This is a genomic window from Allochromatium warmingii, from assembly GCF_900107145.1.
Taxonomy (GTDB): Bacteria; Pseudomonadota; Gammaproteobacteria; order Chromatiales; family Chromatiaceae; genus Thermochromatium; species Thermochromatium warmingii.
The window spans coordinates 1-55192 of the sequence record NZ_FNOW01000008.1 but is presented as its reverse complement, the minus strand read 5'-3'; the positions used below and the strand labels follow the sequence as shown (position 1 = coordinate 55192).

Here is a 55192-nt window from a genome sequence, read left to right as displayed (position 1 = left end):
CCACTGCCCGAGGGCTGTATTCCCATTTGGCGCGACTGGCCTGAATATCATGCGGCCAAATCCCGAATGGTTGGCGGTTCATCTACCGAAGTGTATTAAGTGTCATGGCGCAGTTTTTTCAAATTCATCCCGACAATCCCCAGTCGCGTTTAATTCGGCGTGCGGTCGAAATTTTACTTGAAGGCGGCGTGATTGTTTATCCAACGGATTCATCCTATGCACTCGGCTGTCAACTCGGCGAAAAATCCGCAATGGAGCGGATTCGCCGCATTCGGCGGCTTGATGATAAGCACAATTTTACGCTGGTCTGCCGCGATCTCTCCGAAATTGCCACCTATGCCAAAATCAATGATCAAGCCTACCGGATGCTAAAATCACTCACGCCCGGCGCCTATACCTTTATTCACGAAGCAACTAAACAGGTGCCGCGTCGCTTATTGCATCCGCGTCGCAAAGCAATTGGCTTGCGCGTGCCGAATAATGCCATTTGTCACGCCCTGCTTGCTGAACTCGATCAACCGATTTTAAGCACCACGCTGATTTTACCCGAGCACACCGAACCGCTCACCGATCCCTATGACATGCGCGAACTGCTCGATAAGCAGGTTGATTTAATTATTGACGGCGGTTTTTGCGGCTTAGAGCCAACGACTGTGATTGATATGATCGCCGAACCACCAACATTAGTGCGACGCGGCAAGGGTAATGCAACCCTATTTGAAGAATAATGGACACATTCACCGAATTACAACTATTCGCTTTATTCGCCGTGCCAGTGCTGTTGGCAATTACCGTACATGAAGCCGCACATGGCTGGGTCGCGCATCAACTCGGCGATCACACCGCGCACCAACGCGGGCGCGTGACCTTTAATCCACTGCGACATATTGATTTAATCGGTACGCTCCTGATTCCGGCGCTCACTTTTTTCTTTGCCGGTCTGCTATTCGGCTGGGCGAAACCCGTGCCGGTCAATGCCCGCAATTTACATCATCCGCGCCGTGATATGGCAGTGGTCGCGCTTGCCGGGCCAGGATCGAATCTATTGATGGCCGCGCTTTGGGGATTCGGCATTCAAGCTGGTTTATTGCTCGATCCCGTTAATCATTGGTTCGCAGTGCCGCTGATTTATAGCGGTGCCGCCGGAGTATTGATTAACGTATTTTTAATGGTCTTGAATTTAGTGCCGCTGCTGCCGCTCGATGGTGGGCGCGTGCTTAATTCATTCCTGCCGCCGCGTTTAGCGGCTATTTTTTCACGGCTCGAACCCTTCGGCTTACTGATTCTGCTGTTATTATTCGTCAGCGGTTTACTCAGTTCCGTTTTATTACCGCTGGTGCGCTGGACAATCGAGTTATTACCGGGCAGCCGCATCGTTATCGATTTATTTTTCGTTTAATACGCGAGGTCATCGACCCTTGACTGTTGTTTCACATCATCAGGCGCGTGTACTTTCAGGTATGCGTCCAACCGGGCGGCTGCATCTTGGCCATTATCATGGCGTGCTCAAGAATTGGCTACACTTGCAGCATGAATATGACTGTTTTTTCTTTGTCGCCGATTGGCACGCGCTCACCACGCATTACGAAGATCCGACACAAATTCCCGCCAGCACCCGCGAAATGGTGATTGATTGGCTGGCGGCTGGCGTTGATCCTAAGTCCGCGACAATTTTTGTGCAATCACAGGTTCCCGAACACGCCGAACTGCATTTATTGCTGTCGATGATGACGCCGCTCGGTTGGTTAGAGCGCGTGCCGACCTATAAAGATCAGCAAGACAAGCTTAAAGAACGCGATTTAGCAACCTATGGTTTTCTCGGCTATCCGCTGCTCCAGAGTGCCGATATTCTCGTTTATAAAGCGGCACAGGTGCCGGTTGGTGAAGATCAGGTTGCCCATGTTGAATTAACCCGTGAAGTGGCGCGGCGCTTTAATCATTTATTTGGCCGCGAGCCGGATTTTGCGCTTAAAGCGGAGGACGCCAAAAAGAAACTCGGCAAAAAGAACGCCAAGCTATTTGATGAATGCAAGCGCCGTTATCAAGAGCAAGGCGATCAGGCCGCATTAGAACAGGGTCGCGCATTACTCGATAGTCAAAGCCAAATCAGTCAAACCGAACGCGAGCGGTTATTCGGCGATCTTGAAGGCAGCGGACGGATTATTTTGCCTGAACCGCAGGCGTTATTGACCAAAGCATCAAAAATGCCTGGGATAGATGGGCAAAAGATGTCTAAGTCTTATAATAATACGCTGTCATTGCGTGATTCACCTGCTGAAGTTGAAAAAGTCTTGCGTACTATGCCGACTGATCCAGCGCGGGTGCGGCGCACTGATCCGGGTGATCCTGATAAATGTCCAGTGTGGCCATTCCATCAGGTTTATTCAGATGCGACGGTGCATGATTGGGTACAACAGGGTTGTCGCTCGGCGGGAATTGGTTGTTTAGAATGCAAACGGCCAATTATTGATGCGGTGTTGGCAGAATTAACGCCGATTCAGGAACGCGCCCGTGATTATGAAGCCCAACCGGAATTAGTTCGCCAAATTCTTCGCGACGGCGGCGAGCGAGCACGCGCTATAGCAGGCGAAACACTCGCCGAGGTGCGGCAGGCAATGTCATTGGGAATCAATTGAGCGGCGTGCGAGCTTGAGTGATTTGAGCGATCTAAATGATTTAAGCGGGCAGATCGGATTGAATGCCGAAGCTGTTGCGCTGCCTGCTGAAATAATCAATGCGCCGGATATGCCGGATGCGTCAGCAGCGGTGCCACCTGTGCCAGAATCGCCGTTGGCGATTGTGCAGGGCACACCGCTGTTGACGCTGCCGCTGGATTTATATATTCCGCCGGATGCGCTCGAAATTTGTCTCGAAACCTTTGAAGGGCCGCTTGATTTGTTGTTGTATCTGATTCGGCGGCAGAATTTGGATATTCTCGATATTCCGATTGCGCGGATTACCGATCAATATTTGGAATATGTCGAGTTGATGCGCGAATTGCGTCTCGAATTAGCCGCTGAGTATTTATTGATGGCGGCGATGCTGGCTGAGATTAAATCGCGCTTATTGCTGCCGCAGCCGCCGAGTACAACTGAAGGCGATGACGATCCGCGCAGCGATTTAATTCGCCGTTTGCAAGACTATGAGCGATTTAAGCAAGCAGCCGTGGATCTCGATGCCTTGCCACGTTTAGAGCGCGAGCATTTTACAGTTCATGCCGTGGTGCCGAGTGGCTTTATCAAGCGGCGACCGCCGGATGTTGAATTACCTGAGTTATTGCACGCTTTACGCGATGTGCTGGCACGCGCTGAGTTATTTACCCGCCATCACATTAAGCGTGAGCAGTTGTCATTGCGCGAGCGGATGTCGCAGGTATTAGAACGCTTGCAGAGCGGTGAGAGCGCGTGTTTGACGGAATTATTTGATCCGAGTGAAGGTCGTGCTGGGGTGGTGGTAACGTTTTTGGCGTTGTTGGAATTGATTAAATCGAGCATGCTGGAGTTAATCCAGTCTGATGCGTTTGCGCCGATTTATGTGCGGCGGCGTGAGTCAACACTATAACATTTTTAATATACGGAGATCTGTTATGGCCCGAAAGAAACGCAGCGCATTTGATGATATTGTTGAAATCATAGCGCGTTTGCCGTGGTGGGTGGGCTTACTATTAGCGGTTGTATCCTACTTTGGACTCCATGCTTTAACTATCACACCTCCATCCACTACGCCTGCAATACCTGGTCAAATAGGCGATATCATTGTCGCTCAGATGTTTTACATGATGGCGTTTTATGGTCAGTACCTGCTACCAGCTATTTTTACGGTCGGGGCGCTTGTCTCAATACTCCGTCGGCATAAGCGGACGCAACTTTATCAAAACGTATCACATGCACCCAATCAAAAGGCACTGGAACATTTAACTTGGCATGAATTTGAGCTATTGATCGGTGAGTGGTTTCGACATCAGGGCTATACCGTCGTCGAAACTGGAGGTGTTGGCGAACCGGATGGCGGCGTTGATTTGGTGCTGTCGAAGCAGAATCAGACTTATCTCGTGCAATGTAAGCACTGGAAGGCGGTTCAAGTTGGTGTCAATGTTGTACGTGAATTGATGGGTGTGATAGCCGTTCAGAATGCAACAGGTGGATTCGTTATCACCTCAGGGCGTTTTAGCGATGAGGCACGCCGTTTTGCCGATCAAGCACAGATCACGTTAATTGATGGCCACCAGCTTCGCAGGTTATTGCGCCAACACAGTAAGATTTCAACTATAAGTCCAGCAGCTCAGAATATTCCGGTATCACCCGAAACAGCGCCGATATGTCCCAAATGTGGGGCGACAATGGTACTGCGCACAGCGTCTAAAGGGGCTAATGCGGGGCGTTCATTCTGGGGATGCTCGCAATTTCCTGTATGTCGAGCGACACGTCCAATTTAAGGGTTTGCTATTGATAAACCCAAGCATATCTACAATCTTTTAGTATTCGATGCCAATGACCAATCAACCGCTAAAAACCATTATCGAAGGTGCGTTATTTGCGGCGGCTGGCCCATTGACGCTCGATCAATTACGGGCGCTATTTGATGAAGCGGAAGCGCCTGAGCGTAAAGCCATTCTCAGTGTTATTCAGGAATTGAGCGCCGATTATCACGGACGCGGCATCGAAATTACCGAAGTGGCCAGCGGTTATCGGGTGCAAGTACGCGCTACCGTTGCGCCCTGGGTTGCTCGGCTGTGGGATGATAAAGCGCCGCGTTATTCACGGGCATTATTAGAGACCTTAGCCTTGATTGCCTATCGTCAGCCAATCACACGCGGTGAAATTGAGGACATTCGCGGCGTGACAGTGAGCACGAATATTATTAAAACCCTAACCGAACGCGAATGGGTGCGCGTTGTCGGGCATCGTGATACTCCGGGTCGTCCGGCACTTTATGCGACAACCCGCGATTTTTTGGATTATTTCGGACTGCGCTCATTGAATGATTTGCCACCGTTGGCCGCGATCCGCGATCCCGAATCTTGGCTCAATAGCGCACCGCCACCTGAATTGATTGAGAATACACCATGAAACATGATCGACCGCCACCGCGTCAGCTTGGTTTAAATACGGCTCCGATTCGGCTCCAGAAATTATTAGCTGAAGCTGGTCTTGGCTCGCGCCGTCAAATTGAAGGCTGGATTAGCGAAGGCCGCGTGCGCGTCAATGGTCAATTGGCCAAACTCGGCGATCAGGCTACGCATGCTGACCGCATCCGTATTGATGGGCGCGAGGTGACACTAAAGCCCAAGCGCGACAGTGAAAGTCAGATTATTGTTTATCATAAACCCGAAGGTGAGATTGTCACGCGCCGCGATCCAGAAGAGCGGCAGACGGTTTTTCGGCGCTTGCCGCGCCCAAAACAAGGGCGCTGGATTGCGGTCGGGCGGCTCGATATTAATACCTCTGGATTGATTTTATTTACCACAGATGGCGAGCTGGCTAATCGCTTGATGCACCCATCACGCGAAGTTGAACGCGAATATGCGGTGCGGATTTTGGGCGGTGTGACACCAGAAGCACTGGAACACTTGACGACGGGGATCGAATTAGAAGACGGCCCGGCTAAATTCGACCGCGTGACCGATCAGGGCGGCAGTGGCGCGAATCATTGGTATCATGTTGTGTTACATGAAGGGCGCAATCGTGAGGTGCGGCGGCTATGGGAAGCGGCGGGCTGCACCGTGAGCCGTTTGATCCGCATTCGTTATGGCAGTGTGGAACTGGGGCGGCGGTTGTTTCCGGGCAACTGGCGACCGCTGACTGAAACCGAACGGGCGGAACTGATGGCGCTGGCGGGGTTGCGGGTGTTGGAGCGTCCACGCTTGCGGCGGGCGGCGAGTGCAGCAAAACCGGCGGTGCGCCGCCCCCAGCCCGACGGCGAGACACCGTCGCACGCGGGGCCGAAGTGGGGGCGGCGTCCGCGTTAACGGGCGGCGGTGGTGCGGCGGCTGGTGAGAATCCAGTCGCGCACCCGGTTCGAGTCGCCGACGGTGCTGAGTTTGCCGTCGGAACCTAAAAACACCATGTATAAACTGCGGTTGTCAATTCGCGCCCGCATCACCAGACAGCGCCCAGCTTCGTTGATAAAGCCGGTTTTGCTCACTTCGACCGTCCAGTCTGGACTGCGCACCAGCGGATTGGTGTTGCGATATTGCAGCGCCGTGCCGTCAGCAAAGGGGCGCAACGTCATCTCGCCGCGTGAGGTGGTTTCGCGGATCAGCGGATAATTTGAGGCGGCCCGCACCATCTTGACCAAATCTTCAGCCGTGGAGCGGTTGCGCGGATCAAGACCCGATGAATCAACAAATTGCGTGTTGTGCATTCCGAGCGAGCGGGCTTTGCGGTTCATGGCTTGCACAAACTCAGTTGTACCGCCACGGAAGGTGGTGCGACCGAGCGCATGAGCGGCGCGATTATCCGACGACATCAGCGCGACCATAATCATTTCACGCCGCGATAGCACGGTATCGTTGATACGCAACCGTGAGCGGCTGTTTTTTAAGCGGTCGCGATCCTCTTCGATAATCCGAATATCATTTTTCAGCGAAACGCCGGTATCCAGCACGACCATTGCCGTCATCAGTTTGGTTACAGAGGCAATCGGGCGGACGGCGCGGGCATTTTTGGAATACAGCACCGCGCCGCGTTCGTCGGCGATCAGCGCACTGGCCGAATGCAAATTCAGTGCGGCGCGATTCAGTCCGCTCCATTCGTTGCTTTGGCTGCTGCGCGATTGCCAGCCATCGGCTGTGCCCTCAAACTCGCGCCAATCGTAGCCGGACTGACTGGCCGGAACTGTGGCGTTGACATAGGGTTTGGTGGGGGGCGGCGTGCGGGTTGCTGTTGCGCGTGCGGAAGCGGGGGGGGCTTGATTGCTGGCGCAGGCTCCACTCGTCAGGACGATGGGACTCAAACACAGCAAAACGGCCAACAAGCGCACGGCTCGCCGTGATGGGCCGGTGGGGCGGCGGGGGACGGTGAACCAGGGCATGACGGTGAAGACTCTCAAAGCAGTTTGAATTAAATGGCGATTATTGCATAGGGCGTTGAGATCGGGGGCGGTGGTGGCGCTGGCGCTGGCGAGCGATGCTGACACCCAGATGACGCCGTGCCGCGAACATCATAAAATCCGAATGTTCTGAATTGATAACGGCCCAGCGTGCCGCTATCTAGGCCACTCGCAAACATTCTGAAGCTATTGAGGGAGGATGATCACATGGCCATCGAGGTCAACGGCCGCACCATCGCCACAACTGATACTGGTTATCTGGACAATCACGCCGATTGGGACGAAGCGGTCGCACGCAAGCTCGCCGAGATCGAGGGCATCGAGCTGACTGACAAGCACTGGGATGTCATCAACTATCTGCGTGATGAATACATCAACAACGGTCAGAATCAGCCGATGGAGCGCGTATTGCTCAAGGACATGGGCAAGATGTGGGGCACCAAGCCCACTAGTAAAGATCTGTATCAGCTCTTCCCGCTTGCGCCTACCAAGCAGGGCACCAAGATCGCTGGACTGCCCGCCGTGAAGCGCAAAGGCGGTTATTAAGATCATCAGTCTTGCGCGAAAAACCCCGTCTTTTGGGACGGGGAGGGAGAGCGCACGGCGGAGCCGTGAGGCTCTGCCCTGACGGGCCGCGTAACGGACGACGCCTCACGGCGTGGTCGCTCCGTGCCGCCAAACAGACCGCGATTTAGCGCATGTCTAATGCAAGTTCGAATGCTTGGCCGCTTCCGTTATTTAAACCAAAGGGGCCATCATCGAGTTGATGGAGATAGGGATAGGGCGGCTCCAGCACCCAGCCGCGAAACGGCAGATCGAGACTGCCTGCTAACTGACGCGGCGGCCCATCAGCAGCCACCTCAACCACCCATACCCGCAACCGTCCGAGTCGATTATGCGGGTCTTCAAGCCGCGTCTGCGCCGCCCACACGGGCAGATTGTCCTGCCACGCCGCCCGTCGTGCCGTCGTCGGTTGCACGGTCGCGGCCAAGCCGAGCAACAAGAGCATTTTGTACTCAGCTTCGTACTCAAAATCAGCGGCTGGCGGTGCTGGCGCGTCCAGATCCCAGAGCGCATTCGGGCGGCGCTGCGTCAGATACCCATACAATTCGTGCAGATCGCGCCAGGTTCCCGCCGCCAACGGCGTCTGCCACTGCAACGCATAGCGCAGTTGCCGCCCAGCGAAACGCAACAGATTGCGGATCAACCACAGCCGCTGCTGGTGTTGACGCGCATTGGGCAGCGGATGCGATTTATCGAGCTGATGCAGCGCCTGATCGAGGTTGACGAACATCAGCCGCAACAGCCGTTGCTCCATCGTCACACCGGCGCTCGGATCGGCAACACGCGGCTTCGGCAATCCAGCGCAGGTCTTGAGCAGCGGAGTTTTTAAGAGCGACAGAATTGCGATTCGCCGACTCGCCGTGAGATCGGTTTTGCGCAGATTTTCGAGCGTGACAACCAGCGTTGGGCCAGCGTGCCGCACACCGCGTATTTTGAGGCCATCCAGCCAATCGCGGAGCGCGTCGAGATCTGTATCAAAACGCGGGCGCGTGTATGCGCGGATGGTCAAGGCCGAGGGGCGCGACGGGGCATCAAAACTGAGCATGGGCGTCCTCCTGTCACGCACACGCCTCAGATGAGCGACGCGGGCGGCGGTGCGCGGGATGGTAATATTTGACTGAAATGCTAACTTGATTTGACTGGATAATCTGTCGAGTGCATCGCAGTTTAATCACGTCGTCCGCTCGCGCCGCGCCGAATCAACTACACGCGGTCGAGAATGGCGCGTGTTGCCGCTGCGGTCATGCGCGGCCCGAGTGCCGTGACTAACTGAGCAGCGGCGGCAGCAGCGAGCTTCCCAGCGCGTTGATGACTCCAACCCTGGCTGAGTCCATAGAGAAACGCACCGGCGAACATATCGCCCGCACCAACGGTATCCACCGCTTCGACCTGAACCGGCGCAATCTCAATCAGGGCTTGACCATCCCAGACGAGCGCCCCCTCTGGGCCACGGGTGATAGCGAACTGGCGGGCGAGGGTTTTGAGATAATCGACGGCCTGCTGTAGATCGTCGGAACCGGCCATGCCCATCGCCTCAAATTCATTGGCAAACAGCAGATCGACGCCGGAGCCGATCATCTCCAACAGTCCCGCCTTGAAGAATTTGACCATATTCGGATCTGACAGCGAGATCGCTGTTTTGACCCCGGCGCTCTCGGCGATGCGCTTGGCTGCTATCGACGCCGCCCGCGCCGTGTCCGAGGTGACCAGATAGCCTTCGGTGTAAAACCAATCCGAGTCGCACAACGCTTCGATGACCAGCTCCGTAGTCGAGAGATTGCCGCTGACGCCGAGAAATGTACACATTGTCCGGTCGCTATCGGGCGTCACCAGCACCAAGCAACGTCCGGTGTGGCCTGGGTCTTTTTCGGTGTGATGATTGGTGTCAACGCCGCCCTCGATCAAATCCTGCATATAAAAATGTCCGAGATCGTCATCGGCGACCTTGCAGGAATAAAAGCTTTTGCCGCCAAACTGACTCAAAGCGATGATCGAGTTAGCCGCCGAGCCGCCCGAGGCACGCTGATGCGGATGCTCCTGCAAATGCCGCATCAGGCTCAACTGTTGGTGTTCATCAACCAGCGTCATCACGCCCTTGTCGATGCCGAGCTGGTTGAGATCCTCGAACGTGACTGAATAGTCCATGTCAACTAACGCATTGCCGATGCCGTAGAGGTGATATTTCGCCATTGATGGTTCCATGCGTAAGCAAAAAAGTGGACTATTGTACCGAATCCTGAAGTAATCGCGCCGCTGGGGGTCTGGCGGTGTTTGACTGGTTGACGGTTTGATGTGGAGCGGCGTGTGGCGCAAGACTGATGAAACGCAAGATGAATTTACTGTTGATTATCGGGTTGGTCGGCACCCCGATTGCTGGAACACAGTTTGGTATCGACTATGGTCGCGCCATCTGGGGCGAGACGCAGATTTGGTGGACGCCGCAGCAACTGGCGCTGCCATTGGAGCAAACGAGCAATCAGTTTCAGATTCTGCTCGACAATGAGCCGCTCGCCAATCACTTGACGCGCAACTCGCTTACGGCGCTCGGTGCGGAAGGGCTGGCGTATTTTGTGACGCCGGAGATGGTGCGGGTGCGGCTGAATAATTGGCCGCAGGTGCAGGCGGGAATGTTGCACATGGCGGTATATTCGGCGCTGGCGCTTGGGGTGTCGCTGACGTGCTTGATTGTCGGGGCACTGGAGTTTTTCCGGCACGCACCCGCACCGCGTCAGCGTGCGTCGGAATTGCCGACCCTGCGTTCGAGTCGGCGGCGGAGTGGCGGCTGACGGCTTCTGGCTTTTTTGGTCACGAAGCTCCAGCTTCGTGACCTTTGATCCTGAGCGCGAATCTGCTTAGAGTGCGGTCAGTCCGTTGATAATCTGGTCACGAATCGCTTCCACCTGCCCGATGCCGTGAATTTTGAGGTAACGCGGTGCGCCTTCCCCGCCCTGCGCGGCCCAAGCTGAGTAATAACCAATCAGCGGCTCGGTTTGATCGTGGTAGACCTGAAGCCGTGCTGTAACGGTTTCTTCGCGGTCATCGTCGCGCTGAATCAGTGGCTCGCCGGTCTCGTCATCGACGCCCGCAACTTTGGGCGGATTGAACACGACATGATAGGTACGACCCGAAGTTAGATGCACCCGCCGCCCAGACATGCGCTGGATAATCTCGGCATCGGGCACGTCGATTTCGACCACTGCGTCGATATGAATACCGGCATCTTTGAGCGCATCGGCCTGCGCGAGCGTGCGCGGAAAACCGTCGAACAGGAAGCCGTTGGCGCAATCAGCTTCGGTAATCCGCGCCTTGACCATACCGATGATGATGTCATCGGAGACCAGTCCGCCTTCATCCATGATCTTTTTTGCGGCTAGACCCAGCTCAGTGCCTTGCTTGACGTGGGCGCGTAGCATGTCGCCGGTCGAGATCTGCGGGATGTTGAAGTGCGCCTTGATAAAACCGGCCTGAGTACCTTTACCCGCGCCCGGGCCACCGAGCAGGATGATGCGCATGTCTATGTCTCCTCAATCAAAAACTGGAATCTGCGAACGCTCAATCCGACGCAGTATGCCACGCTCGTGCGCCGTGCGACCACTTCAATCAGTCACAGCGATGCCGCCAAAGCATTGAGCAATCATCAGTTTTGTATATCTCAATGTTTGATAGAAAAAACGGGCATCCGCAGTCAGGTCGCTACGAAACTTGGATTAAAGAGAGTGGGTGTTATATTAACGGTTTAGTGGACGGATAAGCCAAGCATGAACCGAGGCCAAATCCGTCACGGTGAAATTCCAATTTATCACGCTCACCAATCCGGCACGCTCTCGGCAGGCGGGGGCGGTGGAGGGGGTGGTAGCAATCCGCCCTGCGCGATCCAGACCGCTCCGGCAGCGATGACCAACGCCAGCAACAGCGCCAGCGGCCCGCCGCCACGCGCTGAATAGGCCAGTGGCTCGCGGGTGAGCTTGTAGCCGACGAGCATCGGGCGGAGCAGATTGTCACGGCGCACCCAGGTATAAAACAGGGTCGCCAACACATGCAGGACGATCATGCCGCCAAGCAGCCAGATTGCCTGGCGATGCAGCCCACTGAGCCACAGGCTGGTCTCACTGGAGACCCATGATTTGAGCGGCCCGGCAAACGCAATATCATCGGTCGCAAACAGTCCGCTCAGGCTTTGCAACAGCAGCAACCCCAAGAGCGCCAGCACCGACAGTGCGCCGAGCGGATTATGCCCCATGCCGTGCCAGCGTCCGCGCAGATAGCTCAGAATCGTCTGTGGGCCGCGCACAAATTGACTAAAGCGTGCATAGGTCGAACCGACGACGCCCCAGACGAGACGAAATACGAGCAGCCCCAAAATGGCCAATCCGATCCAGCCATGCCAGTCGATCCACGCGCCGCCGGTCAAGCCGGTAAGAAATGCCAGCGCCACCAGCACCACCAGCAACCAATGAACCAAACGAGTCGGCAGATCCCAGAGTGTGATTCGATGTTCCTGCATCAGTCTTGTACCAGTACGAAAAAGAGAGCAGTCGCCACAGTGTCGCCGAATCCATCACGGAACGCTACGTTGCTATCTGTGTCGGGGGTAGAACAATGAAGCCAGCAGTGGTGCTGTTAAGCGGCGGGCTGGATTCGACTACCGTGCTCGCCCTCGCTCGTGCTCAGGGATTTACACCCTATGCGCTATCGTTTCGCTATGGTCAGCGGCACGCGGTCGAACTAGAGGCCGCCGCTCGCGTCGCTGCCGCGCTGGGCGTGGCCGAGCATGTGATTGCCGAGATCGATCTGCGGCGGTTCGGTGGTTCGGCGCTGACCGCCGAGCTTGCGGTACCAAAAGGGCGCGAGTTATCCGAGCTTTCCACCGCGTCAGCAGCGATTCCGATTACCTATGTTCCGGCGCGGAATACCGTTTTTTTGTCTTTTGCGCTGGCGTGGGCGGAAGTGCTGGATGCCGCCGATCTGTTCATTGGGGTCAATGCGCTCGATTATTCCGGGTATCCTGACTGTCGCCCGGACTATATCGCCGCGTTTGAGACGCTGGCCAATCTCGCCACTGCTGCCGGTGTTGAAGGACGGCAGCGTTATCGGATTCATGCCCCATTGATCGAGATGAGCAAGGCCGAAATCATCCGCAACGGGCTGGCACTCGGCGTCGATTATGCGCTCACCAGCAGTTGCTATGACCCTGGCCCCATCGGTCAGCCGTGCGGCGCGTGCGATTCGTGTCAACTGCGGGCTAAAGGTTTCGCTGAAGCGGGGGTCGTCGATCCGCTGCTGGCGCGATATGAAACCGATCTGTGATAGCTAACATCATGAATACGCACTTATTTTATCTCGCCGCTGTTCCCTTTGAAGCAGCGCGTCAGGTCGCCAGTCTGCCCGACGGCCATCGCGGTCGGCGGCGACATGGACACGGCTTTGTGGCGCGAGTCCGGGCCGCACTGCCCGCTGACTGGGCCAGCTTTGCCGGCGCTGAAACCGACGCGCTCCGCGAGGCGCTCGCCGCGTGCATCGCGCCGCTGGATTATCAAGACCTCAACACGCTGTTGCCGATCCCGACGGATGAAAACCTCGCCCGCTGGGTACGCGAGCGGCTTGCCGTGCCCGGCATTGCCTCCATCGGCATTCAGAGCACCCGCGATCAGGGCGCAGATCTGGATGGTCAAGAGCAGATTCATCTCTGGCGGCGCTTTCGCTTTGAATCCGCGCATCGCCTGCCGAATGTCCCTGCTGGACATCCCTGCGGGCGGATGCACGGTCACGGGTTTGAGGTTATTGTCCATGCCAATCAGGATGTCGCTGGGCAGGATATGGGCCTTGATTGCGACCGCCTCGCCGCGCTCTGGGCACCGCTGCATGAGGCATTGCATCAGATCTGCTTGAATGACATCGCCGGATTGGAGAATCCGACCAGCGAACTGCTGGCGCGATGGATTTGGACGCGATTAAAACCTGAACTGGCGGCGCTGTCTTGGGTGACCGTGTACGAGACGGCGACAGCCGGTTGTCATTTCGACGGCCAGCACTATCGCATCTGGAAAGAGCAACACTTCGAGGCCGCACTGCGATTGGCGCACGCGCCCGAGGGTGATACGCGGCGGCGGCTGCATGGTCACAGCTATTTATTGCGCCTGCATCTGACTGCGCCGCTCGATCAGGTGCTCGGCTGGACAGTCGATTACGGCGATGTCAAACGGCTGTTCCAACCGCTCTACAAACGGCTCGATCATCATCCGCTCGACGCGCTCGACGGACTCACCAGCGCCGATCCCGCGAGTCTAACCCGTTGGATCCGCGAGCGCATCGGCGCCGAACTGCCCGAGCTGGATCGCATCGACCTACACCCAACCCCCGGCTGTGGGGCCGCACTGTGTTGGGGGGAACTCGGCCCGGCGCTGCCGACCTGAGCGCCAGCGCCTACACCTACATGCAAGCAGATAGACGCGCTATGGCCTATTGGATCAAAGAATGCTTTTACAGCCTGCAAGGTGAAGGTGCACAGAGCGGTCGGGCAGCGGTGTTTTGTCGCTTCAGCGGCTGCAACCTTTGGTCAGGTCGTGAACAGGATCGTGCCCGCGCACGGTGTCCATTCTGCGATACCGATTTTCGCGGCACTGATGGCAGCGATGGTGGACGCTATGCCAGCGCCGCCGCCCTAGCAGACCGACTCTGGGCACTGTGGACGGCTGGAGCCGATACCAGCGGTCAACCTTATGTTGTCTGTACCGGCGGCGAGCCGCTGCTACAACTCGATGCGCCGCTGATTGACGCGCTGCATCGGCACGGCTTCACGGTCGCGGTCGAGACCAACGGCACCCGCCCGATTCGGTCTGATTTGCAGCTTGATTGGATCTGCGTCAGCCCCAAAGCGGGTGCGCCGCTGCGCGTGACAGCGGGCGATGAACTCAAGCTGGTTTATCCGCAAGCTGGACTCGATCCGACATCATTCGCCGCGCTAGATTTTCGGCAGTTTTGGCTGCAACCCTGCGACGGACCACAACACGCGGCGCACACCCAACTTGCGCTTGACTATTGTCTCGCGCATCCGCGCTGGCGCTTGAGCCTGCAAACACACAAGCTGTTGGGGATTCGCTGAATTTTTGTAAATTTCTATTGACATTAGATGGTGTCAAGCTAAGATGACACCTGTCGTACAGCGGAATCCTTGAGCCATGTGCACACGCTGATGCGTGTGAACAGCGTGCTGATAAACAAGCATTAGCAGACATAAAAGTATTTCTTTCGGAGTTATCAACGCAGTGGCTGAACAAAAAAAACCGGCTGCCCCAGTCGCTAACCCGGCCAAAGTTGTCGGCACCAGCAACAGCAGCTCTAACAGCAGCGCCAAACCCACAATGGAGACTCAGTCCATGTCCAGTCTTTCCGGTCTGACCGAACAGCAAGCCAAAGAATTCCACGAGCAGTTCAAAGTGACCTACACCGCATTCGTCGGTCTGGCCGCTCTGGCTCACCTGTTCGTGATTGCCGCCAATCCTTGGTGGTAAACCAGTCTTATAACCTTCTGTACAGAGGTCAATGCAATGAGCAACGTCGCAAAGCCGCGTAATCCTGAAGACGATTGGAAGATCTGGCTGGTTGTCAATCCGTCAACTTGGCTGATGCCCATTTTCTATGCACTGCTGGTGCTGGCTATCGCCGTCCACGCGGTTGTCTTCGCAGTCGGTCTCGGCTGGCAATAAGACGCCCGCGTCTCGACGGTTCCCATCGCCCCGGCGAGCGGCCGGTCGAGAGCAGGTCAAAACGGCACTGATAGCACAAGCTATCGGTGCCGTTTGCGTTTTGGGGCTGCGAAACAGTTAGGTGAAATAACCGAATTACTCAATACAGCCCCAGTATGACGGCACTGTTGTGTTAGCGTTACGCACATCCTGCAATAAAAGTAGCTGAAATTGGTCGATGAGCGTCCTTAAACCCAGTGATATTCCGAATATTATCAGCATCTTGCGATTGATTGCCGTCATTCCGGTGGTCTATCTGCTGGTGGTGCATGAATTTGGCTGGGCGTTGGTGCTGTTTGCAGCGGCGGGGATTTCCGATGGTCTCGATGGCTTTTTAGCCAAGCATTACGGCTGGCAAAGTCGCCTCGGCGGTCTGCTCGATCCGCTGGCCGATAAAACGCTGCTGGTGTGCTGTTTTTTGGTGTTGGGCGCACACGATCTCATCCCATTATGGCTGGCGCTGGCGGTGATTTTCCGCGATCTGTTAATCGTCAGCGGCGCGTTGCTCTATAACTATCGCATCGCTGAGGTTGAGGCCGCGCCGATTTTGATGAGCAAGATCAACACAGCGTTGCAAATTTTGCTCGTCGTGCTGGTGATTCTCAACGCGGGCTGGCTGCCGCTCCCCGAGGAGTTGATTACGGCTTTAATCTGGGGTTGTTTGTTTACGGTGGTGGTGAGCGGGGCGCAGTATGTTTGGATTTGGAGCCGCAAGGCACTGGCCGAGCGCCGGGCGTCGCGCTCGGAGTGAGCGCCATGCCGCCCGATGTTCCCGATGTTAATGAACTGCTGTGCCTAATTGCGCGGCAGTGGTCGCTAACCGTCGTCCGAGTGCCTGACAAAGCCGCTTTTCTTCATCACTGAGCGGCAACGCGCTGTCATTGCCGGCCACATGCGACGGGCCATAGGGCGTGCCGCCGCTGCGTGTGTGCAGTAAATCGGTTTCACTGTAGGGCAGACCTAGCACCAGCATTCCGTGATGTAGCAGCGGCAGCATCATGCTCAACAGGGTCGATTCCTGACCGCCATGTAAACTCGCCGTCGAAGTAAAAACCCCAGCCGGTTTACCAGCAAGCGCCCCGGCCAGCCAGAGTGCGCTGGTGCCATCGAGAAAATACTTCATCGCCGCCGCCATATTGCCAAAGCGGGTCGGACTGCCCAGCGCCAGCCCAGCGCAATCGCGCAAATCATCGAGTTCGACATAGGGCGCACCGCTAGTGGGGACGCTCGGTTCAGTCGCTTCGCAGACTGCTGAGACCGCCGGAACCGTGCGCAAGCGGGCTTCGAGTCCAGCAGCTTCGACGCCGCGTGCGACCTGTTGCGCCATGTCAGCCGTGGCACCGTGACGGCTGTAGTACAAAATTAAGATATAACTCATGGGATGCGATGGGATCATGTGGTTGGGGTTGTCGGCTGTGTAACGTCTTGCTGGAAGCTGATGGCTGGTAGCTGTAGCTGGTACTCAATATCCACCGGCCTGCGGCAGCGGGATTTCAGCATACGCGCTCAAGCGGACAATGCGCGTGCGCACTTGACCGTCTGGATAGAGCGTGAGTTCACGGTAGCCGGGCGGTTGGTCGTCAAGGGCAAAGTTGACGCTACGCGGTTTGAATTGAAAACAGGTCGCCGGCGCACCGAGAAACCAGCAGCTCCCGCGCTGCTCGGCAAAGGCTTGATGCACATGCCCAAACAGCACCGCCTTGACTTGCGGATGCCGCTCACATAACGCGAGCAGCGCCGCGCCATTGCTAACGCCGATTTGATCCATCCACGTACTGCCGATACTGAGTGGATGATGATGCAGACAAATCAGCGCCGGAGCGGTTTCAGCGGCTAAGAGTGCGGCGAGTTGCTCAAGCTGAGTCGGCGTCAAAACGCCGCTGACCTGTTCGGCGGCGCTCGAATCGAGAAAAATCAGGTTCCAGCCCGCCAGTCGGCGCAGTGCAACTGCGCCTAATCCCGCCGCACCCAGGTGTTCGGTCAGTAACGCCGGAAGATCGTGATTCCCAGCAATGCAATAGTGCGGAATCTCGGTGCGTTTGAGGCGCTCGCGCAGATAACGGTATCCAGCCGCGCTGGCATCTTGCACCAGATCGCCGCTTAAAATCAGCGCCTGCGGGGGATCGGGCTGGGCCAGCGCCAAGCTCAATACCGCCTCAAAACTCTGACGGGTGGTGATGCCCAGCAGGGTCGCGCTGGGATCGCCGAACAGATGCAGATCCGAAAGTTGGATAAGACGCAGCGGCATCGCAGAGTCCTCAGCATTGACCTGAAACGGGCGCGGAATGGTGGGACGCATAGCGCACCGTGAACGCCTAAAAAGCTGTGGATGATGGGGCATGTTTGGCCTCAGTGCAGGTCGGCCATGTATACCGCTTCGGTGTGGCGCATGTAATGAACGTGTTCACAACTTCGCCAAAAAATCGGCGATCAACTGCGAAATCTGTGATCGAGTTCACAATTTGCGCCAATGATTTGGAGCCGAGTGACGCGGTGTGAGCTGCGATGCAGACGTGAGGCGGCGGCGCATCATGCACCGCACATCTCAATAGGATGGTAGGCGCTCACAAACCAACGATGAGCTTTTGACCGGGGCGAATGTTGTTATCGTCGGGCTGCATTTTGTTCAGCTTGCGCAGTTGCTCAACCGAAATGCCGTTCTGCACTGCGACCCGATAGAGCGTCTCTTGCGGTTGGACAACATGATAGCGCGTCGGTTGTTTAGCTGACCGTGTGGTGTCCGATTTCGCAGCACTCGCCACCACCGGCGCTTTTTTGGGTGCGTTGACGGTTTTCACAGCAGGTTCAGCTTTTGGGGTCGTAGGTTTGGCCGTCGGCACAGCTTTAGCCACCGCCGTCGCCGCTACACGCGGCGGTTCAGCCCGCGCAATAGCCACTGGACGACTGTAGGGCGGTGGCTGGCTGGCAATGCGGCGAGTCGTGCCGGCTGGCAACCAGATCGTCGTTCCGGCTGGCAATAAGCTCTTGCCGTTAATAACCGAATCACGCCAATGCAGATTTAATTCCGCGAGCCGCCGCGCTGAGGTGCCGTAATGCTGGGCGAGATAATCAGCGGGCAGACTCTGCTCTAAAGCGATGCGATCATGTCGCCACGGTTGTTCATAGCGCACGCCATCGGGGAAATAGCGCGAGGCATGACTGGCCACTTCACGCGCTGCCATAAATGAGGAATAGAAATTGCGCGAATCAAAACCAAAGGTCGCGCCTTTATAATTCTTAACAATGCGCCCAATATGATCGCCATGCTGGGATTTAGCATTCGCCATGCCGCCTTGACCATGATTATAGGAAGTAATTGCCAGCGGCCAACTTCCTAAACGGCGATATGCGGCAGATAAATACCGCGCTGCCGCTTCAGCGGCTAAAATAGGATCAAGGCGATCATCAATTTTGTCATTGACGCTCATATATTGCCGCGCCGTTGTCGGCATGAATTGCCAGATGCCGGCTGCACCAACGCTAGAACGGGCATTGGTTTGAAAGGACGATTCAACATGCGGCAAAAAGGCTAAATCTTCTGGAACACCATGACGGCGCATGATGTCGCGGAAAATCTCGTCATAGCGACCGCTGATTTCCATGCCGCGCCGGAATTTCTCTCGCACCCCGCGCTGTACACGCACGCGATCTGATGCACCATAGAGCGCATTGACGCCATCGACATGCTTGAATTTTTTGAGCAGATCTTTATCTTGCGCTGTCAGCGATTGGTTATAGCGCACGCGCTCTTCTAAACTGGCAAGCCGTGCGCGATAGTATTCGGCGCGTTCTTTAATCCAGGCGCTTTGCGATTGGCTATAACCGCTTTGCACAATTCCGGGCATCCGCGTGACTTCATAAATCACGCCCAGATGTTCATTGTCATGAATGGCCACTTCATCGCGGCTCCAAATTCCATAAACATGCCGCCAGAAATCGACGTTATCTTGAATTTCAGTTGGCACTGGAAATGTCCGCGCATCGCCGTAATCGCGCTGGGCGTGGCGCTCGCCGTCTGCATCACGGGATTCAAGATCGTTGCTCGCGCAACCGGCCATGAGCAGGAGGCTGGTGACAATGGCTAAGGCCCAAACGAGCCGGGCGTTCTGGGCGCGTGGTCGCATTGCTGAGAATTCCCCTTGAAATTTCTTGATCCTAGCGCGGATCTGTGATGTTTAACTTGAAGTTTTGCGCACACCTTCGCGTTTTGCAAGGCGTTCGCGCACGCGGGCGATCAAAAGGGATCAACTGCTGCCGAGCGGATCCTGTCCGGCTGCTTCCAGCAGTGCGATGAGCCGAATCAGCGGCAGTCCGATGAGCGCCGTCGGATCAGCGCCTTCGAGCCGCGCAAAGAGGGCGATTCCGAGTCCTTCTGATTTAAAACTGCCGGCGCAATCGTAGGGGCGTTCGCGGTCGAGATAGCCGACGATTTGGGCGCGACTGAGGGGGCGAAAATGAACACGGAAGGGTTCAACCAGCGTTTGCGCCTGGCCAGTGCGGGCATCGAGCAAACAAAGTCCAGTTTGAAACAGCACCGAGCGCCCCGAAGCGCGTTCGAGTTGCGCCAGCGCGTTGGCGCGATTGCCGGGCTTGCCGAGGATGGCATCATCGAGACAGGCGACTTGATCGGAACCGATGATGAGCGCATCAGGATGGCTCACGGCGACAGCGCGGGCTTTGGCTTCAGCCAGCCGTTGCACAAGCTGTGCTGCTGGTTCGTCGGGCAATCGGTGTTCGTCCACCGCTGGCGCAACAGTGGTGAACGGCAAGCCGAGGCGTTCGAGCAGCTCGCGCCGATAGGGTGAAGTAGAAGCGAGAATCAGCGGCGGCGCGGCTGGCATCATATCCATCAATCCTGTGGTTGTTCGTGATGTCCGCCAAACTGGTAGCGCATCGCCGAAAGCAGTTGGTTGGCGAAATCGCCTTCGCCGCGTGAAGTGAAGCGTTCATAGAGCGCCGTCGTCAGCAGCGGCGCGGGCGTGCCGGTTTCAATGGCGGCCAGAGCTGTCCAACGGCCTTCGCCGGAGTCAGAAACGCGCCCGCCGAAGGCACTGAGTTGCGCATCCTCTTGGAGCGCATTGGCCGTGAGATCGAGCAACCACGACGCGATGACGCTGCCGCGTCGCCACAATTCGGCGACATCGGCCAGCGGCAAATCATATTGATAGTGTTCGGGATGAGCGAGCGGGGCGGTTTCGGCGTCGTGGGCACGGTCACTGCGCCCGCTTCCGGCATGGCGCAACAGGTTAAATCCCTCAGCATACGCGCCCATCAGCGCATATTCGATGCCGTTATGCACCATTTTGACAAAATGCCCCGCGCCATGCGGCCCGCAATGTAGATAGCCCTGTTCGGCGCGGCTCGGCGGGCCAGCGCGTCCAGCGGTGCGCGGGATGCTGCCGACTCCGGGCGCGAGCGCGGCAAAGATCGGATCGAGTCGTTCGACAACCGCCGTTTCACCGCCGATCATCAGGCAATACCCGCGTTCGAGTCCCCAAACACCGCCGCTGGTGCCGCAATCAACTAGATGCAGACCGAACGAGCGCAGACGTTCGGCGTGGCGCAGATCGTCCTGATAATGTGAATTGCCGCCGTCGATCAGGGTGTCATCTGCGTCGAGATGTGGCAGCAGCTCCTCAATCACACCGCTCACAGCGGCGGCGGGCACCATCAACCAGATATGACGCGGCGCGGTGAGTTGTGCCCGAAATGCGGCTAAATCGCTGATGGCGATGGCTCCGGCCTCGACCAGCGCCTGTGCTTTGGCGGGATTGCGGTTATAAACAACGCATTGATGCCCAGCGCGGAGCAAGCGCCGTACCATATTTGCGCCCATGCGCCCTAAGCCAATCATGCCGATTTGCATGGTGAATACCTGTGGGTTTTGAATTAGGAAATAAGTAAGTAAAAAATAAAGTTTTTATATTTTCTTGACCTCTTCATACAAACTAATCAAAGCATCTCTTTTTAATCTAAATTTTGTTCCGTGATTGTGTCCGGTTCTTGCGTCAAAATCAACATAAATGCGGCCTTTATCAATGGCATCAATAAATTTTTCTAAATCAAATTTCTTTAACATATAAATGTCTTGATAGTGAAAATGCAGCAAGCCATTGATTATTTTCGATTCTGCTAAAACAAAAAAGCAGTTATGCAGCTTTGTTCCGGCTTTATGGTATAAGTCATCAAAACCCCAATACGGTTTTGGGCTAAGAATTTTCTGTGAAACTAACTTAATCCATTCAGAATGGGCATCGCTTTCAATATGGCGACAATCAAAATCAACTAAGATTTTTCTCTCATTTCTATCGACCTTAATAATGAAACCTCTATTGCTATAGTTTGCAGCATTGATAGTCTGTCGAAAACTTTTTTCACTTTTCTCATACCGTTGACCTGCCGCTTGATGCGCCCAGCCAAACTCAGGCAACAAAATTAAAGGCACAAATTTATATGCGCGTGGCGATGGCTCCATGTGAAACAACGTTATCAAAGAGGTAGTATCTTTTTTCTGGGCTTTAAGCTCCCATTCAGCGGCATTTGGAATCGGCAGATTATTTTCTTCTATTCCTAAAAGATCTTCTAACGTATTCCCTACGCCACCATCATTATTCTTTCTTTGAGTCTCAATCCAGCCACGATCACGAATATTAACTAGTGCTTCAATTAGGGTTTCTTTTGTATAAGTTTTCATTTGTTCTCCATTGATTCAAATAGAGAAACCTGATCGATTTCGGTGTTCTTGCTTTTTGACCTAAAAATCGAAGCTGGATTTTCTAATCGTTCTTGCGCCATACGACAATACTCCGGCGAAATATCAATCCCGATAAACTGACGATTCAACTTTTTGGCAACCACTGCTGTTGTTCCTGACCCCATAAACGGATCAAGAATAATCTGTGCGTTGGTTGAAGCGATAATCCGCTCAATCAAATCTTCAGGAAAGGGCGCAGGATGTTTATTTTTGCTTTCCTGACAAAATTCCCACACATCCGTATAGGCATTAGCTTTTTTTACCAACTCGAATTGCGGTTTCGCAATCAAATAAATTACTTCATAAGTTGGCAAAAAATATCCAGGATTAAAATTAATCCCGCCTTTACGCTTCCAGATAATAATCTGCCGAACCGGAAACCCCGACACAATATCTTGTCGATCTTGCAATAAACCAGCTTGTACGCGCCATTTATGATTATAAAAAATCGCGCCATGCTCAGGAATAATCCGCAGCATTTCTGTCAAGCACGCCCGTTGCCACGCAACATAGGCATCATGCGGTAGATTATCGTCATAATTCGCATAGCCTTTGACCAGCGCCGCATTCGACCATTTGCCACCGCGCCCATCTTTCATTCCATTGCCGGTCGAGTTTTTCAGATTATAGGGCGGCGATGTCACCACTAAATCAACCGACTGATCGGGAAGCTGCTGCATCACCTCTACGGCATTGCCACAGATGAATTGATTAAGAAAATCGTGCGGAAATTTCAATGGTTTCACGTTAATATTCATTCACTCTAACCCGTTCGCGCTTCCAACACCGCCACTCCATGCGCATTAAGCGTAAACCGATCCCCTAATAATGGCTGCTGTGCTTCTGGCGGCACGACTAATCCACCATCAGGCGTCGTATCAACCGCCAAACACCAGTGCCGCCCGTTAATGACCGGCAATTCAAAGCGATACGCGGCACTGCCCATATTAAGCATGACATGCAAGGGCGGCTCATCCTCAATTTTTCCGGCCAATGTAAAAGCTAAAACGCGATTGGTTGGCGTATCCCAATCCGGCTGATTTAAACGCACTCCATGCCAGGTAATATCTGGCAATGTCTGACCATATTCAGGCTGGCCGGTCAAAAAGCGATCACGCATTAACGCCGGATGTCGCCGCCGCAGCGCAATCAAGGCGCGGACAAATTCCAAAATATCGCGGTTTGTTTCAAGCAATCGCCAATCTGACCAGGATAATTCATTATTTTGACAGTAGGTATTATTATTACCGCGTTTGGTGCGAAAGACCTCATCGCCTGCTAATAACATCGGTACGCCCTGACTGAGCATCAGAATGCTGATGAAATTCCGCGCCTGTTGTCGCCGCAATCGCTGAATATCAGGATTCTCGGTCGGCCCTTCATAGCCACAATTCCAGCTTAAATTGTGATCGTGACCGTCGCGATTATCCTCGCCATTGGCTTCGTTGTGTTTGTGGTCATAGCTCACCAGATCACAGAGCGTAAAACCATCATGGCAGGTAACAAAATTGATTGAATTCATCGGCAGCCGATTACGGCCTTCATACATATCACTCGATCCAGCTAATCGGGTTGCCACTTCCGGCACTAATCCAAAATCACCGCGCACAAAACTGCGAATCACATCACGATAGCGTCCATTCCATTCTGTCCAGCGATAGCCAGGAAAATCACCGACCTGATATAAGCCCGCCGCATCCCAGGCTTCAGCAATAATATGGGCGCGATTGAGTGACGGCGAGAGTTCAATTGCCCATAATACCGGCGCATGATATTGCGGGTTGCCATCTTCACCGCGTGCTAAGGCGCTGGCTAAATCAAAGCGGAAGCCATCAACATGCATCCGTCGTGTCCAATATAGCAGCGCGTCGATTAAAAACCGCGTCACCAGTGGATGATTGCAGTTCATGGTATTACCGCAACCGGTATAATCACGGTATTGACTGCGATCTTCAAAATCAAGGTGATAAAAAATCTCGTTGCCGAAAGCCTTAAAACTGATAATTGGCCCGCCAGCGCCACCTTCAGCCGTGTGATTAAACACCACATCTAAAATCACGGCGATGCCAGCTTTATGAAAGGCTTTAATCATGTCACGGAATTCATCACGCGCATGACTGGCATCGATGGCAAATCCGGGATGTGGGGCAAAAAAGCTATGCGTGCTATAGCCCCAATAATTTTCCAGCCCGAGACGCGCTGTATTCGGTGGCACATCTTGCGGATCAAAGGCCATGACTGGCATCAATTCAACATGCGTAATGCCTAAGTCTTGGAGATAGGGGATTTTTTCGATAATACCGGCAAAGGTGCCCGGATGGGCGACGCCAGATGAGGGATGACGGGTAAAACCGCCGACGTGTAGTTCATAAATAACCGCTTGACTGAGCGGAATAAACAGCGGTTTATCATCCTCCCAATCATAGTCATCGCGCACCACTTGACCGCGTATAGCGGTTTCGACGTTATCACCCGGACGTGAGGCGGCGGCGCGATCCCAGAGCCGATCACTAATGGTTGTTGCCCAGGGATCAAGCAGTGCTTTTTCGACCGCTAACCGACTGCCGGTGGTGCGTAAATCGGCTGTACCATCAGCACGCCAATTATAAAAAGTGCCTTCTGGTAAATGCTCAATAAAGATATGCCAGAAAAAGAAGGTGCGATTAACCCGAGGATTAAGCTGAATGACTTCATAGGGATCCGGGCTAGTTGCGCATTCAAACAGCAGCAATTGCATCCGTTCAGCGTAGCGCGATAGCACGCAAAAATTGACACCGCCGTCCATGACCGTCGCACCGGCGATTTCCCAATTGCCGGGGCGGACACGGTATTTCAGTGGTCTCATCGGCTGATTACTCGCAGTTTAAGCCCATCGGCTTATTTCAAGAGTGCCGGAACTTAGTGATAACCAATCGGTGTTCCGACGCTGGTGTCGAGCCAAGCGCACACGCGCACACCGTATCAGTTTATCGCTTTTTGGTCTGAACGTTCGCCGTGTGCGGCCCTTTTGATTGCACGACCACAGCATCCAGCGGTCACGCGAGGCTGTCATCAAGCCGCGCCAGCGCCCGCTCAATAACCTCGAACGGTGTATAAAAATGCGGTGAGAAGCGAATGCCGCCGCCACGCTGGGCGCAGAGCAAGCCTCGCGCCATGAGTTCGGGATAGAGTTGGGCAGCGGCGACGCCTGGAACACGAAAGGTAATAATTCCAGCACGGCGCGTTACTGCACGCGGGGTGAGTAATTCAAAGCCGCGCCGGTCGAGTAAGTCGATCAGATAGGCGGTGCGGGCTTGCAACTGTTGCCAGACAGTGTCCATGCCAGTGTCCGCAAACAGCGAGAGACTAGCGTCGAGTGCATGTGCGCCGAGCAGATTCGGGCTGCCACACTCAAAGCGCCGCGCATCGGTTGCCGGTGTCCAGTCAGTACGCTCAAAATCGCCCGCGTGCGCAAGCATGTGCCAACCAAATTGACGCAAGGTTAGCCGTTCGCGCAGTGCCGGTCGCACATAAAACAGCGCCAGCCCTTCGGGGCCAAGTAACCATTTGTGTCCATCGGCAACGACAAAATCGGCGGGAATTTCGCGCAAATCAAAGGGGACAGCGCCAAGTCCTTGAATTGCATCCACGCATAGCAAAATGTTTTGAGCGCGACACCAAGCCCCAAGCCGCGCCAAATCGAGTCGCATACCCGAAGCATATTGCACCCAACTGACGGCCAGCATCCGCGTTGACGCATCGCACAGCGCCATCAGATCGGCTTCTGGATCGGTCGCATGTGTCAGATCGAGCGCCCGCCATGTCACACCCTGTGGCGCGAGCGATTCCCACACCACGCGATTTGACGGAAATTCCTGCGCGATGCCGACGATAGAATCACCCGCTGTCCAGGATAATCCGTGAGCAATGACCGACAGTGCTTCTGAGGTGTTTTTGGCCAGTGCGATATCTGCCGCGTGCTCGGCTCCGATCAGCCAAGCGAGCCGTTCGCGCACGCGCTGCTCGACTGCGAGCCAAGCCGGATAGTGACGCGAACCGTGCTGCGCGTTGTCTTGCGCAAACTGTGTGACCGCTGCCACCGCCCGCGCTGGCCAGGGGCCAACAGCGGCGTGATTGAGGTGGCAGAGGTCGGGATCGAGCGGAAACTCGTCGTTCATGGAGCGGGTGCGGGTGCGGGTGCCGAAGCCGGTGCCGGAGCAGGTTCAGCCGGTTTCGGTGCTGGAGCTGGTGTTGGCGTCGGGGCCGGTGCTGGCGCAGGTGCGCTGGCTTCAACCGGCTTCGGCACCGGGGCCGGCGTTGCCGGGGCTTCAACAATTTCTACGGCTGGTGGTGCAGCGGGCGTCGGCGCGGGTGCGACTGCCGCTGGCTTCGGCGGCGGCAGCGTGAGCGGAATGCTCTCGGTGCGCGGCGCAGGTTGCGGTGCGCTGGGTGCAGCGGGCGGCGGGGTGACAGGCATCACCGGCGCGGGCGGCAGTGCCGCAGTTGCCGCCGGTTCCGGCTTGATCATCGCGGGCGCTGGGGTTGGAGTGAGTGCTGCGGGTGGAACCGGCGGCGCGAACGGCTGCACCCGCGCTGCCTCAGCGGTCGGCGTGGGCGCGTTAGCCGTCGCCTCAGCCGCAGCGGGCGCAGGGGTCGGCTCTAACAGGCGCGTCTCGCGGGTGTTCGCTGGATCGAGCGTCGGCGTGGCGACAACCGCTGGCGCTTTGGCGACTGCGTGCGATTCCGCCGCCGCGACCACCGGCTGCTTCGGCTTGGCTGCAACCGTCGGCGTTGGTTGTGGCTTTGCCGCTGGTTGCGATTTGGGCGCAGCGGTGGCAGCGCGTTGCGCGGCAACCCGGCGAGTCGCGTTGGCACGCTGACGCGCCACATAATCGCCGTAATTCGGCCCCTTACCTTCGATAGTCACGGGAGTACCGTGCGAAACATGCTTAAACAATACGGGCGCGAGCTTGCTCGGCATCCGAATGCAACCATGTGAGGCCGGTTGCCCAGGATTGGGGATCGGGCCAGCGTGCAAACCGACACCATCTTCAGTCAGGCGCATGAAAAACGGCATCCGCGCCCCTTCAAACCGCGCTCCAGCGGGAATGGCATCACGCCCGCGTTTAGCACTGGAGTGCAGCACGCGCCCGCCCTTGCCGTAGACCTTGCCGTAAAGATTGGAGCGTTTGTTTTCGACTTTTTCGCTGACCTGAAACCGTCCGGTCGGGGTCGGATATTTTGGCAAGCCGGTGGCGACTGTGCTCCAGCCGACCTGCTCATCACCGGCATAAAACCGCGCTTTCTGTTCCGTAGTATTGACGACAATGCGCGTAATCTTGCGCCCGTCGCCTTTCCACTCATAGAGCGGACTAGAGAGCTTGGTGTTTTTGCTTTCTTTTTCCAGTTCGGCGGCAATGTTATCGACCTCGGGCGGCGCGGCCGTTGTCGGCAGCGGCTCTGGAGCAACTGCTGGCGCTTCCTCAACCACAGTTTCAGTCGGGGCGGGCGCCGAGCGCATGGTTAAGCGCGAGAGGCTATCGCATCCAACCAGACCCCATGCGATCAGTAATCCGATGCCGGTCTTGAACGAGGCTGATGTAAAAAACATGCGTAATGTAGAAGACGTGGTCATGGTGCGATGATTTCCCGAGCCTCGATGGGCACCGTTGTCATGGATGGATAAATAGATGGCTATTTTTTAGGTTGTAGCATAACGCGAGCGGACGTTTCGGGCACGTTTTTAGCGGTTTTTGCGGCGATTTCAGCGCCCGGTTCACCGTCTTTGCACGCAACGCGGATCGCGTAACCGCAGCGCGGGCGCGTGGTATTGTTTCGCACTTTGGCGCGTTGGGCGTGCCGACTGGTTAAGTTGAGCCGAGTTGAGTTATGACTGATTGTAATGATTTGATCCGCGAACGTTTGGCACGTTCCATTCTGATTCTTGACGGCGCGATGGGCACCATGATCCAGCGTCACGGCTTGACCGAAGCGGATTATCGCGGCGAGCGGTTCGCTGCTTGGCCACGCGATCTCAAAGGCAATAACGATCTGTTGGTGCTCACCCGTCCGGACGTGATCGGCAGCATTCATCGCGCCTATCTCGACGCCGGGGCCGACATCATCGAGACCAATAGTTTTAATGCGACACAGGTCTCAATGGCTGATTACGGCATGGAAGCACTGGCCTATGAGATCAATGTTACCGCCGCGCAGTTGGCGCGGGCCTGTGCCGATGCCTATTCCACGCCAGAAAAACCGCGCTTTGTTGCTGGCGTGCTCGGGCCGACCAATCGCACCGCGTCCATCTCGCCCGATGTCAACGATCCTGGGCAGCGCAATATCGATTTCGACACGCTAGTCACGTCCTATGCCGAAGCGACACGCGGCTTGATCGCGGGCGGTGCGGATCTGATCCTGATCGAGACTATTTTCGACACGCTCAACGCCAAAGCCGCTATTTTTGCCGTCAAACAGGTGTTTGACCAAGATGGCTGCGAGCGCCCGATTTTGCTCTCCGGCACCATCACCGATCAATCCGGGCGCACCCTCACTGGCCAGACCACCGAGGCGTTTTACAACTCACTGCGCCATGCCGCGCCGCTCAGTATTGGCCTCAATTGTGCCCTCGGCCCCTACGAACTGCGCCAATATCTCGAAGAATTGGCGCGGATCGCCGACTGTCACGTCTCGACCCATCCCAACGCCGGCTTGCCGAACGAACTCGGCGGCTATGATCTCAGCCCTGAGCAAATGGCGACCGAAATTGCTGACTGGGCGCGGTCGGGCTTTCTCAATATCGTCGGCGGCTGCTGCGGCACCACGCCCGATCACATCCGCGCCATTGCTGCTGCCGTCGCCGAGTACGCACCGCGCCCGCTGCCACAGCTCGCACCGGCCTGTCGGCTGTCGGGATTAGAGCCGCTCAACATCAGCGCCGAATCCTTTTTCGTGAATGTCGGCGAGCGCACCAATGTTACCGGCTCGGCACGCTTTAAAAAGTTGATTCAAGAGGGTGATTACGACACCGCATTAAGTGTCGCGCTAGAGCAGGTCGAAAACGGTGCGCAAGTCATTGACATCAATATGGATGAAGGCTTGCTCGATGCCGTCGCCGCTATGCATCGCTTTTTGAATTTAGTCGCCGCCGAGCCGGATATTGCCAAAGTGCCGGTGATGATTGATTCCTCAAAATGGGAAGTGATCGAAACTGGCTTAAAATGCGTGCAAGGCAAGCCGATTGTGAATTCGATTTCGCTCAAAGAAGGCGAGGCGAAATTTCTCGAACAAGCGCGACTCTGCCGACGTTATGGCGCGGCGGTGATTGTCATGGCGTTCGATGAAATCGGACAAGCTGATACTCAAGCCCGCAAAATTGAGATTTGCACCCGTGCCTATCGATTATTAACCGAACAGGTTGGGTTTCCGGCGGAAGAGATTATTTTTGATCCAAATATCTTTGCCGTTGCGACTGGCATCGACGAGCATAATAATTATGCGGTTGATTTTATCGAAGCAACCCGCGCAATCAAAAGCACCCTGCCCCATGCGCTGATTTCGGGCGGCGTGTCGAATGTGTCATTCTCGTTCCGGGGCAATAATCCGGTGCGCGAAGCCATTCATGCCGTGTTTCTTTATCACGCGGTCAAAGCTGGCATGGATATGGGCATTGTCAATGCCGGTCAGTTAGCCATCTATGCCGATCTGCCCGATGACTTGCGCGAAGCGGTCGAGGATGTGATTCTCAATCGCTGCCCCGATAGTACCGAGCGATTATTAGAGCTTGCGCCTAAATATAAAGGTGATGGCAGTGTTGAAATTAGTAGCGCGGAGCAAGAATGGCGGAGCTGGCCGGTCGAAGCGCGATTAAAACATGCGCTGGTTAAAGGCTTAACCGATTATATCGATCAAGACACTGAAGAAGCTCGCCTCGCACTCGGTCAGCCGCTTGCCGTAATTGAAGGGCCGCTGATGGCGGGTATGAATTATGTCGGTGATCTATTCGGCGAAGGCAAGATGTTTTTGCCGCAGGTGGTGAAATCAGCGCGGGTGATGAAAAAAGCCGTTGCTTATTTGCAGCCATTTCTCGAAGCCGAAAAATTGGCCTCGGGCAATGTGGCTAAAAGCAATGGCCGGATTTTGATGGCGACGGTGAAAGGCGATGTCCATGACATTGGTAAAAATATCGTCGGCGTGGTGTTGCAATGTAATAATTACGATGTTATTGACATCGGCGTAATGGTTCCAGCCGAAACCATTTTGCAACGCGCCCGCGAAGAACAGGTCGATATCATCGGCCTGTCTGGGTTAATTACCCCATCGCTCGATGAAATGGTGCATGTCGCAAAAGAATTGCCGCGTGTCGGCTTAGACATTCCGCTGTTAATTGGCGGCGCGACAACATCAAAACTGCATACTGCGCTCAAAATTGCGCCACAGCGCACCGCGCCGGTGATTTATGTACCAGATGCGTCGCGTGCGGTCGGTGTAGCGTCCAATCTGTTGAGTGATGAATTGCGCCCGGCCTATCTCGCGACGATCTCCGATGAGTATGCGCGGATTTGTCGCGAACGTGCTGGGAAAGCGTCGGCGCGTCAATCCATGCCCATCGCCGCAGCGCGAGCCAATCGACTGGCGTTCGACTGGGCGACCGCAGTGCCGCTTCAACCGGCGTTGCTCGATCCTGATTTTCGTGATGCTGCGCCCTGGTCGCTCGAAGTCGAGCACAGCGGCGGCGCGGTGATTGCAACTTTGAGCGATTTTCCGCTTGCCGATTTGGTACAAACCATTGATTGGCTGCCGTTTTTCCGTGCATGGGAGCTGGCGCATAGCCGTTTCCCTGAGATTCTCGACGATGCCGTCATCGGCATGGAGGCGCGTAAACTCTATGCCGATGCGCAGGCGTTTTTGACGCAGTTAGTGGACGAACGCTGGTTGCAAGCCCGCGCTGTGTTCGGGTTCTTTCCGGCCAATGGGGTCGGAGACGATGATCTGGCGCTCTATGCTGATGCGGCGCGGACGCAACCGTTGGCGACGCTGCACCACCTGCGCCAGCAGATGCCCCGCGATGCCGGACGTAATCAGCCGAACTTTTGTCTCGCTGATTTCATCGCGCCGGCGGCGAGCGGTCGCGCTGATTGGATCGGGGCGTTTGCGGTCACGGCTGGGGTCGGAATCGACGCGCATTTAGCCCGTTTTGCGGCCGATCACGACGATTACAGCGCGATTATGCTCAAGGCGCTCGCTGATCGGCTGGCCGAAGCCTTCGCCGAGCGGCTGCATCAACTGGTGCGTACCCGTTATTGGGGCTATGCGCCTGATGAACAGCTTACCAATGCGCAACTAATCGCTGAACGCTATCAGGGTATTCGTCCCGCGCCGGGCTATGCTGCCTGCCCCGATCATACCGAAAAAGGCACGCTCTGGACGCTGCTGGAACCGGAGCGGCGTGTTGGGATCACCTTGACTGAGAATTTTGCGATGTTGCCAACGGCGGCGGTGTCGGGTTGGTATTTTGCCCATCCCGAGGCGCGATATTTTGGTGTTGGGCGTATTCAGCGCGATCAGGTCGCCGATTACGCGCAACGCAAGGGGATGACGTTAGCTGAGGCGGAACGCTGGCTGGCACCGGTGCTGGGGTATGACGTTTAAGGGGATGGTTATTCTGGTCACGACGCTTTGAGCGGCGTGACATTGCACGCGCAGCCACACACAGCACTTGCGTAACGCACAGAAATATTTATAATTATTGGCTCGCTTCGAGTCGCTCGTCTCTAAGCAACCAACATAAAGCCGCTAACTGATCGCTGATTTTTGCTCAAACGTATTGACAGATGCTCAGGATGAGCATTGCTTGAGACCGCTAACAGCGGTTTAACGACGAGCTGATAGAGGACATTGCAAGTGGTCAGGCTTCGGTTTGGCGCTTTACCGTAAGGGGATGAACCCTCTCTCTGGAGAGCCTGATCGATTGAGGGAATCCGGCGCTACTGAGCGTCAAGGGCTTGAGTTGGGCGGTGTGCCGCGTCAACCAAGTGCAGATAAATCCATTGAGCACGTTCGCTCAAGTTAAATGGAGCAGCCGTATCGCCATGCGCCAGCCCCTGATCGCAGGTAACTGGAAGATGAATGGCACCCGCGCCAGTGCTGAGGCGCTGATTCAGGGTGTTATCGCCGGTTCGACTGGGATGAATCAGGCCGACATTGCGGTCTGTGTGCCCTTTGTATTTCTGGAACTCAGTCAGCGTTTGCTATCAGGCGCAAGCATCCATCTCGGAGCGCAGAACGTCTGCACCGAAGCGAGCGGCGCTTATACCGGCGAGATTTCAGCAACGATGCTCAATGAGTTTGGTTGCCGCTATGTGATCTGTGGCCATTCTGAGCGGCGTGACTATTACGGCGAGACTGATGTTATTGTCGCCAAGAAATTGGCTATGGTGATGTCGGCAGGCATGACGCCGATTCTTTGCGTTGGCGAGACACTCGAACAACGCGAACAAGGGTTTATGGAAACCGTGATTGCTCGACAGATCGATGCAATCATCGCTGCAAACGGCATTGCGTCCTTTGCACAGCTTGAGATCGCGTATGAGCCAGTCTGGGCAATCGGTACCGGCAAAACAGCGACTCCCGAACAAGCACAGGAAGTACACGCTTTTATTCGCACGCGCTTGAGCGAGCGTGATGCCGCAATTGGTGCCACAGTGCGCATTTTGTACGGCGGCAGCATGAAACCGTCGAACGCGGCTGAACTGTTAGCAATGCCGGATATTGATGGTGGCTTAATCGGCGGGGCGTCATTAGTTGCTGACGATTTTCTGGCGATCTGCCAAGCTGGTCACGCAGCGGCTTGATTTCCGTCTTTCTATTGAGTAGCGCATGCAAACGATTCTGACAGCTCTCCAAGTCTTTTTGTCGCTGGGTTTGATCGGCTTGGTGCTGATCCAGCATGGCAAGGGCGCGGATGCCGGTGCTGCTTTTGGCAGTGGCGCTTCGGCGACGGTCTTTGGTGCGCAAGGTTCAGGGTCGTTTTTGACGCGAATCACGGCAATTTTAGCGGCGTTGTTCTTCCTGACGAGCATGGCATTAGCTTATTATGCAACTCAGGCTAGCGCACCAGCTGGTTTAATGGATACAATAGACGGCGCTGTCGTCGCTTCACCTGCTCCGGTTGAATCTGCTCCGCGTCCAGCGAGTTCAGATGTTCCAAGCGTTCCGAGTGCAGCGACGGCTTCAGAACCGGCTGCAAACTCAGATGTTCCGGCAGTTGCTCCGGCAGCGAGCACGCCCGAATCCAATGAATCAGCCGCTGATAAGCAGCCATGAATGTGAGTGCAGTGTTAGTTTTAGCCGACGTGGTGAAATTGGTATACACGCTACCTTGAGGTGGTAGTGGCGCAAGCCGTGCCAGTTCGAGTCTGGCCGTCGGCACCAATAACAAACGGCATACCGTTTATCCGGTATGCCGTTTTTCTTTGCGTGAGTGTTTGCGATTCGGCTGTAACAGTTTGAAAAATCAAATAATTTGAATTGACGATCAAGTTGACAGCACGCCAACCCCTGCACTAGACTCCCGATTCCGCCGCATGTATGCACGCACAAAATTAAGATAGCGAGGGGGACAGAGTGCTCGACAACTATCTGCCAATCCTGATCTTCATTCTGGTCGGGATTCTGGTTGGTGTAGGCCCGCTGGTTCTGGGTTATCTGCTCGGCCCACGGCGTCCCGACAGCGAAAAAGATTCCCCCTACGAATGCGGTTTCGCGGCGTTCGAGAGCGCCCGTCTGAAATTCGATGTTCGCTATTATCTAGTCGCCATTCTGTTTATTATCTTCGACCTGGAGATCGCGTTCCTGTTTCCCTGGGCGGTGGCGCTCGGTGAGCTGGGCCTCTTTGCCTTCTGGGCCATGGTTGTGTTTCTCGGGATCTTGGTCGTGGGCTTCATCTATGAGTGGAAGAAGGGGGCCTTAGAATGGGAATAGAAGGCTTACTGGAAGAAGGCGTCGTTACGACGACCGCTGATAAGCTGATTAACTGGGCGCGTACCGGTTCGCTGTGGCCGATGACCTTTGGGCTGGCCTGTTGCGCTGTCGAGATGATGCACGCCGGTGCCGCACGCTATGACCTTGACCGCTTCGGCATTCTCTTTCGCCCTAGTCCGCGTCAGTCGGATGTGATGATTGTCGCTGGAACGCTGGTGAATAAAATGGCACCAGCGTTGCGCAAAGTGTATGACCAAATGGCCGAGCCGCGCTGGGTCATTTCAATGGGTTCCTGCGCCAATGGCGGCGGCTATTACCACTATTCCTATGCGGTGGTGCGCGGCTGTGATCGGATCGTTCCTGTTGATGTCTATGTCCCTGGCTGTCCGCCAACGGCGGAGGCACTGCTTTACGGCATCCTGCAATTGCAGGAAAAAATCCGCCGTACCAATACCATCGCCCGCTAACGTCCTGGTTCAGAGATCATGGCTACACAAATCCTGACCCGTACTGCCAGGGTGGATGCGCTCGCCGTGTCCATTCGTGCGCATTTTGCCGCGCCGGACTTCGAGCTGGTCGATGCGTTTGGCGAACTCACGCTGATTGTGCCCGCCGAGCGCCTGCTTGAAGTAGCGCAAACGCTACGCGATCACGACGATTTCCGCTTCGAGCAACTGATTGATCTCTGTGGCGTCGATTATGCGGCCTATGGCAACTCCGAGTGGGAGACCGAGGAGGCATCGAGCACCGGCTTTGGGCGCGGCGTGGATCGTGATGGTTCAATCGCCGCCGATGATCCGCAGCGTTTTGCCGTCGTGGTGCATCTACTGTCGCTTGCGCATAACCGTCGCTTGCGAGTGCGTACCCATGTTGGTGTTGATGCGCCAATCGTCGATTCGTTGATTCCGTTGTGGTCAGCGGCCAATTGGTTTGAGCGCGAAGCCTTTGATCTGTATGGCATTTTGTTCCGAGGTCATCCCGATCTGCGCCGCATTCTCACCGATTATGGTTTTATCGGGCATCCGTTCCGCAAAGATTTCCCCGTCAGTGGTCAGGTCGAGATGCGCTATGACCCAGAACTCAAGCGCGTTGTCTACGAGCCGGTGTCAATCGAACCGCGTGTCTTGGTGCCGCGTGTGATCCGCGAGGACAGCCGTTACGTCGGTTCTGGCGAGGAAACCCGTCATGCCTGAGATTCGCAATTACACCCTGAACTTTGGACCGCAGCATCCGTCAGCGCATGGTGTGCTGCGGTTGGTGTTGGAGATGGACGGCGAGGTGATCGAACGCGCCGATCCACATATCGGGCTGCTGCATCGCGGCACTGAGAAGCTGGCCGAATACAAACCGTATAATCAAAGCATTGGTTATATGGATCGGCTCGATTATGTGTCCATGATGTGCAATGAGCACGGCTATGTGCGGGCGATTGAAAAGCTGCTCGGTATTGAGGTGCCGGAGCGGGCGCAGTATATCCGCACGCTATTTGATGAAATCACGCGCATTCTGAATCATTTGATGTGGCTCGGAGCGCACGCGCTCGATATTGGCGCGATGAGCATGTTTTTGTATTGCTTCCGCGAGCGCGAAGATTTGATGGACTGCTATGAGGCGGTGTCGGGAGCGCGTTTACACGCGACCTATTATCGTCCGGGCGGTGTCCATCGTGATTTGCCGGAGCAGATGCCGCGCTATGACGCTAGCAAATCCAAATGGCATAGTGCGCGTGAAATAGCCCAGCGCAATCGCGCCCGCGATGGGTCGCTGCTGGATTTTATTCAAGATTTTACTGAGCGTTTTCCGAATTATGTCGATGAGTACGAGACGCTGCTGACCGACAATCGTATTTGGAAACAGCGCACCGTTGGCATCGGCGTAGTCTCACCAGAGCGGGCATTGCAGCTTGGCTTCACCGGCCCGATGTTACGCGGTTCAGGCATTGAATGGGATTTACGCAAAAAGCAGCCTTATGCCGCATATCATCAAGTTGATTTTGATATTCCGGTTGGCATCAACGGCGACTGCTATGACCGCTATTTAGTGCGCATTGAAGAAATGCGTCAATCCAATCGTATTATTCAGCAGTGTGTCGCGTGGCTACGCGCTAATCCCGGGCCGGTGGCGATTGACGATCATAAGGTCGTGCCGCCGAAACGGGCTGAAGTCAAGGACAACATGGAAGCCTTGATTCATCACTTTAAGCTATTCACCGAAGGCTATTGTCCGCCACCGGGCGAGGTCTATGCCGCCGTTGAAGCGCCGAAAGGTGAATTTGGCTGCTATATCGTCTCGGATGGGGCGAATAAGCCTTATCGTCTCAAAGTGCGTGCGCCGGGGTTTCCGCATTTAGCCGCGCTCGATGAAATGTCGCGTGGTCACATGCTGGCTGACGTGGTAGCCATCATCGGCACACTGGATATCGTGTTCGGGGAGATCGACCGCTGATGAGCTTTCGTAATGCACCCCAAGCTGTCGCGCATGACGTAAATAAGGCTGACTTATTCACGCCCGAGATTCGCACCGCAATTGATGCGCACATTGCTAAATATCCGCCTGAATGGAAACAGTCGGCGGTGATGCCGGCGTTGTCAATTCTTCAGGATGCGCATGGCGGCTGGCTAACCACTGATTTAATGAATGATCTGGCAGCTTATTTGGATATGCCGGCGGTTTCAGTTTATGAAGTCGCAACTTTTTACGGTATGTATGATTTGGAGCCACAAGGTCGGCATAAAGTCTGCATCTGTAATAGTATTTCGTGCATGTTAAATGGCTCAGAAGTATTAATTGAGCATGTTGAGCATAAATACGGTGTCAAAGTTGGCGAAACTACGGCGGATGGGCGATTTACGCTGAAAGAAGTCGAATGTCTGGGGGCGTGTCGTGATGCACCGGCAGTAATGCTGAATAAGGTCTATCACGAAAAGCTGACACCTGAGGCACTTGATACGCTGATTGATGGGTTGGAGTAAATCATGGTCGAACGTCAAAATACCGTTTGCTTCCGCAATCAGCATCTCGATGTAGCAATTCGGCATACGTTGGCCGCCTATCGTGATCTTGGCGGTTATGCGCAATGGGAGCGTATTTTGCGTGAGCGTCCCGATCCAGCCGATTTAATTGAAGAGGTCAAGCGTTCGGCTCTGCGTGGGCGCGGCGGCGCGGGCTTTCCGACCGGGTTGAAGTGGAGCTTCATGCCGCGTAATGCGCCGGGGCAGAAATATATCGTCTGCAATTCCGACGAGGGCGAGCCGGGTACCTGTAAGGATCGCGATATTCTGCGCTACAACCCGCATCAGTTGATCGAGGGGATGGCGATTGCGGGGTATTGCATCGGCGCGACCGTGGGTTACAACTATATTCGCGGCGAGTTCTATGAGCCGATCGCGCGGTTCGAGGACGCGGTGCGTGAGGCCTATGCCGCCGGCTTGCTCGGGCGCGATATTCAGGGATCGGGAATTGATTTCAATCTTTATGCACACATGGGCGCTGGTGCCTATATTTGCGGTGAAGAAACGGCGCTTCTGGAATCTATTGAAGGCAAAAAAGGTCAGCCGCGTTATAAGCCACCATTTCCGGCGCAATGCGGTCTTTATGGGCGACCGACGACGATCAATAATACTGAGTCGCTGGCGTCAATTCCGGTGATTTTGGAAAAAGGCGGACAGTGGTTTTTAGAGCAAGGTCGGCCAAATAATGGCGGGCCGAAGCTGTTTTCAGTGTCAGGGCATGTCAATGCGCCGAATAATTTTGAAGTGCCGTTGGGTACGCCATTTCGTGCGTTGTTGGAAATGGCTGGCGGCGTGAAAGATGGGCGCAAGCTGAAGGCGGTGATTCCGGGTGGTTCTTCGGTGCCGGTGGTACCGGGTGACATCATGATGGATGTTGATATGGATTATGATTCCATCGCTAAGGCGGGTTCGATGCTCGGCTCGGGGGCGGTGATTGTGATTGCTGAAGGAACCTGCATGGTGCGGGTGCTGCACAATTTGGCGCATTTTTATATGCACGAATCTTGTGGGCAATGTACACCCTGTCGTGAGGGGACGGGTTGGTTGGCGCGGGTCATCAAGCGCATTTTAGACGGTCAAGGCCGACCTGAAGATTTAGAGTTATTAGAGAGTGTTGCCGGTCGAATTGGCGGTAAGACGATTTGCGCGTTAGGCGATGCGGCGGCGATGCCGGTGCAGAGTTTCCTCAAGCATTATCGGCATGAGTTTGCTTATATGATTGAGCATGGGCGGAGTGTTGATGGCTAATTAGGAGTTAGCAGTTAATGGAGAGGAACCATATAAAATTAGTCCGCTGTGAGGTTTTGTATGTACTGGGATGCAAAAGTCGTTAAACCTTTATTCAATTATCGCATTTATGTTGAAATTGAAGATGGTCGTAAAGGTGTCTTTGATATAACGCCTTACCTTGATCGAGGTGTTTTCCGAGAACTGAAAGATAAACACTATTTTAATCAGGTAAGCATTCTTTTCGGCGCTATTACTTGGCCGCACGAACAAGATATTGCGCCAGAAACTTTAATTGAAGAAATGGTTCTAGTTGATAGCATACCTGACAATACGCTGCTTTCAAACGGCAATTCCGCTACGCTCCATTGCCGCCGGTGAGCTTGGTCGTTAGGCAGGGCGATGCAGCGGCAATGCCGGTGCAGAGTTTCCTCAAGCATTACCGGCATGAGTTTGCTTATATGATTGAGCATGGGCGGAGTGTTGCGGCTTGATGCAAGCCTGAGTTACTGTAGTCGCGTTGCCACTTTTGGCAACCCAGCCAGCATAACTGCGAAAAACGTAAAAGGGTGATATATGAAACACGTAACAAAAATCAGAAAAATTATTTTGATGCATGCGTTAATTTCTGGGGCATGTTTATCAGGTTGTACAACCGAAACAATTCATTATGTAGAACGCTCTTCAAGTACGCCTTCATCATCTTCATCATCTAGTTCTAACCCCTGTCAAACGATATATAAAATTTATGATGCATGTTATCGCGTAGGTGTTGGGAAATCATCAAGACAGTGTGCAATTTTAACAAAAAATGTTTATCAGGGTGTGAATCTTGGAAATCGTGATCTCGAAGCAAAAGTTAGTTTAATGTGTGGATTAGCTTGTAATCAAGCAGCAAACAATAAAGGATTCTTGTCTTACAGCTCTTTTAGTACAAGTTACTGTAATTAGGAATTAAAGGAATTAAAGGAATTAGAATTAAAAATTAAAAGAAATTAAAGAAGGTAAAGAAGGAAAGAAGGGGTCTGGTTGAAAGAAGGGGTCTGGTTGAAATTATTTTCCAAGCGCCAAATCAACCTGTAATCAATCGCCTAACAAACGTCTCCAGTCCGACCGCTCGCTACGCTCGCGGCGGCTGAGGCTGGCGTTAGAAGTAGTGTCAGTCCTTTATTTTGGTGGTCTAATAATGCATAAGATTATTGGTAAATGGAAAATCACTGAAATGGAGCAGTGAAATGGAAAATGGGGGTCGAAGAAAATGGGAGAAAATGGGGAAAATGGGGGTCAGGTTCAAATTATTTCAGCGGAAAAATCGGGACAGACCACGTTTAATATAGCACTAACGAAGTTTTGCACTGGATGCCGCGAACAGCAGCACTGATGAATCTAGCGTTAGGCTCCAAACAAACAAAAGGCGTCGTGAAGCTGAGTTTGTCTTCAACTTATGAAAAAGCGCAAGCTTCTCTTGAAACTGCTATCCGGTTCCAAGAATATCCAGTTTTCGGAAGCAGTAGCAATAGCTGAAGCTTTTGGGTTCCGACTGGACAGAGTGAATGGAAGTCATCACATTTTCGTTCATCCGAAGATTCCGGAATTGTTGAATCTGCAGGATTTGCAGGGCAAGGCGAAGCCATATCAAGTCAAGCAATTGCTCCAATTGGCAGAAATTCACAATTTTCAACTGGAAGACGAATCATGAAAGATTATCACGTCAACATCTTTTATAGCGATGAAGATGATGGCTACATTGCGGACATTCCGGATTTGAAAGCGTGTTCTGCATTCGGCGAAACGCCGAACGAAGCGTTGACGGAAGTTCTGAAAGCCAAGGAAAGCTGGTTGGCCTCCGCAGAAGCGCACGGCAAGCCAATTCCGCTACCAGAATACTGTCCGGTCATCTGATGCGATTTCTTTGTTTTTATATCAAAGCCATAGATTTTAAAAAGCTGAGTATAAAAGATTAAGTGCCATGACTAGTCTGCTTGAAAAAGCTTTTGATCTTGCTTCAAAGCTTCCCGCTTTAGAGCAAAATATTCTTGCTAGAACACTTCTTGATGAGATTGAGTCAGAAAAAAAATGGGATGAGCTTTTTGCTGAATCGGAAGACTTTTTAGCTCAGATGGCTGTCGAGGCTCTGCGGGAGGAAGCGCAAGGCATGACAACAGAGCTAGACTTTAATAAACTGTGATATCAAAAGCCACCGAAAAATTCTGGAAATGCTTTCGGGTATTGCCGCACGATATTCAAGGTAAGGCCAAAGATGCCTATGCCTTATTTCGTGAAGATCCGTGGTATCCAAGTTTGAACTTCAAAAGAGTTCATTCGAGTCTTCCAATTTACTCCGTGCGTATTACGAAAGATTACAGAGCAGTCGGAGTTTTGAGTGGCGAAAAAATCGTGTGGTTTTGGGTGGGAACTCATGCCCAATATGACGGCTTGCTGAGACAGTTGAAAACCGCAAGCTAACTAAGCAGCGGGCATCCGTCATTGTTTCGATCGCCGCATTTCTAGCTCCTAGCTCTAGCGTCGCTTGGCCGAACGAATCGCTACTGGTCATAGCCGATGCTCCTACGCTGAAGTATGGAAACGAGCAAAGAAAAACATTAAAGCGTGTCGCACCGCAATAGCGGCATCATCGCTAAAGGCTCCATTCAGGAGCAGAGCCATCAGGCCCCGCCGGTGAAAAGCCGGTGCCCATTCAAAAATTCCGCCCCTACATCATTAGGGCCGGCTTTCAACCGGAAAGGTTTTGATGACGGACAAGATCAACATCGAGATCGATGGCCGCGTCTGCGAGGCAGCGCCGGGCGAGATGATCATTGCGGTCGCCGATCGTGAGGGCATTTCGATCCCCCGGTTCTGCTATCACAAAAAGCTGTCCATCGCGGCGAACTGCCGGATGTGCCTGGTCGAGGCCGAGCAGGGGGGGCGTCCCTTCCCCAAGCCGGTGCCGGCCTGCGCGACCCCAGTCGGTGAGGGCTTAAAAGTCTGGACACGCTCGCCCAAAGCGATTGAAGCCCAGCGTGCCACTATGGAATTCCTGCTCATCAACCATCCGCTCGACTGCCCGATCTGCGATCAGGGCGGCGAGTGCGAGTTGCAGGATGTGGCGATGGGCTATGGCGGCGATGTCTCGCGTTTTAGCGAGCGCAAGCGCGTGGTGCTGGACGAGGATCTCGGGCCGCTGATTGCCACTGATATGACGCGCTGCATCCATTGCACCCGCTGCGTGCGTTTCTGTGCCGAGATCGCCGGTGTGCGCGAGCTGGGTGCAACCGGACGCGGCGAGGACATGCGCATCGGCACCTATATCGCCCATGCGGTCACGCACGAGCTGGCGGGCAACGTCATCGACCTCTGTCCGGTCGGGGCGCTGACCTCCAAGCCCTATCGCTTCACCGCGCGGCCCTGGGAGCTGACCGGACGCGACAGCATCGCCCCACACGATGGACTCGGCTCCAACCTGCGGCTGCATGTGCGGCGCGGTCAGGTGATGCGCGTGCATCCGAATGATAACGAGGCCGTCAACGAGACTTGGATCTCGGATCGTGACCGCTTCAGCTATGCTGGTCTCAATGGCGCGGATCGTCTCACCGTGCCGATGATTAAGCGCGAAGGCGAATGGCAACAGGTCGAATGGACGGACGCATTGACTCATGTCGCCGAGCGGCTCAAGGCGGCGGACAGCGCCGATACGGGCTGGCTGCTGGCTCCGAATGCGACGCTGGAAGAACTCTATCTAGCAGCGCGGATCGCACGCGGTCTGGGCTGTGACAATATCGACCACCGTCTGCGCCAACAGGATTTCCGCGCCGATGCCGCTGATCCGCTGTTCCCCTGGCTGGGGCTGCCGGTCGCCGAACTGCCGCGCCAGCGGGCGATTCTGTTGATCGGCTCTCACATCCGCCAAGAACAGCCGCTGCTCGCGCACCGTATCCGTCAGGCCGCGCTGGATGGGGCCGAGGTGCTGTGCGTCAATCCGCTGGAGCTGGAACTCAACCACCGCTCGACCCAAATTGTTAGCACTCCGGCACGGATGGTTGCCGATCTCGCCGCCATTGCTAAGGCGCTCGACGCACGCGGTTCGGGCGTGATGGCCGATCTGATCGGCGCGAGCGCACCGACTGACGCGCATACCGCCGTTGCTCAGACGCTGCAACAGGCAGACGGGCAGGGTGTGGTGCTGCTCGGTGCGCTGGCTGAAGCCCATCCCGATTACAGTCTGCTCAAGGCGCTGGCGGGCGTGATCGCTGAGGCGGCTGGGGTGCGTTTCGGTTATCTGCCCGCAGCGGCTAATAGCGTTGGTGCGCATCTGGCCGGTGCGCATCCGGCGATTCTGCCCGGCGCACATCCGGCTGAGACAACCAGATTAGCTATCGGCGCGATGTTCGACAAACCGCTCACTAGCCTCGTGCTCTGGGGGCTGGAACCGGATCGTGATGTGATCGACGCGGCGCGGGCGATGGCCGCGTGCGAGCGTGCGAAGTTCGTCGTTGCGTGCTCGGCCTTCGATGCGCCGTCACTGCGCACGGCGGCGGATGTGTTATTGCCGATTGGCGCTTTCGCTGAGACTTCCGGCACCTTCGTCAACGCGGGTGGCATCTGGCAGTCATTTCAGGGCGCGGTTGCGCCGCCGGGTGAGGCGCGTCCGGGCTGGAAGGTACTGCGCGTGCTGGGCAATCTGCTGGATTTATCCGGCTTTGAGTACCGCGATAGCGCCGAAGTACGTGAGGAACTGGCCGCGCTCTGCGCCGAGGCTACGCCCGACAACACACCGCGCACCAATCAAGCGGTTACAGGCCCGACGCTCATTGCTGAGACCGGATTAACCCGCGTTGGCGCTGTGCCCTGCTATGCGCTCGATCCGCTGGTGCGTCGCGCTCCGGCATTGGCGCGGATGCCCGGTGCTGAGTTCAGCGTCCGGCTACATCCCGATCAAGCCGCCGAACTGGGTTTGGCCGATGGTGACTGCGTGCGCATCACGCAGGGCACAGCGCAGGCTGAAGCGCACCTGTTCATTGATACGCGGATCGCGGTCGGCACGGCGCTCATTCCCGCCGCTGTCTCCGGCAGCGAAGGGCTGGGAGCCATGATCGGGGCAATTACGCTGGAACGTCTCAGCGGCCGCACGGCCTATTGCGAGAGAGGATAAGCGGCCATGATCGAATTGTGGAATGCACTGCCGGTCTTGATCCAGATTTTGCTCAAGATCACCGCCATCATCCTGCCGCTGCTCGGACTGGTGGCCTATTACACCTATGCCGAGCGCAAGGTGATTGGGTATATGCAGGTGCGCATCGGCCCGAATCGGGTCGGCTGGCGTGGGCTGCTCCAGCCGATTGCCGATGCGGTCAAGCTGCTGATGAAAGAGATCGTCATCCCCACCAAGGCGGACAAGACGCTCTTCCTACTCGCGCCCATGATCGCTATCGCCCCGGCGCTCGCGGTCTGGGCGGTCTTTCCGTTTGATGAAGGGCTGGTGCTGGCCGACATCAACGCCGGACTGCTCTATGTGCTGGCGCTCAGTTCGCTCGGGGTTTACGGCATCATCATCGCGGGTTGGGCCTCGAACTCGAAATACGCCCTGCTCGGTGCCATGCGCTCGGCGGCGCAGATGGTCGCCTATGAGATAGCTATGGGCTTTGCGCTGGTCGGGGTGCTGGTCGCGGCGGGCAGTCTTAATCTGGGCGACATCGTCGCCGCGCAAGAAGGCAATCTGCTGACGTGGTTCTGGCTGCCGCTGCTGCCGCTCTTTGGCGTCTACCTGATTTCGGGCGTCGCTGAGACCAACCGCGCCCCCTTCGATGTCGCCGAGGGTGAGTCCGAGATCGTCGCCGGTTTCCATGTCGAGTATTCGGGCATGGCGTTCGCGGTCTTTTTCCTCGCCGAATACGCCAACATGGTGCTGATTTCAGCCCTGACTGCGTTGCTCTTCCTCGGCGGCTGGCTGTCACCGCTACCAGCGGCGTGGACTGAAGGAAGCTGGCTGCTGAGTGACGGTTTCCACTGGCTGCTCGCCAAGACTTTCTTCTTCATGTTCCTGTTCCTGTGGCTGCGGGCGACCTTCCCGCGCTACCGCTACGACCAGATCATGCGCCTGGGCTGGAAGGTCTTTATTCCGATTACGATTGTTTGGATCTTGGTCGTGGCGCTCGCGGTGGTCTATCGACTGCCGCCCTGGTGGTCGGCATGATCTGGAGACCTGAGATGTTGCAAATCGCCCGCGACTATTTGCGCAGTCTGACCCTATCCGAGCTTTTTAAAGGGCTGTCGGTGACGGGCCGCTATTTTTTCAAGCGCAAGTTCACCGTCCAGTATCCGGAAGAAAAAGCGCCACTTTCGCCGCGCTTCCGTGGACTCCATGCCCTGCGCCGCTATCCGAATGGCGAGGAACGCTGCATCGCCTGCAAGCTGTGCGAGGCGGTCTGTCCGGCGCTGGCCATCACCATCGAATGCGAACCGCGTGAAGACGGCTCGCGCCGCACCACGCGCTACGACATCGATCTGTTCAAGTGCATCTACTGCGGCTTCTGCGAGGAGTCCTGTCCGGTCGATTCGATCGTCGAGACCGGCATCTACGAATATCACTTCGAGACGCGCGGCGAGCACATCATGACCAAGGACAAGCTGCTCGAAATCGGCGACAAATACGAAGCCGAGATCGCCGCCGCACGCGCGGCCGACGCGCCCTATCGTTGAGCGGGATGACACCTCATGGCTGAAAAATTGATCTTCTATATTTTGGCGGTCATCACGCTCTGGGCGTCGGTGATGGTCATCACCCGCAAGAATCCGGTGCATTCGGTGCTGTTCCTGGTGCTGGCGTTCGTCACCAGTGCCGGACTCTGGGTGCTGCTGGAGGCCGAATTCCTCGGCATCGTGCTGATCCTGGTCTATGTCGGCGCGGTGATGGTGCTGTTCCTGTTCGTCGTCATGATGCTCGACATCGATCTGGCGACCATCCGCGCCGGGTTCGTGCAGAACCTGCCGCTGGCGGGGCTGATCGCGGCGATCATGGCGGTCGAGATCCTGCTCATCGTCGGGCCGGGCAATTTTGGGTTGGACGCCTTCCCCAAGCCCGAACCGCTGGGCGCCGAGGTCAGCAATACCCGTGAACTGGGTCTGCTGCTCTATTCGGTCTACATCTATCCGGTCGAGATCGCCGCCGTAATCCTGCTGCTGGCCATCGTCGCCGCCATCCGGCTCACGCTGCGCCGGCGTCCCGACACCAAGTTCATCGATCCGGCCCAACAGGTGCGGGTGCGCAAGGGACCGGACCGCGTGCGGCTGGTCAAGATGGCCGCCGAGGATGTGGCACCAGTTGTCGATAAGGGAGACGCCCAATGATCGCGCTGTCGGACTATCTGATCCTGGGCGGGCTGCTGTTCGCCATCGCCGTGGCCGGGATTTTCCTCAACCGCAAGAACCTGATCCTGCTGTTGATGTGTGTCGAGCTGATGCTGCTCGCGGTGAACATGAACTTCGTCGCCTTCTCGCACTTTTTGGGCGACATGACGGGGCAGGTCTTCGTCTTCTTCATCCTCACCGTTGCGGCGGCTGAAGCGGCGATTGGGTTGGCTATTCTGGTGGTGCTGTTCCGCAACCGCCGCACCATCAACGTCGAGGATCTCGACGCGCTCAAGGGTTAATTGAGCGTTGGTGGATAAATGGACAGGATTAACAAGATGATTCAGGATTTACAGGATTTTTTCTTGGACTGAATCTATCTGGAGTTCTGTTCATGTCGTTGCCGGATGAAGCTTTGACGAAACGGGTGATTGGCTGCGCTTACCAGGTGCATAACACGCTTGGAGCGGGATTTCTGGAAAAAGTGTATGAAAATGCCATGGCGGTCGAGTTAGAACGACAGGGCATTGCTTTTCAGAAACAGGCACCGCTGCAAGTGTTATATCTGGGATGCGTCGTCGGAGAATATTTTGCAGACATGCTGATCGAACAACGCTTGATCTGTGAATTCAAGGCGATTGACCGTTTGTCTGCTGTTCATGAAACTCAATTGGTCAACTATCTGGTTGCAACCGGAATAGACACGGGCTTATTGATCAATTTTGGCAGGAGCGTAGAGATTCGTCGGAAGTTCAGGCAATATAAAAAATCCTGTGCATCCTGAAAAATCCTGTAAATCCTGTCTATTCAAATCGAGCGAATAGAGCGAACGAATGGAAAATGTCTACCTGACCATTGTGCTCGCGCCGCTGCTCGGCGCTATCGCCGCCGGCTTTTTCGGCGCGCGTCTCGGACGCCGGGGCGCACATCGCGCCACCATCGCGGGCGTGGCCGTCTCGGCGGTGCTCTCGCTGTGGGTGCTGGCGCGCTTCATCTGGGGTGAGGCGACGGTCTTCAACGGCCCGGTCTACACCTGGCTGGTCTCGGACGGGATGCGCTTCGAGGTCGGCTTCCTGGTCGACAAGCTGACGGCGGTGATGATGGCCACCGTCACCTTCGTCTCGCTCATGGTGCATCTCTACACCATCGGCTACATGGCCGACGACGAGCACAACTGGCCGCACGGGGCGCTGTCGGGCAAGAACAGCTATCAACGCTTTTTTAGCTATATCTCGCTGTTCACCTTCTCGATGCTGATGCTGGTGATGTCGAACAACTTCATGCAGTTGTTCTTTGGCTGGGAAGCGGTCGGTCTGGTGTCGTACCTGCTGATCGGCTTCTGGTCAACCCGTGAAAGCGCGGTGTTCGCCAACCTCAAGGCGTTTCTGGTCAACCGCGTCGGCGATTTCGGCTTCATTCTCGGCATCGCTGCGGTGGGCATGTATTTCGGTTCGATGGACTATGCCGAGGTGTTCGCCAAAGCGCCCGAGCTGGCCGACGAGCAAGTGGCGATCTTCGGCGGCGTGTCGCTGATGACGCTGATCGGCATCCTGCTGTTCATCGGCGCGATGGGCAAATCGGCGCAGGTGCCGCTGCATGTCTGGCTGCCGGACTCGATGGAAGGCCCGACTCCGATCTCGGCGCTGATCCATGCCGCGACCATGGTCACGGCGGGCGTGTTCATGGTGGCGCGCATGTCGCCGCTCTATGAGCTGTCGGAGACGGCGCTGAGCTTCATCCTCATCGTCGGCGCGAGCACGGCCTTCTTCATGGGTCTGATCGGTCTGGTGCAGAACGACATCAAGCGCGTGGTCGCCTATTCGACCCTGTCGCAGCTCGGCTATATGGTCACGGCGCTCGGCGCTTCGGCCTATGCGGCGGGCATCTTCCATCTGATGACCCATGCCTTCTTCAAGGCGCTGCTGTTCCTAGCCGCCGGCTCGGTCATCATCGCCATGCACCATAAGCAGGACATCAGCCACATGGGCGGTCTGCGCAAGTACCTGCCGATTACTTGGCTGACTGCGCTGATCGGCTCGCTGGCGCTGATCGGTTTTCCGGGCTTCTCAGGCTTCTTTTCTAAAGACGCCATCATCGAGGCGGTCGGGCATTCCCAACTCTTCGGCGCGGGCTATGCGACGGTGTTGCTGACGGTCGGCGTTTTCGTCACCGCGCTCTACAGCTTCCGCATGTACTTTCTGGTCTTCCACGGCCGTGAGCGCATGGACGAGCACACCCGCCATCATCTGCACGAATCGCCCTGGGTGGTGACGGTGCCGCTGGTGCTGTTGGCCATTCCCTCGGTGTTCATCGGCTGGTTTGCCGTTGAGCCGATGCTAATCGGCGATTGGTGGACGACCGGCGATTGGAGTCCAATCGTCGTCGCCCATGAGCACGACACGCTGCATCATCTGCGCGAGCACTGGCACGGTCAGGCGGCCTTCGTTGAGCACGGAATGCACGCCTTGCCCTTCTATTTGGCAATGGCGGGTCTGGCATTGGCGGCGCTGCTGTGGTGGGTGCTGCACGCTTGGAATCCGCGCATCGACGAGTTGCTTCAGGTGTTCGGCGGCCCGGTGACGCGCATCCTTCAGGATAAGTACGGCTTCGATGACTTTAACCAGCGTTTTCTCGCGGGCGGCAGTCGTAATCTGGGCCGCATGTTCTGGATCACAGGTGATCGCACCCTCATCGATGGGGGCATGGTCAACGGTTCGGCGCGTACCGTCGGGCGGCTGGCGCTGCGCTTCCGGCAGCTTCAGACCGGATATCTTTATCACTACGCCATTGCGATGATCATCGGGCTGGTTGGCCTGTTGACGATCTTCGTGACGCTCTGACGCCGAAAGGGAGAAGACTAGGCATGAACGAATTCCCCCTGCTAACGCTGACCATCTGGCTGCCGATCATCGGTGGTCTAGTGGTGTTGGCGAGTGGCGATCAAGAGAAGAGCCTGTCCAAATGGACGGCGCTGGCCTTCGCGGTGTTGACCTTTTTGGTCAGTCTGGGGCTGTGGATCGGCTTCGACTCGACTACGGCTCAGATGCAGTTCGTCGAACGCACGTCCTGGATTCCGAGCTTCAACGTCGAATACTTCCTCGGCGTCGATGGGCTGTCGATGCCGCTGATCGTGCTGACGACCTTTATTTCGATCTTCGTCGTCATCGCCGGTTGGGAGGTCATCCGTTACAAGCCGAGCCAGTACATGGCCGCGTTCCTGATTATGGAAGGCATCATGGTCGGCGTGTTCTCGGCGCTCGACGCGGTGTTGTTCTATGTGTTCTGGGAGGCGATGCTGATTCCGATGTTCATCATCATCGGGGTCTGGGGCGGGCCGAACCGGGTCTATGCGACCATCAAGTTCTTCATTTACACCTTCCTTGGGTCGGTGTTCATGCTGGTCGCGCTGATCTATATGTACTTCCAGTCGGGCAGTTTCAGCATTCTGGATTTCCATGCGCTCGAACTGGGGATGACGGCGCAGACGCTGATCTTCATCGCGTTCTTCCTGGCGTTTGCGGTCAAGGTGCCGATGTTTCCGGTGCATACCTGGTTGCCGGATGCGCACGTTGAAGCCCCGACCGGTGGTTCGGTGATTCTGGCGGCGATCATGCTCAAGATCGGCGGGTATGGTTTTCTGCGGTTCTCACTGCCGATCACGCCGGATGCGAGTGCGGATCTGGCCTGGGTCATCATTGCGCTGTCGTTGATTGCGATCGTTTATATCGGCTTCGTGGCGCTGGTGCAGCAGGATATGAAGAAGCTGATTGCTTATTCGTCGATTGCGCACATGGGGTTTGTGACGCTGGGCTTTTTCATCGTCTTTACGCTTGCGCTCAATCCGAGCGTGACGGGTGGGGCGGTGATGGGCATCGAGGGCGGCATGGTGCAGATGATCTCGCACGGGTTCATCTCGGGGGCGCTCTTTCTGTGTGTCGGGGTGCTCTATGATCGGGTTCATTCGCGTGAGATTGCGGATTATGGCGGTGTGATCAATACGATGCCCTGGTTTGGGGCGTTCATGGTTTATTTTGCGATGGCGAATGCTGGATTGCCGGGGACTTCGGGGTTTGTCGGCGAGTTCATGGTGATTCTGGCGACCTTCAAGGCGAGTTTCTGGTGGGCGCTGCTGGCGGCGACGACGCTGATTCTGGCGGCGGCCTTTACGCTGTGGATGGTCAAGCGTGTCGTTTTCGGCGAGGTCAAGAACGAGAAGGTCGCGGCGTTGGCGGATTTGGATTTGCGCGAGCGGATCAATTTGGGGGCGTTGGCGGCGGTGGTGTTGCTGTTTGGGTTGTGGCCCGCGCCGCTGGTCAACGTCATGCATGTGACGGTCGAGAATCTGGTCGCGCAGGTTGGCGTCTGCAAGTTGCCTGAGGCGGAGCGTGGGGAGTGTGTTTTGCCTCGACCTGAGACGGTGGCTTTGATTGGTCATTGATGCGCTCATTACGCAGGGTTTAGATTGCAGTCAGGCTCGATTACGAAAACTGGATTGCAATAAATGCACTGTTAGGCACAAAGAAGGGCGTGAAGGAAAATGTCTACCCTTCAGAAAATTCGACAGCGTGTCCTTGATCGCGATTACTTCCTGTCTTCGCATGCGGAAGAAGAGATGCTCGATGACGTCCTTGACAGGTTTGATGTAGAGAACGCGATCCTCAAGGGACGAATTGAGAAACAGCTTACCCATGATTCTAGGGGCACAAGATATCGTATTGAAGGGCCGTGCTTGGACGGGCGCATAATTCACGTTATTTGCCGGTTCCGAGAGGAATTGAATATGCTTGTCATTACTGTGTATGCGTTATAGGTGGCATCATGCAATGTGAATTTTGTGGTGGCGAAACCAAGAAGAGGAACGTCAGGCGGCAACACTGGTTCCAGCGGCAACTTTACATCGTTGAGAACGTAGAAGCTGAGGTTTGTACTGAGTGCGGAGAGCGGTATTTTCATGCTAAAACCTTGGATGCAGTGGATACGCTCTTATTGAAAAAACACCCGGTTAAAGAAATGCTCTGCGTTGAAGTTGTCGAATTTACGAAGGCGGCAGCATAGAAAGCCTGACCTTAGGCACTGATTCTGGCGGCGGCTTTTACGCTGTGGATGGTCAAGCGGGTCGTCTTCGGCGAGGTCAAGAACGAGAAGGTCGCGGCTTTGGCGGATTTGGATTTGCGCGAGCGGATCAATTTGGGGGCGTTGGCGGCGGTGGTGCTGTTGTTTGGGCTGTGGCCTGCGCCGCTGGTCAATGTCATGCATGTGACGGTTGAGAATCTGGTCGAGCAGGTCGGCGCCTGCAAGCTGCCTGAGGCGGAGCGTGGGGATTGTGTGTTGCCACGGCCTGAGACGATGGCTTTGAAGTAACCAGGATTTAGATTGCAGTCAGTCTAGATTGTAAGAATTGGACTGCAATCTAACTACATTGTTAGGTGAAAAGGGTTCTGCCCCGTCCCTAACATAATCAAATCAGTCGTTTAGGAGATATAAGATGATAGTAAAATGTGAAGCGGTTTATTTTCCTGTTACAGAAGTTAATAAAGAGAACGGAAAGTTTAATATCGACGGCAAAGAAATAACAGGCTATAGAATTGAGTCGTCAGATGAATCCAATTTAAAATTAACATGGGATTTGCCGGAATCGAAACAGGATATGATCTCTACTCTAGAAAAAACAAAATGGAAAAATGATGATGTTTCATATGATGATTTTGATTGCGATGCCGACTCTTATAACATTCGATCCTTTAACGAAAATGGAGATGAAATAAATGAAGATGATTATGAGGAAGTTGATTTTGATGGCGATTGCAATTTAGAGCTTGAGTATTTTGAAGTGGATAATGGTTTAGATCACATTACTTTATTTGACGACGATGAAGATGAAATTGTTATCAGTCCCAGTAATTTCTCAAGCTATGACGACTTTATTCTTAAAGTCAAAGAGTTGTGTGGTTGATTTTCCATAGGGCGACTTTAGCCCGTTACGATCCCCATACAGGCCATTTGATACATCTTGAACCTTCAATGGATGCGCACTCATGGGCAATACGAGAAGAAAGGTTTGCTAAAAAATTTACTTCCGCAAGAAAATATATTCTCAGTGATATTTTTACATGGCTTGATTCAAATATCGAAATAGAGCAAGTGGCCGTGCTTATTTCCCACCTGAAAGATCGTGATTTCCTTGCGGGAGCTAAAATTGTATCAATTGATGAACTATTAGCTGAAATTCGTGAAAAAGTAGTTGCCTGTGGCATAGTCGCAAAAAATGCTATACCAGAGCAGTATCCATTATTAAGAACATTGCAGCTATCTCATAATGGCTACTACAAAGCATTATAACAAACCGCTTAAATGCGTTCCGGCTACAAAAAGCGTGTTTTACACTGGACTTGCGAATGCTCACCTTTTGGCAGGGCGCTAGCCATCACAAGGAATTGCACCATATGCCAAAGCCATACGAATTCGGAACAGAGGCAGAACTGGTTCAGCGTCTTGGCGACACGAATACAGTTAGCGCAGCAAAATTATTCTTTGCACAACAAAGTCCAAGCATCACTCACGTAGTCGAAACCGGGGTAGCCGGAAACACCTTTAGAGCCTTCCGCAACCTGCCGGTGCAGCCCTCCGTGACGTTCCGAACCTGGGCGACGAATTACGTCACAAGAACAATTCACGAATTGAGCGCAATCTCAGACTGCCAGTCCTACGCTCAGTATGTGCACGATGCCACCAACAGCCTTTGCGAAGAATGGCGACGCATTACTGGTTCAGAAATGGGATACGGACGCGGAGCCAAACTGTTTAACCTTGTATTGAAGAAGTTCGCATGCCTTTCATCCTTATCTGAAGGACAGCGATCAACTTTGATAGATCTTCAGCATATACCCTTAGACAGCTACACAATTATTGGCCTTCGCGCAATAGCTCCAGAGTTTTTCATACCGAAGAACGCAACCATGAAATTTGTTGAAACGCCGGCCCAGTATGCAGATTTTCAGGCAGTTATTCGCGAAATTGCTAATAAGGCAGGAGTTCCTCCAATTTACTATGACGTACTGGCATGGAACATGGGGCATTGATGGCTAACACTTGCATCAGCGCCGACTAAATACTGCAATACTGCGCGCCGAGCTTTTCGCAAGACTAAAAAGCCTTGTCAGCGCATTGTTAAGCTAACTAAATAACACGTTAAATTTAGAACGTTGACGATTGCAGCCAATAATTAGAAAAAAAGCAACATTTATAGCACCTATAAGTAATTAAATGGCTAGTATAGTTATGAATTTACAGGAAAAAGTTAACCAGACGGAAGCAAATATGGAAAAAACCGAGTATTTTGAATTGTTTTGAGAAAAGGAGTCAGGTTCGATTTAATTTTCACCCAACAAATCGAATCATCCAAATCACCTAACACGGTGCTCCAGCCGAATCTGGTTTTGCTTTTATTTGATCGGCTGAGTTTGCCGTTACATGCGTAAATAGGGGGCTGACCCCTATTTCTTCTGTTTCTAGACAGTCTCTAAAAAAAGGTAAATATAAGATGAATATAACATTGATATCGCCTTATCCGGATCTGTTTGCATATGGTATCCGTATTTTGTCTGCATGTCTGAAAAAGAATAATCATAATGTTAAAATTATTTTTTTACCTAATGGCATCGGTGTTAATTATAGTGAAAAAATGTTAGATGCCCTCGTTGAATTATCTGCCGATTCAGATCTTAATGCAATTTCTTTGATGACGGATTTTTTGTCTAAAGCAATTCAAATAAGCGAATATCTGCGTGCAAAAACTTCAGTTCCCATATTGTGGGGGGGCATACACACTATGCTATGCCCAACTCAATGCTTAAAATATGCGGATATGATTTGCGAAGGCGAGGGCGAGGATGCTTTTGTTGAGTTGGCGAACCGTTTAGAGGCTGGAGAAAAAAATCCACAGGTAGCAGGAATTCGTTATCAAGACTCAGAGACTACCAATATTAGCCAGCGATCACTAATTTTGGATCTTGATTCACTCCCGTTTCCTGACTATGCGTTTGATAACCAGTTTATATTAGATGATCGTGGCGTTCGCTTAATGAATGCTGAAATTCTCACTAAATATAATACTGGTATGTACGCCACTATTGCGACACGTGGCTGCCCATTTAGTTGCACTTACTGTTGTAACAGTACATTTAATTCCATAAACCCTAAGTGTAGTACCGTCCGTAGGCGGGGAATTGAAAACTTGCTATTGGAGCTTGTGTGGGCTAAAGAAAACATCCCAAACATCGACAGAATTGCTCTTTTTGATGATGCTTTTATGACATATTCTAAAAAATCAATCGAACAATTTTGCGAAGGTTACCAAACGCGAGTAGGTCTTCCCCTTAATATTGGTGGCATGACACCAACTACTTTCGACAAAGAAAAATTAGGCTTACTGGTAGGCGCTGGTTTGAATGTAGTTAGAATGGGAATTCAAAGTGGAAGTGACCGCACTAAAAAGCTATATGGAAGAAATTATTCTAATAATACTGTAATAAAAGCAGCGCACGGCATTAACTCATTTAAAGATATCATCATGGTTCCAGCTTACGATATAATTATAGACAACCCATGGGAAAAAAGAGAAGATTTAGTCGAAAAATTGATGCTCCTATCTGAGCTGCCACTTCCGTTCATGTTAAATATATTCTCATTAACATTGTATCCGGGCAGCAAGCTTTATGAGATAGCACAGGAATCAGGTTTGTTAGAAACTAACCCGAAAGTTGTCGAAAAAAATTATTTGATTGTAAAAAATGTATATTTAAATAAGCTATTTATACTCCTAAATCAATATAGCCGTATAGGATGGAGAATTTCTCCGAAAATGATGAATTTGTTGACGAATCCATGGATGTCTAAGGTTGGTATTAGCTGGAGTTTCTATGTTTTATTGAAGCTTGGAGCCCTTGTTGCGCGAGCATTTTGGGTCGTGTTCCGTATCAAAGCTAGTTGGAACGCAATCAGTTCAGGTCAATGGTTTCGAATCATTAAGTATCTCAAACAATTTTAGTGAAAATGTCTAGCAGCGTAGGTTAGGTTGCCGACTTTTGGCAACCCAACATAACCAGCGAGCATTGCTAAACATACGATTATTGCAGAGGAAAATCATGAAACTAAAAGTGATAATACACGACGCTGAAGAAGGAGGTTATTGGGCAGAAGTTCCTTCCATACCTGGTTGCGCTACTCAAGGTGAAACTTTTGACGAATTATTGAGCAATATTTATGAAGCAGTAGAAGGATGTCTATCCGTAGATGTTCAAGAAATCTTAATAACAGAAAACGACAAAATAATGGAGATATACTAAACTCATTTGAAATTTTCGTTTTTGAAACCAGCTTTGCATTCATTTAGTTTATGCTTAACTACACACTGTCGACTGATCAGTTGATTGAGCTGCAAAAAGCGCATCGTCAAACACAGAATAAACGTGAAGCCGATCGGATCAAAGCGGTAGTTCTCTTGGCAACGGGCTGGACAGCGGAACAAGTAGCCG

The 55192-nt window shown here is 54.3% G+C and carries 61 protein-coding genes, 1 tRNA gene and 1 pseudogene (1 of these 63 cut by a window edge); 48 read left to right on the top strand and 15 right to left on the bottom strand.

Going from position 1 to position 55192, the window contains the following annotated elements:
• The 8 genes from BLW10_RS04010 to rluB form a co-directional block, all read left to right on the top strand.
• Positions 1–99, top strand: the final stretch of a protein-coding gene (locus BLW10_RS04010; protein ID WP_091332510.1) for a PHP domain-containing protein. 789 nt of this gene lie to the left of the window's left edge; the window shows 99 of its 888 coding nt (coding positions 790–888); its start codon lies off the left edge, out of view; its stop codon occupies positions 97–99.
• Positions 100–104: 5 nt separating this feature from the next.
• A complete protein-coding gene (locus BLW10_RS04005; protein WP_091332509.1) occupies positions 105–728 on the top strand; it encodes an L-threonylcarbamoyladenylate synthase in 624 nt (207 codons plus the stop codon).
• The gene (locus BLW10_RS04000; RefSeq protein WP_091332508.1) at positions 728–1399 is read left to right on the top strand and encodes a site-2 protease family protein; all 672 of its coding nucleotides are present in this window, start codon (positions 728–730) and stop codon (positions 1397–1399) included. The genes BLW10_RS04005 and BLW10_RS04000 overlap by 1 nt, the downstream gene beginning before the upstream one ends.
• Before the next feature lie 19 nt (positions 1400–1418).
• On the top strand, positions 1419–2636 hold the full coding sequence (locus tag BLW10_RS03995; RefSeq protein WP_091332507.1) for a tryptophan--tRNA ligase: 1218 nt from the start codon (positions 1419–1421) through the stop codon (positions 2634–2636).
• 109 nt (positions 2637–2745) lie between these two features.
• Positions 2746–3561, top strand: coding sequence for a segregation and condensation protein A (locus tag BLW10_RS03990; RefSeq protein WP_091332544.1), 816 nt, complete (start codon positions 2746–2748; stop codon positions 3559–3561).
• A gap of 25 nt (positions 3562–3586) precedes the next feature.
• Complete coding sequence (locus tag BLW10_RS14205; RefSeq protein ID WP_091332506.1) at positions 3587–4435, top strand: restriction endonuclease; 849 nt, start codon at positions 3587–3589, stop codon at positions 4433–4435.
• Between the two features lie 55 nt (positions 4436–4490).
• Entirely contained in the window at positions 4491–5069 is a 579-nt protein-coding gene (gene scpB, locus BLW10_RS03980; protein ID WP_091332543.1) for an SMC-Scp complex subunit ScpB, read from the top strand.
• Positions 5066–5968: a 23S rRNA pseudouridine(2605) synthase RluB gene (rluB, locus tag BLW10_RS03975; RefSeq protein ID WP_091332505.1), complete on the top strand. Its 903-nt coding sequence runs from the start codon at positions 5066–5068 to the stop codon at positions 5966–5968. The genes scpB and rluB overlap by 4 nt, the downstream gene beginning before the upstream one ends.
• On the opposite strand, the gene BLW10_RS03970 is transcribed toward rluB, so the two are convergent.
• Positions 5965–7137, bottom strand: coding sequence for a serine hydrolase (locus tag BLW10_RS03970; RefSeq protein ID WP_245709076.1), 1173 nt, complete (start codon positions 7135–7137; stop codon positions 5965–5967). The two genes, rluB and BLW10_RS03970, sit on opposite strands and share 4 nt — an antisense overlap.
• 120 nt (positions 7138–7257) lie before the next feature.
• Here BLW10_RS03970 and BLW10_RS03965 point away from each other — a divergent pair, with 120 nt between their 5' ends.
• Positions 7258–7596, top strand: a complete 339-nt coding sequence (locus tag BLW10_RS03965) for a TusE/DsrC/DsvC family sulfur relay protein (protein WP_091332503.1) — start codon at positions 7258–7260, stop codon at positions 7594–7596.
• Between the two features lie 145 nt (positions 7597–7741).
• Here the strand turns inward: BLW10_RS03965 and BLW10_RS03960 are convergent, their stop codons facing one another.
• Positions 7742–8659 (bottom strand): hypothetical protein, encoded by a 918-nt coding sequence (locus BLW10_RS03960; protein WP_091332502.1) that lies wholly within the window; start codon positions 8657–8659, stop codon positions 7742–7744.
• Between the two features lie 158 nt (positions 8660–8817).
• Positions 8818–9804, bottom strand: a complete 987-nt coding sequence (locus BLW10_RS03955) for an adenosine kinase (protein WP_091332501.1) — start codon at positions 9802–9804, stop codon at positions 8818–8820.
• Between the two features lie 128 nt (positions 9805–9932).
• On the opposite strand from BLW10_RS03955, the gene BLW10_RS03950 reads away from it, so the two are divergent.
• Complete coding sequence (locus tag BLW10_RS03950; protein ID WP_091332500.1) at positions 9933–10400, top strand: hypothetical protein; 468 nt, start codon at positions 9933–9935, stop codon at positions 10398–10400.
• Positions 10401–10466: 66 nt separating this feature from the next.
• Here the strand turns inward: BLW10_RS03950 and adk are convergent, their stop codons facing one another.
• A complete protein-coding gene (gene adk, locus BLW10_RS03945) occupies positions 10467–11126 on the bottom strand; it encodes an adenylate kinase (protein ID WP_091332499.1) in 660 nt (219 codons plus the stop codon).
• A 293-nt stretch (positions 11127–11419) separates the two neighbouring features.
• Entirely contained in the window at positions 11420–12118 is a 699-nt protein-coding gene (locus BLW10_RS03940) for a cytochrome b/b6 domain-containing protein (RefSeq protein WP_091332498.1), read from the bottom strand.
• A gap of 95 nt (positions 12119–12213) precedes the next feature.
• Between BLW10_RS03940 and queC the strand changes: the two genes are divergently transcribed.
• The 6 genes from queC (at position 12214) to BLW10_RS03910 (ending at position 16110) form a co-directional block, all read left to right on the top strand.
• A complete protein-coding gene (gene queC / locus BLW10_RS03935) occupies positions 12214–12921 on the top strand; it encodes a 7-cyano-7-deazaguanine synthase QueC (RefSeq protein WP_091332497.1) in 708 nt (235 codons plus the stop codon).
• A gap of 11 nt (positions 12922–12932) precedes the next feature.
• Entirely contained in the window at positions 12933–14027 is a 1095-nt protein-coding gene (locus tag BLW10_RS03930) for a 6-carboxytetrahydropterin synthase (protein WP_091332496.1), read from the top strand.
• 41 nt (positions 14028–14068) lie between these two features.
• Complete coding sequence (queE, locus tag BLW10_RS03925) at positions 14069–14716, top strand: 7-carboxy-7-deazaguanine synthase (RefSeq protein ID WP_091332495.1); 648 nt, start codon at positions 14069–14071, stop codon at positions 14714–14716.
• Between the two features lie 274 nt (positions 14717–14990).
• A complete protein-coding gene (gene pufB, locus BLW10_RS03920) occupies positions 14991–15125 on the top strand; it encodes a light-harvesting antenna LH1, beta subunit (RefSeq protein ID WP_245709075.1) in 135 nt (44 codons plus the stop codon).
• Positions 15126–15161: 36 nt separating this feature from the next.
• Positions 15162–15320 carry a light-harvesting antenna LH1, alpha subunit gene (pufA, locus tag BLW10_RS03915; RefSeq protein WP_091332494.1) on the top strand — a complete coding sequence of 53 codons (159 nt, stop codon included), beginning with the start codon at positions 15162–15164 and terminating at the stop codon, positions 15318–15320.
• A gap of 217 nt (positions 15321–15537) precedes the next feature.
• Entirely contained in the window at positions 15538–16110 is a 573-nt protein-coding gene (locus tag BLW10_RS03910; RefSeq protein ID WP_091332493.1) for a CDP-alcohol phosphatidyltransferase family protein, read from the top strand.
• 27 nt (positions 16111–16137) lie between these two features.
• Here BLW10_RS03910 and wrbA read toward each other — a convergent pair whose 3' ends face one another.
• The 10 genes from wrbA to BLW10_RS03860 all read right to left on the bottom strand — a co-directional run bounded on the left by wrbA (position 16138) and on the right by BLW10_RS03860 (position 27727).
• A complete protein-coding gene (gene wrbA / locus BLW10_RS03905) occupies positions 16138–16737 on the bottom strand; it encodes an NAD(P)H:quinone oxidoreductase (RefSeq protein WP_091332492.1) in 600 nt (199 codons plus the stop codon).
• An 84-nt stretch (positions 16738–16821) separates the two neighbouring features.
• Positions 16822–17658, bottom strand: a complete 837-nt coding sequence (locus BLW10_RS03900; RefSeq protein WP_245709074.1) for a metallophosphoesterase — start codon at positions 17656–17658, stop codon at positions 16822–16824.
• 265 nt (positions 17659–17923) lie between these two features.
• A complete protein-coding gene (locus BLW10_RS03895; RefSeq protein ID WP_091332491.1) occupies positions 17924–19483 on the bottom strand; it encodes a LysM peptidoglycan-binding domain-containing protein in 1560 nt (519 codons plus the stop codon).
• A 120-nt stretch (positions 19484–19603) separates the two neighbouring features.
• Positions 19604–20203 carry a Maf family protein gene (locus BLW10_RS03890; protein WP_091332490.1) on the bottom strand — a complete coding sequence of 200 codons (600 nt, stop codon included), beginning with the start codon at positions 20201–20203 and terminating at the stop codon, positions 19604–19606.
• A gap of 5 nt (positions 20204–20208) precedes the next feature.
• Entirely contained in the window at positions 20209–21225 is a 1017-nt protein-coding gene (gene gnd, locus BLW10_RS03885; protein ID WP_091332489.1) for a phosphogluconate dehydrogenase (NAD(+)-dependent, decarboxylating), read from the bottom strand.
• 54 nt (positions 21226–21279) lie between these two features.
• Positions 21280–22053: an MvaI/BcnI family restriction endonuclease gene (locus BLW10_RS03880; RefSeq protein WP_091332488.1), complete on the bottom strand. Its 774-nt coding sequence runs from the start codon at positions 22051–22053 to the stop codon at positions 21280–21282.
• Entirely contained in the window at positions 22050–22859 is an 810-nt protein-coding gene (locus tag BLW10_RS03875) for a DNA-methyltransferase (protein WP_218139689.1), read from the bottom strand. Before BLW10_RS03875 ends, BLW10_RS03880 begins: the two co-directional genes overlap by 4 nt.
• Positions 22860–22876: 17 nt before the next feature.
• Complete coding sequence (glgX, locus tag BLW10_RS03870; protein WP_091332486.1) at positions 22877–24958, bottom strand: glycogen debranching protein GlgX; 2082 nt, start codon at positions 24956–24958, stop codon at positions 22877–22879.
• Between the two features lie 190 nt (positions 24959–25148).
• Positions 25149–26270, bottom strand: coding sequence for an aminotransferase class V-fold PLP-dependent enzyme (locus BLW10_RS03865; RefSeq protein WP_091332485.1), 1122 nt, complete (start codon positions 26268–26270; stop codon positions 25149–25151).
• Positions 26267–27727 carry a L,D-transpeptidase gene (locus BLW10_RS03860; protein ID WP_091332484.1) on the bottom strand — a complete coding sequence of 487 codons (1461 nt, stop codon included), beginning with the start codon at positions 27725–27727 and terminating at the stop codon, positions 26267–26269. Before BLW10_RS03860 ends, BLW10_RS03865 begins: the two co-directional genes overlap by 4 nt.
• Positions 27728–27981: 254 nt before the next feature.
• Between BLW10_RS03860 and metH the strand changes: the two genes are divergently transcribed.
• The 32 genes and pseudogenes from metH to BLW10_RS03705 all read left to right on the top strand — a co-directional run bounded on the left by metH (position 27982) and on the right by BLW10_RS03705 (position 55003).
• On the top strand, positions 27982–31743 hold the full coding sequence (gene metH / locus BLW10_RS03855) for a methionine synthase (RefSeq protein WP_091332483.1): 3762 nt from the start codon (positions 27982–27984) through the stop codon (positions 31741–31743).
• 440 nt (positions 31744–32183) lie between these two features.
• Positions 32184–32945, top strand: a complete 762-nt coding sequence (gene tpiA, locus BLW10_RS03850) for a triose-phosphate isomerase (RefSeq protein ID WP_091332482.1) — start codon at positions 32184–32186, stop codon at positions 32943–32945.
• A 25-nt stretch (positions 32946–32970) separates the two neighbouring features.
• A complete protein-coding gene (secG, locus tag BLW10_RS03845; RefSeq protein WP_091332481.1) occupies positions 32971–33417 on the top strand; it encodes a preprotein translocase subunit SecG in 447 nt (148 codons plus the stop codon).
• 23 nt (positions 33418–33440) lie between these two features.
• A tRNA-Leu gene (locus BLW10_RS03840) sits at positions 33441–33525 on the top strand.
• A 192-nt stretch (positions 33526–33717) separates the two neighbouring features.
• Positions 33718–34074, top strand: coding sequence for an NADH-quinone oxidoreductase subunit A (locus BLW10_RS03835; protein WP_091332480.1), 357 nt, complete (start codon positions 33718–33720; stop codon positions 34072–34074).
• On the top strand, positions 34065–34541 hold the full coding sequence (locus tag BLW10_RS03830; protein WP_091332479.1) for a NuoB/complex I 20 kDa subunit family protein: 477 nt from the start codon (positions 34065–34067) through the stop codon (positions 34539–34541). Before BLW10_RS03835 ends, BLW10_RS03830 begins: the two co-directional genes overlap by 10 nt.
• 18 nt (positions 34542–34559) lie before the next feature.
• Positions 34560–35267 carry an NADH-quinone oxidoreductase subunit C gene (locus tag BLW10_RS03825; protein ID WP_091332478.1) on the top strand — a complete coding sequence of 236 codons (708 nt, stop codon included), beginning with the start codon at positions 34560–34562 and terminating at the stop codon, positions 35265–35267.
• Positions 35260–36519, top strand: coding sequence for an NADH-quinone oxidoreductase subunit D (locus BLW10_RS03820; RefSeq protein ID WP_091332477.1), 1260 nt, complete (start codon positions 35260–35262; stop codon positions 36517–36519). Before BLW10_RS03825 ends, BLW10_RS03820 begins: the two co-directional genes overlap by 8 nt.
• Positions 36519–37046, top strand: a complete 528-nt coding sequence (locus tag BLW10_RS03815) for an NADH-quinone oxidoreductase subunit NuoE family protein (RefSeq protein WP_091332476.1) — start codon at positions 36519–36521, stop codon at positions 37044–37046. Before BLW10_RS03820 ends, BLW10_RS03815 begins: the two co-directional genes overlap by 1 nt.
• Positions 37047–37049: 3 nt before the next feature.
• Positions 37050–38333, top strand: coding sequence for an NADH-quinone oxidoreductase subunit NuoF (nuoF, locus tag BLW10_RS03810; protein WP_091332475.1), 1284 nt, complete (start codon positions 37050–37052; stop codon positions 38331–38333).
• A 60-nt stretch (positions 38334–38393) separates the two neighbouring features.
• On the top strand, positions 38394–38693 hold the full coding sequence (locus BLW10_RS03805) for a DUF2442 domain-containing protein (protein ID WP_091332474.1): 300 nt from the start codon (positions 38394–38396) through the stop codon (positions 38691–38693).
• Between the two features lie 195 nt (positions 38694–38888).
• Positions 38889–39263 carry a hypothetical protein gene (locus tag BLW10_RS13695; RefSeq protein WP_143116999.1) on the top strand — a complete coding sequence of 125 codons (375 nt, stop codon included), beginning with the start codon at positions 38889–38891 and terminating at the stop codon, positions 39261–39263.
• A gap of 493 nt (positions 39264–39756) precedes the next feature.
• Positions 39757–40011 carry a type II toxin-antitoxin system HicA family toxin gene (locus BLW10_RS03800; protein ID WP_091332473.1) on the top strand — a complete coding sequence of 85 codons (255 nt, stop codon included), beginning with the start codon at positions 39757–39759 and terminating at the stop codon, positions 40009–40011.
• On the top strand, positions 40008–40214 hold the full coding sequence (locus BLW10_RS03795; protein ID WP_091332472.1) for a type II toxin-antitoxin system HicB family antitoxin: 207 nt from the start codon (positions 40008–40010) through the stop codon (positions 40212–40214). The genes BLW10_RS03800 and BLW10_RS03795 overlap by 4 nt, the downstream gene beginning before the upstream one ends.
• 67 nt (positions 40215–40281) lie before the next feature.
• Complete coding sequence (locus BLW10_RS03790; protein WP_091332471.1) at positions 40282–40500, top strand: hypothetical protein; 219 nt, start codon at positions 40282–40284, stop codon at positions 40498–40500.
• Positions 40497–40778, top strand: coding sequence for a ParE family toxin-like protein (locus BLW10_RS14515; RefSeq protein ID WP_091332470.1), 282 nt, complete (start codon positions 40497–40499; stop codon positions 40776–40778). Before BLW10_RS03790 ends, BLW10_RS14515 begins: the two co-directional genes overlap by 4 nt.
• Before the next feature lie 286 nt (positions 40779–41064).
• A complete protein-coding gene (nuoG, locus tag BLW10_RS03780; RefSeq protein WP_091332469.1) occupies positions 41065–43464 on the top strand; it encodes an NADH-quinone oxidoreductase subunit NuoG in 2400 nt (799 codons plus the stop codon).
• A 6-nt stretch (positions 43465–43470) separates the two neighbouring features.
• Positions 43471–44505, top strand: coding sequence for an NADH-quinone oxidoreductase subunit NuoH (gene nuoH / locus BLW10_RS03775; RefSeq protein ID WP_091332468.1), 1035 nt, complete (start codon positions 43471–43473; stop codon positions 44503–44505).
• Positions 44506–44519: 14 nt separating this feature from the next.
• Entirely contained in the window at positions 44520–45011 is a 492-nt protein-coding gene (gene nuoI / locus BLW10_RS03770) for an NADH-quinone oxidoreductase subunit NuoI (protein WP_091332467.1), read from the top strand.
• A gap of 15 nt (positions 45012–45026) precedes the next feature.
• Positions 45027–45659 carry an NADH-quinone oxidoreductase subunit J gene (locus BLW10_RS03765; protein WP_091332466.1) on the top strand — a complete coding sequence of 211 codons (633 nt, stop codon included), beginning with the start codon at positions 45027–45029 and terminating at the stop codon, positions 45657–45659.
• The gene (gene nuoK / locus BLW10_RS03760) at positions 45656–45961 is read left to right on the top strand and encodes an NADH-quinone oxidoreductase subunit NuoK (protein ID WP_012971602.1); all 306 of its coding nucleotides are present in this window, start codon (positions 45656–45658) and stop codon (positions 45959–45961) included. The genes BLW10_RS03765 and nuoK overlap by 4 nt, the downstream gene beginning before the upstream one ends.
• A gap of 92 nt (positions 45962–46053) precedes the next feature.
• Positions 46054–46443, top strand: coding sequence for a GxxExxY protein (locus BLW10_RS03755; RefSeq protein WP_091332465.1), 390 nt, complete (start codon positions 46054–46056; stop codon positions 46441–46443).
• Between the two features lie 49 nt (positions 46444–46492).
• The gene (nuoL, locus tag BLW10_RS03750; protein ID WP_091332464.1) at positions 46493–48499 is read left to right on the top strand and encodes an NADH-quinone oxidoreductase subunit L; all 2007 of its coding nucleotides are present in this window, start codon (positions 46493–46495) and stop codon (positions 48497–48499) included.
• Between the two features lie 23 nt (positions 48500–48522).
• A complete protein-coding gene (locus tag BLW10_RS03745; protein ID WP_091332463.1) occupies positions 48523–50097 on the top strand; it encodes an NADH-quinone oxidoreductase subunit M in 1575 nt (524 codons plus the stop codon).
• 99 nt (positions 50098–50196) lie between these two features.
• Entirely contained in the window at positions 50197–50469 is a 273-nt protein-coding gene (locus tag BLW10_RS14510; protein WP_091332462.1) for a DUF4258 domain-containing protein, read from the top strand.
• An 8-nt stretch (positions 50470–50477) separates the two neighbouring features.
• Complete coding sequence (locus BLW10_RS03735) at positions 50478–50714, top strand: YgiT-type zinc finger protein (protein WP_091332461.1); 237 nt, start codon at positions 50478–50480, stop codon at positions 50712–50714.
• Between the two features lie 18 nt (positions 50715–50732).
• Positions 50733–51020, top strand: a pseudogene (locus BLW10_RS03730) (NADH-quinone oxidoreductase subunit M); the annotation flags it as partial.
• Between the two features lie 124 nt (positions 51021–51144).
• Complete coding sequence (locus BLW10_RS03725) at positions 51145–51612, top strand: hypothetical protein (RefSeq protein WP_143116998.1); 468 nt, start codon at positions 51145–51147, stop codon at positions 51610–51612.
• Between the two features lie 68 nt (positions 51613–51680).
• Positions 51681–51998 carry a hypothetical protein gene (locus BLW10_RS03720; protein WP_177168975.1) on the top strand — a complete coding sequence of 106 codons (318 nt, stop codon included), beginning with the start codon at positions 51681–51683 and terminating at the stop codon, positions 51996–51998.
• 56 nt (positions 51999–52054) lie between these two features.
• Positions 52055–52738 (top strand): hypothetical protein, encoded by a 684-nt coding sequence (locus tag BLW10_RS03715; protein WP_091332458.1) that lies wholly within the window; start codon positions 52055–52057, stop codon positions 52736–52738.
• A 461-nt stretch (positions 52739–53199) separates the two neighbouring features.
• A complete protein-coding gene (locus tag BLW10_RS03710; protein ID WP_091332457.1) occupies positions 53200–54705 on the top strand; it encodes a B12-binding domain-containing radical SAM protein in 1506 nt (501 codons plus the stop codon).
• A gap of 97 nt (positions 54706–54802) precedes the next feature.
• On the top strand, positions 54803–55003 hold the full coding sequence (locus tag BLW10_RS03705; RefSeq protein WP_091332456.1) for a type II toxin-antitoxin system HicB family antitoxin: 201 nt from the start codon (positions 54803–54805) through the stop codon (positions 55001–55003).
• The last annotated feature ends 189 nt before the right edge of the window (positions 55004–55192 follow it).

What these genes read in the sequence shown, in the direction of transcription:
- BLW10_RS03960 (WP_091332502.1), bottom strand. Translation starts at nt 8,659, where the DNA reads ATGCTCAGTTTTGATGCCCCGTCGCGCCCCTCGGCCTTGACCATCCGC.
- BLW10_RS03950 (WP_091332500.1), top strand. Translation starts at nt 9,933, where the DNA reads ATGAAACGCAAGATGAATTTACTGTTGATTATCGGGTTGGTCGGCACC.
- BLW10_RS03865 (WP_091332485.1), bottom strand. Translation starts at nt 26,270, where the DNA reads ATGAACGACGAGTTTCCGCTCGATCCCGACCTCTGCCACCTCAATCAC.
- queE (WP_091332495.1), top strand. Translation starts at nt 14,069, where the DNA reads ATGGCCTATTGGATCAAAGAATGCTTTTACAGCCTGCAAGGTGAAGGT.
- BLW10_RS03900 (WP_245709074.1), bottom strand. Translation starts at nt 17,658, where the DNA reads ATGCGTCCCACCATTCCGCGCCCGTTTCAGGTCAATGCTGAGGACTCT.
- nuoH (WP_091332468.1), top strand. Translation starts at nt 43,471, where the DNA reads ATGATCGAATTGTGGAATGCACTGCCGGTCTTGATCCAGATTTTGCTC.
- BLW10_RS03800 (WP_091332473.1), top strand. Translation starts at nt 39,757, where the DNA reads ATGAAAAAGCGCAAGCTTCTCTTGAAACTGCTATCCGGTTCCAAGAAT.
- BLW10_RS03745 (WP_091332463.1), top strand. Translation starts at nt 48,523, where the DNA reads ATGAACGAATTCCCCCTGCTAACGCTGACCATCTGGCTGCCGATCATC.
- pufA (WP_091332494.1), top strand. Translation starts at nt 15,162, where the DNA reads ATGAGCAACGTCGCAAAGCCGCGTAATCCTGAAGACGATTGGAAGATC.
- BLW10_RS03805 (WP_091332474.1), top strand. Translation starts at nt 38,394, where the DNA reads ATGTACTGGGATGCAAAAGTCGTTAAACCTTTATTCAATTATCGCATT.
- BLW10_RS03860 (WP_091332484.1), bottom strand. Translation starts at nt 27,727, where the DNA reads ATGACCACGTCTTCTACATTACGCATGTTTTTTACATCAGCCTCGTTC.
- BLW10_RS13695 (WP_143116999.1), top strand. Translation starts at nt 38,889, where the DNA reads ATGAAACACGTAACAAAAATCAGAAAAATTATTTTGATGCATGCGTTA.
- BLW10_RS03830 (WP_091332479.1), top strand. Translation starts at nt 34,065, where the DNA reads ATGGGAATAGAAGGCTTACTGGAAGAAGGCGTCGTTACGACGACCGCT.
- BLW10_RS03880 (WP_091332488.1), bottom strand. Translation starts at nt 22,053, where the DNA reads ATGAAAACTTATACAAAAGAAACCCTAATTGAAGCACTAGTTAATATT.
- nuoK (WP_012971602.1), top strand. Translation starts at nt 45,656, where the DNA reads ATGATCGCGCTGTCGGACTATCTGATCCTGGGCGGGCTGCTGTTCGCC.
- BLW10_RS14510 (WP_091332462.1), top strand. Translation starts at nt 50,197, where the DNA reads ATGTCTACCCTTCAGAAAATTCGACAGCGTGTCCTTGATCGCGATTAC.
- glgX (WP_091332486.1), bottom strand. Translation starts at nt 24,958, where the DNA reads ATGAGACCACTGAAATACCGTGTCCGCCCCGGCAATTGGGAAATCGCC.
- BLW10_RS03790 (WP_091332471.1), top strand. Translation starts at nt 40,282, where the DNA reads ATGACTAGTCTGCTTGAAAAAGCTTTTGATCTTGCTTCAAAGCTTCCC.
- nuoF (WP_091332475.1), top strand. Translation starts at nt 37,050, where the DNA reads ATGGTCGAACGTCAAAATACCGTTTGCTTCCGCAATCAGCATCTCGAT.
- secG (WP_091332481.1), top strand. Translation starts at nt 32,971, where the DNA reads ATGCAAACGATTCTGACAGCTCTCCAAGTCTTTTTGTCGCTGGGTTTG.
- BLW10_RS03735 (WP_091332461.1), top strand. Translation starts at nt 50,478, where the DNA reads ATGCAATGTGAATTTTGTGGTGGCGAAACCAAGAAGAGGAACGTCAGG.
- BLW10_RS03705 (WP_091332456.1), top strand. Translation starts at nt 54,803, where the DNA reads ATGAAACTAAAAGTGATAATACACGACGCTGAAGAAGGAGGTTATTGG.
- BLW10_RS03890 (WP_091332490.1), bottom strand. Translation starts at nt 20,203, where the DNA reads ATGATGCCAGCCGCGCCGCCGCTGATTCTCGCTTCTACTTCACCCTAT.
- BLW10_RS04005 (WP_091332509.1), top strand. Translation starts at nt 105, where the DNA reads ATGGCGCAGTTTTTTCAAATTCATCCCGACAATCCCCAGTCGCGTTTA.
- BLW10_RS03895 (WP_091332491.1), bottom strand. Translation starts at nt 19,483, where the DNA reads ATGCGACCACGCGCCCAGAACGCCCGGCTCGTTTGGGCCTTAGCCATT.
- scpB (WP_091332543.1), top strand. Translation starts at nt 4,491, where the DNA reads ATGACCAATCAACCGCTAAAAACCATTATCGAAGGTGCGTTATTTGCG.
- BLW10_RS03990 (WP_091332544.1), top strand. Translation starts at nt 2,746, where the DNA reads ATGCCGGATGCGTCAGCAGCGGTGCCACCTGTGCCAGAATCGCCGTTG.
- BLW10_RS03825 (WP_091332478.1), top strand. Translation starts at nt 34,560, where the DNA reads ATGGCTACACAAATCCTGACCCGTACTGCCAGGGTGGATGCGCTCGCC.
- BLW10_RS03815 (WP_091332476.1), top strand. Translation starts at nt 36,519, where the DNA reads ATGAGCTTTCGTAATGCACCCCAAGCTGTCGCGCATGACGTAAATAAG.
- BLW10_RS03940 (WP_091332498.1), bottom strand. Translation starts at nt 12,118, where the DNA reads ATGCAGGAACATCGAATCACACTCTGGGATCTGCCGACTCGTTTGGTT.
- adk (WP_091332499.1), bottom strand. Translation starts at nt 11,126, where the DNA reads ATGCGCATCATCCTGCTCGGTGGCCCGGGCGCGGGTAAAGGTACTCAG.
- BLW10_RS03955 (WP_091332501.1), bottom strand. Translation starts at nt 9,804, where the DNA reads ATGGCGAAATATCACCTCTACGGCATCGGCAATGCGTTAGTTGACATG.
- nuoI (WP_091332467.1), top strand. Translation starts at nt 44,520, where the DNA reads ATGTTGCAAATCGCCCGCGACTATTTGCGCAGTCTGACCCTATCCGAG.
- gnd (WP_091332489.1), bottom strand. Translation starts at nt 21,225, where the DNA reads ATGCAAATCGGCATGATTGGCTTAGGGCGCATGGGCGCAAATATGGTA.
- BLW10_RS03755 (WP_091332465.1), top strand. Translation starts at nt 46,054, where the DNA reads ATGTCGTTGCCGGATGAAGCTTTGACGAAACGGGTGATTGGCTGCGCT.
- BLW10_RS03720 (WP_177168975.1), top strand. Translation starts at nt 51,681, where the DNA reads ATGGATGCGCACTCATGGGCAATACGAGAAGAAAGGTTTGCTAAAAAA.
- BLW10_RS03820 (WP_091332477.1), top strand. Translation starts at nt 35,260, where the DNA reads ATGCCTGAGATTCGCAATTACACCCTGAACTTTGGACCGCAGCATCCG.
- BLW10_RS03795 (WP_091332472.1), top strand. Translation starts at nt 40,008, where the DNA reads ATGAAAGATTATCACGTCAACATCTTTTATAGCGATGAAGATGATGGC.
- pufB (WP_245709075.1), top strand. Translation starts at nt 14,991, where the DNA reads ATGTCCAGTCTTTCCGGTCTGACCGAACAGCAAGCCAAAGAATTCCAC.
- nuoG (WP_091332469.1), top strand. Translation starts at nt 41,065, where the DNA reads ATGACGGACAAGATCAACATCGAGATCGATGGCCGCGTCTGCGAGGCA.
- nuoL (WP_091332464.1), top strand. Translation starts at nt 46,493, where the DNA reads ATGGAAAATGTCTACCTGACCATTGTGCTCGCGCCGCTGCTCGGCGCT.
- BLW10_RS03710 (WP_091332457.1), top strand. Translation starts at nt 53,200, where the DNA reads ATGAATATAACATTGATATCGCCTTATCCGGATCTGTTTGCATATGGT.
- BLW10_RS03715 (WP_091332458.1), top strand. Translation starts at nt 52,055, where the DNA reads ATGCTCACCTTTTGGCAGGGCGCTAGCCATCACAAGGAATTGCACCAT.
- tpiA (WP_091332482.1), top strand. Translation starts at nt 32,184, where the DNA reads ATGCGCCAGCCCCTGATCGCAGGTAACTGGAAGATGAATGGCACCCGC.
- BLW10_RS03910 (WP_091332493.1), top strand. Translation starts at nt 15,538, where the DNA reads ATGAGCGTCCTTAAACCCAGTGATATTCCGAATATTATCAGCATCTTG.
- BLW10_RS03765 (WP_091332466.1), top strand. Translation starts at nt 45,027, where the DNA reads ATGGCTGAAAAATTGATCTTCTATATTTTGGCGGTCATCACGCTCTGG.
- queC (WP_091332497.1), top strand. Translation starts at nt 12,214, where the DNA reads ATGAAGCCAGCAGTGGTGCTGTTAAGCGGCGGGCTGGATTCGACTACC.
- BLW10_RS03965 (WP_091332503.1), top strand. Translation starts at nt 7,258, where the DNA reads ATGGCCATCGAGGTCAACGGCCGCACCATCGCCACAACTGATACTGGT.
- BLW10_RS04000 (WP_091332508.1), top strand. Translation starts at nt 728, where the DNA reads ATGGACACATTCACCGAATTACAACTATTCGCTTTATTCGCCGTGCCA.
- wrbA (WP_091332492.1), bottom strand. Translation starts at nt 16,737, where the DNA reads ATGAGTTATATCTTAATTTTGTACTACAGCCGTCACGGTGCCACGGCT.
- BLW10_RS14205 (WP_091332506.1), top strand. Translation starts at nt 3,587, where the DNA reads ATGGCCCGAAAGAAACGCAGCGCATTTGATGATATTGTTGAAATCATA.
- BLW10_RS03930 (WP_091332496.1), top strand. Translation starts at nt 12,933, where the DNA reads ATGAATACGCACTTATTTTATCTCGCCGCTGTTCCCTTTGAAGCAGCG.
- rluB (WP_091332505.1), top strand. Translation starts at nt 5,066, where the DNA reads ATGAAACATGATCGACCGCCACCGCGTCAGCTTGGTTTAAATACGGCT.
- BLW10_RS03725 (WP_143116998.1), top strand. Translation starts at nt 51,145, where the DNA reads ATGATAGTAAAATGTGAAGCGGTTTATTTTCCTGTTACAGAAGTTAAT.
- metH (WP_091332483.1), top strand. Translation starts at nt 27,982, where the DNA reads ATGACTGATTGTAATGATTTGATCCGCGAACGTTTGGCACGTTCCATT.